This window comes from Streptomyces sp. NP-1717 (assembly GCF_022695985.1).
In the GTDB taxonomy this organism is placed as follows: domain Bacteria; phylum Actinomycetota; class Actinomycetes; order Streptomycetales; family Streptomycetaceae; genus Streptomyces.
On record NZ_JAAPBF010000003.1, the window covers coordinates 56,719 to 99,036 of the forward strand.

At 71.0% G+C, this 42,318-nt stretch carries 31 protein-coding genes (1 of these 31 only partly in view); 6 read left to right on the top strand and 25 right to left on the bottom strand.

Annotation, left to right across the window (positions count from 1 at the left end; genetic code table 11):
- From GXP76_RS01150 to GXP76_RS01180, 7 genes are all read right to left on the bottom strand, one after another.
- Positions 1-1,088 carry the 5' portion of a GTP-binding protein gene (locus GXP76_RS01150; RefSeq protein ID WP_242569481.1) on the bottom strand. 25 nt of this gene lie to the left of the window's left edge, so only the first 1,088 of its 1,113 coding nucleotides appear in the window; the start codon lies at positions 1,086-1,088; its stop codon lies beyond the left edge, outside the window.
- Positions 1,089-1,233: 145 nt separating this feature from the next.
- Positions 1,234-2,865, bottom strand: coding sequence for a glycoside hydrolase family 13 protein (locus GXP76_RS01155; RefSeq protein ID WP_242569482.1), 1,632 nt, complete (start codon positions 2,863-2,865; stop codon positions 1,234-1,236).
- 120 nt (positions 2,866-2,985) lie between these two features.
- Positions 2,986-3,915, bottom strand: coding sequence for a carbohydrate ABC transporter permease (locus GXP76_RS01160; protein ID WP_242569483.1), 930 nt, complete (start codon positions 3,913-3,915; stop codon positions 2,986-2,988).
- A gap of 13 nt (positions 3,916-3,928) precedes the next feature.
- A complete protein-coding gene (locus GXP76_RS01165) occupies positions 3,929-4,888 on the bottom strand; it encodes a carbohydrate ABC transporter permease (protein ID WP_242569484.1) in 960 nt (319 codons plus the stop codon).
- 138 nt (positions 4,889-5,026) lie between these two features.
- The gene (locus GXP76_RS01170; RefSeq protein ID WP_242569485.1) at positions 5,027-6,448 is read right to left on the bottom strand and encodes an ABC transporter substrate-binding protein; all 1,422 of its coding nucleotides are present in this window, start codon (positions 6,446-6,448) and stop codon (positions 5,027-5,029) included.
- 258 nt (positions 6,449-6,706) lie between these two features.
- Positions 6,707-7,714, bottom strand: a complete 1,008-nt coding sequence (locus GXP76_RS01175; RefSeq protein WP_147878146.1) for a LacI family DNA-binding transcriptional regulator — start codon at positions 7,712-7,714, stop codon at positions 6,707-6,709.
- Positions 7,715-7,829: 115 nt separating this feature from the next.
- Positions 7,830-12,113 carry a discoidin domain-containing protein gene (locus GXP76_RS01180; protein ID WP_242569486.1) on the bottom strand — a complete coding sequence of 1,428 codons (4,284 nt, stop codon included), beginning with the start codon at positions 12,111-12,113 and terminating at the stop codon, positions 7,830-7,832.
- Between the two features lie 347 nt (positions 12,114-12,460).
- Between GXP76_RS01180 and GXP76_RS01185 the strand changes: the two genes are divergently transcribed.
- Both GXP76_RS01185 and GXP76_RS01190 read left to right on the top strand, forming a co-directional pair.
- On the top strand, positions 12,461-14,158 hold the full coding sequence (locus GXP76_RS01185; RefSeq protein ID WP_242569487.1) for a sensor histidine kinase: 1,698 nt from the start codon (positions 12,461-12,463) through the stop codon (positions 14,156-14,158).
- Positions 14,155-14,832: a response regulator gene (locus GXP76_RS01190; RefSeq protein WP_242569488.1), complete on the top strand. Its 678-nt coding sequence runs from the start codon at positions 14,155-14,157 to the stop codon at positions 14,830-14,832. The genes GXP76_RS01185 and GXP76_RS01190 overlap by 4 nt, the downstream gene beginning before the upstream one ends.
- A 27-nt stretch (positions 14,833-14,859) precedes the next feature.
- Here the strand turns inward: GXP76_RS01190 and GXP76_RS01195 are convergent, their stop codons facing one another.
- The 5 genes from GXP76_RS01195 to GXP76_RS01215 all read right to left on the bottom strand — a co-directional run bounded on the left by GXP76_RS01195 (position 14,860) and on the right by GXP76_RS01215 (position 21,264).
- A complete protein-coding gene (locus tag GXP76_RS01195; RefSeq protein ID WP_242569489.1) occupies positions 14,860-16,500 on the bottom strand; it encodes a cation acetate symporter in 1,641 nt (546 codons plus the stop codon).
- Positions 16,497-17,015, bottom strand: coding sequence for a DUF485 domain-containing protein (locus GXP76_RS01200; protein ID WP_242569490.1), 519 nt, complete (start codon positions 17,013-17,015; stop codon positions 16,497-16,499). The genes GXP76_RS01195 and GXP76_RS01200 overlap by 4 nt, the downstream gene beginning before the upstream one ends.
- Positions 17,016-17,111: 96 nt before the next feature.
- Entirely contained in the window at positions 17,112-17,780 is a 669-nt protein-coding gene (locus GXP76_RS01205) for a response regulator transcription factor (protein ID WP_242569491.1), read from the bottom strand.
- Complete coding sequence (locus tag GXP76_RS01210; RefSeq protein WP_242569492.1) at positions 17,777-19,006, bottom strand: sensor histidine kinase; 1,230 nt, start codon at positions 19,004-19,006, stop codon at positions 17,777-17,779. The genes GXP76_RS01205 and GXP76_RS01210 overlap by 4 nt, the downstream gene beginning before the upstream one ends.
- 131 nt (positions 19,007-19,137) lie before the next feature.
- Positions 19,138-21,264 carry a type IIA DNA topoisomerase subunit B gene (locus tag GXP76_RS01215; RefSeq protein ID WP_242569493.1) on the bottom strand — a complete coding sequence of 709 codons (2,127 nt, stop codon included), beginning with the start codon at positions 21,262-21,264 and terminating at the stop codon, positions 19,138-19,140.
- A gap of 431 nt (positions 21,265-21,695) precedes the next feature.
- On the opposite strand from GXP76_RS01215, the gene GXP76_RS01220 reads away from it, so the two are divergent.
- Positions 21,696-21,926 (top strand): hypothetical protein, encoded by a 231-nt coding sequence (locus GXP76_RS01220; RefSeq protein WP_242569494.1) that lies wholly within the window; start codon positions 21,696-21,698, stop codon positions 21,924-21,926.
- 118 nt (positions 21,927-22,044) lie between these two features.
- Here the strand turns inward: GXP76_RS01220 and GXP76_RS01225 are convergent, their stop codons facing one another.
- The 6 genes from GXP76_RS01225 to GXP76_RS01250 form a co-directional block, all read right to left on the bottom strand.
- Positions 22,045-22,893 carry a trypsin-like serine protease gene (locus GXP76_RS01225; protein WP_242569495.1) on the bottom strand — a complete coding sequence of 283 codons (849 nt, stop codon included), beginning with the start codon at positions 22,891-22,893 and terminating at the stop codon, positions 22,045-22,047.
- Between the two features lie 145 nt (positions 22,894-23,038).
- The gene (locus tag GXP76_RS01230; protein WP_242569496.1) at positions 23,039-24,586 is read right to left on the bottom strand and encodes an RNA polymerase sigma factor; all 1,548 of its coding nucleotides are present in this window, start codon (positions 24,584-24,586) and stop codon (positions 23,039-23,041) included.
- Positions 24,587-24,963: 377 nt separating this feature from the next.
- Positions 24,964-25,851 carry a FadR/GntR family transcriptional regulator gene (locus GXP76_RS01235; RefSeq protein WP_242569497.1) on the bottom strand — a complete coding sequence of 296 codons (888 nt, stop codon included), beginning with the start codon at positions 25,849-25,851 and terminating at the stop codon, positions 24,964-24,966.
- 158 nt (positions 25,852-26,009) lie between these two features.
- On the bottom strand, positions 26,010-27,755 hold the full coding sequence (locus GXP76_RS01240) for an ABC transporter ATP-binding protein (RefSeq protein WP_242569498.1): 1,746 nt from the start codon (positions 27,753-27,755) through the stop codon (positions 26,010-26,012).
- A gap of 140 nt (positions 27,756-27,895) precedes the next feature.
- Positions 27,896-28,660 (bottom strand): NUDIX domain-containing protein, encoded by a 765-nt coding sequence (locus tag GXP76_RS01245; protein ID WP_242569499.1) that lies wholly within the window; start codon positions 28,658-28,660, stop codon positions 27,896-27,898.
- A gap of 418 nt (positions 28,661-29,078) precedes the next feature.
- On the bottom strand, positions 29,079-30,449 hold the full coding sequence (locus tag GXP76_RS01250) for a DUF4192 domain-containing protein (RefSeq protein WP_242569500.1): 1,371 nt from the start codon (positions 30,447-30,449) through the stop codon (positions 29,079-29,081).
- A 110-nt stretch (positions 30,450-30,559) separates the two neighbouring features.
- Here GXP76_RS01250 and GXP76_RS01255 point away from each other — a divergent pair, with 110 nt between their 5' ends.
- Positions 30,560-32,731 (top strand): RecQ family ATP-dependent DNA helicase, encoded by a 2,172-nt coding sequence (locus tag GXP76_RS01255; protein WP_242569501.1) that lies wholly within the window; start codon positions 30,560-30,562, stop codon positions 32,729-32,731.
- A gap of 229 nt (positions 32,732-32,960) precedes the next feature.
- A complete protein-coding gene (locus GXP76_RS01260) occupies positions 32,961-33,587 on the top strand; it encodes a hypothetical protein (RefSeq protein WP_242569502.1) in 627 nt (208 codons plus the stop codon).
- A gap of 130 nt (positions 33,588-33,717) precedes the next feature.
- On the opposite strand, the gene GXP76_RS01265 is transcribed toward GXP76_RS01260, so the two are convergent.
- The 3 genes from GXP76_RS01265 to GXP76_RS01275 all read right to left on the bottom strand — a co-directional run bounded on the left by GXP76_RS01265 (position 33,718) and on the right by GXP76_RS01275 (position 36,027).
- Positions 33,718-34,371: a hypothetical protein gene (locus GXP76_RS01265; protein WP_242569503.1), complete on the bottom strand. Its 654-nt coding sequence runs from the start codon at positions 34,369-34,371 to the stop codon at positions 33,718-33,720.
- A gap of 149 nt (positions 34,372-34,520) precedes the next feature.
- Entirely contained in the window at positions 34,521-35,231 is a 711-nt protein-coding gene (locus GXP76_RS01270) for a ribonuclease HII (RefSeq protein ID WP_242569504.1), read from the bottom strand.
- A gap of 169 nt (positions 35,232-35,400) precedes the next feature.
- Complete coding sequence (locus GXP76_RS01275) at positions 35,401-36,027, bottom strand: TetR/AcrR family transcriptional regulator (RefSeq protein ID WP_242569505.1); 627 nt, start codon at positions 36,025-36,027, stop codon at positions 35,401-35,403.
- Between the two features lie 130 nt (positions 36,028-36,157).
- On the opposite strand from GXP76_RS01275, the gene GXP76_RS01280 reads away from it, so the two are divergent.
- Entirely contained in the window at positions 36,158-37,711 is a 1,554-nt protein-coding gene (locus GXP76_RS01280) for an MFS transporter (RefSeq protein WP_242569506.1), read from the top strand.
- A 276-nt stretch (positions 37,712-37,987) separates the two neighbouring features.
- Here GXP76_RS01280 and GXP76_RS01285 read toward each other — a convergent pair whose 3' ends face one another.
- From GXP76_RS01285 to GXP76_RS01300, 4 genes are all read right to left on the bottom strand, one after another.
- Entirely contained in the window at positions 37,988-39,886 is a 1,899-nt protein-coding gene (locus GXP76_RS01285; RefSeq protein WP_242569507.1) for a DUF4153 domain-containing protein, read from the bottom strand.
- A gap of 277 nt (positions 39,887-40,163) precedes the next feature.
- Positions 40,164-41,141, bottom strand: a complete 978-nt coding sequence (locus GXP76_RS01290) for an ADP-ribosylglycohydrolase family protein (RefSeq protein ID WP_242569508.1) — start codon at positions 41,139-41,141, stop codon at positions 40,164-40,166.
- 12 nt (positions 41,142-41,153) lie between these two features.
- Entirely contained in the window at positions 41,154-41,813 is a 660-nt protein-coding gene (locus GXP76_RS01295) for a histidine phosphatase family protein (protein WP_242569509.1), read from the bottom strand.
- A 73-nt stretch (positions 41,814-41,886) separates the two neighbouring features.
- Positions 41,887-42,318: YdbC family protein (locus GXP76_RS01300; protein ID WP_242569510.1), on the bottom strand; the 432-nt coding region annotated here is incomplete at its 5' end.

Below are 42,318 nucleotides of genomic sequence, written 5' to 3' on the forward strand. Positions count from 1 at the left end.
GCCGCCGACCCGGACCGTACGTAGCGCAGGACGCCCCACATGGCGGCCTCGTCGGTGACGCCCTGGTCGGCACCGCTGACGGCGCAGATCCGCAACTCCTTCTCCAGGGCGTCGCGGTCGATCCCGGAACCGATGAGGACGAGCCGCGTACGGCGTTCGGTGCCCCGTGGCCAGGGCTCCGGGTAGAAGCGCAGGAAGCGCCCGACGGCGTGTACGTCGTACCGGTTGTCCGGGTCGGCCGCGCCGAAGTCCACGAAGCCCTTGGCGCGGTAGAGCCCTTCCGGCCGCGAGTCGAGGAAGGCCATGAGCCGGCGCGGGTCCATGGCCGCGGGTTCGTCGAAGGACAGGCTCTCGTAGCCGGTGTGCGGATGGTGCGGGTGCCCGGGGCCCTCGTCCTGTCCCCCGTCCGCCGCTGTGTCCTCCTCGGCGCGCAGGTCCTCGAAGGAGAGCTGGCGGACCTTCTCGTCCTCGTCCGGGCGGGTGGCGGGGTCGAAGAGCAGGCCGGGGTCGATCCTCCCGTACGTGGCGGAGACCACCGCCGCGTCCGGCCCCAGCCCGGCGATCACGCCGAGGACGCGCTCGTGTTCGGCCGGTGTCACGCGGTCGGTCTTGTTCAGGACGACCAGGTCGGCGATGGCGAGATGGCGGTCGGTCTCGGGGTGCCGCGCGCGGGTGGCGTCGAACTCGGCCGCGTCCACGACCTCGACGAGCCCTCCGTACACGGTGCGCGGATTGTCGCCCGCGAGGATCATCCGGACGAGTTCCTGCGGCTCGGCGAGACCGCTCGCCTCGATGACGATGAGGTCGATCCGCGAGGCGGGGCGCGTCAGCCGGTCCAGATAGCCGTCCAGTTCGCTCGCGTCGACGGCGCAGCAGAGGCAGCCGTTGCCGAGCGAGACCGTGGAGCCGACCTGGCCCGCGACGGTCATGGCGTCGATCTCGACGGCACCGAAGTCGTTGACGATCACGGCGACGCGGTTGCCGGCGCGGCGGCGCAGGAGGTGGTTGAGCAGGGTCGTCTTGCCCGAGCCGAGGAAGCCCGCGAGGACGACCACCGGAATCTGCCTGCCGGCGGTGCTCGGATTCAAGACCGCGCCCTGCCCTTCCGTAGGAGGTGGGGCAGAGCCGTACGCCTGCCCGCTCCAGGATAGGAGAACGGCTCACCGGAGCCGGCGTCCTCAATCGCCGGACGGGCTTTTTGAGCCCGTCCGGCGATTGAGGACAAGCGCGGGGTCAGCTCCGGAGCCAGACCGCGGTGTCCTGCGGCAGCCTTCCCTCCTCGTCCAGGGGGCCGCTGGTGAGCAGAACGGCTCTGTGGGCGGGCAACCGCGTGGGGGGCCCGTCGAGATTGACGACGCAGACCAGGCCGTCGGTACGGGTGAAGGACAGCACACCGGGGCCGGAGGGCAGCCAGGTCAGCGCCGCCCCGGCGCGGTCGCCCGGCGCCCCGGCGGCGAATCCCGGCTCCGTGCGGCGCAGCCGCAGCGCCTGCCGGTAGAGGCTGAGCATCGAGTGCGGGTCGTCCGACTGGAGGTCCGCGGCGTACTTCGCCCAGGACTCCGGCTGCGGGAGCCACGGTTCGGCGTCTCCCCCGAAGCCCGCGTACGGCGCGTCCGCCCGCCAGGGCAGCGGTACGCGGCAGCCGTCGCGGCCGGGATCCGTACCGCCGGACCGGAAGTGCATCGGGTCCTCGATGCGGTCGCGCGGGATGTCCGCCTCGGGCAGGCCCAGCTCCTCGCCCTGGTAGACGTAGACGGCGCCGGGCAGTGCCAGCGAGAGCAGTGCGGCGGCGCGCGCCCGTCTCGTACCCAGTTCCGGATCGGTCGGGGTGCCGAACGCCTTGGCCGCGAAGTCGAAGCCGGTGTCCTCGCGCCCGTAGCGGGTCACGGTGCGGGTGACGTCGTGGTTGGAGAGCACCCAGGTGGCGGGGGCGCCGACCGGCGCGTGCTCGGCGAGCGTGTCGTCGATGGAGGTCCGCAGCCGGCCGGCGTCCCACGGGCACGACATGAAGCCGAGGTTGAAGGCGGTGTGCAGTTCGTCGGGGCGCAGGTAGCGGGCGAAGCGCTCGGCGTCGGGGAGCCAGACCTCGCCGACGAAGATGCCGTCGTACTCGTCGGCGATGGCGCGCCACGAGCGGTAGATGTCGTGGAGTTCGTCGCGGTCCACGAAGGGGTGGGGGTCGGTGCCCGGTGTGAAGTCGGGCAGGGCGGGGTCCTTGGCGGGCAGGACGGCCGAGTCGATCCGTACGCCGGCCACGCCCCGGTCGAACCAGAAGCGCAGCACGTCCTCGTGCTCGCGGCGGACCGCCGGGTGGGCCCAGTTGAGGTCGGGCTGTCCGGTGGCGAACAGGTGCAGATACCAGTCGCCGTCGTCCAGCCGGGTCCAGGGGACGCCCCCGAACTCGGACACCCAGTTGTTCGGGGGGAGTTCACCGCTCTCCCCGCGCCCCCGGCGGAAGTGGAAGAGCTCGCGCTCGGGGCTGCCGGGTCCGGCCGCCAGGGCGGATCTGAACCAGACGTGCTGGTCGGAGACATGGTTGGGCACGATGTCGACGATCGTGCGGATGCCCAGCTCGCGGGCCTCGGCGATCAGCTTCTCCGCCTCGGCGAGGGTGCCGAAGGCCGGGTCGATGGTCCGGTAGTCGGCCACGTCGTAGCCGCCGTCGGCGAGCGGTGAGAGGTACCAGGGGGTGAACCAGAGTGCGTCCACGCCCAGTTCCACGAGGTACGGCAGCCTGGACCGCACGCCGGCGAGATCTCCGGTGCCGTCACCGTCGCCGTCGGCGAAGCTGCGTACATAGACCTGGTAGATGGCGGCGTCGCGCCACCATTCGACGGTGGCCTCGGCCGGCTGGATGGCTGCCACGTGACGGTCCTTTCGGGCAGGTGGGACTCCGCCGCCGGCCCCCGGACAACGGGGCGCTGGATGGGAGGGCGGGCGGCGGAGCGCTGGTGGGGAGTGGGTCGGACGGAGCGGAGAGGACGATCAGCCCTTGAGGCCGCCCGCGGTCAGACCGCTCATGATGTTGCGCTGGAAGAGCAGGAAGATGAGCAGCGTCGGGACGGACGCGATGGTGAGCGCGGCGATCAGGACGTTCTCCGGTACTCCGCTCGCGAGCGAGTAGATGCCCACGTTGAGGGTCTGCTTGCCCGGATCGGGCAGGGTGAGCATCGGCCAGAGGAAGTCCTTCCAGACCCCCACGACCGCGAAGATCGAGACGACTCCGAGGATGGGCCGGGAGATCGGCAGCACCACGGATCTCAGGGTGCGCATCGCCGAGGCCCCGTCGATGGCCGCGGCGTCCAGCAGTTCCCTCGGTATCGAGTCGAAGAATCTCTTGAGCAGGAAGATGTTGAAGGCGTTGGTGACGGACGGCAGCCAGATCGCCCAGGGCGAGTTGAGCAGGTTGCGTTCGACGATCGGTACGTCGAGCACCGTCAGGTACTGGGGTACGACGAGGACGGTCGCCGGGATCATGAGCGTCATCAGCATCAGGCCGAGGATGGCCTTGCCGAAGATCGGCCGCAGCTTGGAGAGGGAGTAGGCGGCGGCCACGTCGAAGACGAGCTGGAAGGCGAGCGCCCCGAACGCGTAGTACAGGGTGTTGAAGAGGAGCTTGGCCAGGTCCATCACCTTCCACGCCTGCTCGTAGTTCTCCGGGTGCACGGAGGTGGGGAAGGCCGTCGGCGGGCTCTGCACGACTTCCTGGGTGGTCTTGAGGCCGCCGGTGACCATCCAGTAGAGCGGTCCGAGGAAGACCAGGGTGAAGACGAGGACCACCAGGGCGAAGACGATCCAGTAGACCGCCCTGCCACGGGATCTGCCCAGTTGGGCGGGGGAGATCAGGGTCCGCGGGCGGGCCGCCTCGACGGTGCCGGCCCGCTTGCGCCGGGGTACGAGCGTGTTCGCTGTCATGCCTTCCGGCCCCCTAGTCCTCGTTGCCGCGGCTGAGCCGCACGTACACCGCGGAGAAGCCCGCGAGGAGTACGAGCAGGACGAGTCCGAGCGCCGCGGCACTGCCGTAGTTGTTGAAGTTGAACGCGTACTGGTAGATGAGGTAGACGACCGTGGTCGTCGACCCCTCCGGTCCCGCCCCGTTGGTGAGCAGGAACGGTTCGGTGAACACCTGCATCGTCGCGATGATCTGCATGAGCAGCATCAGCGAGAGGATGAGCTTGGTCTGCGGGATGGTGACGTGCCAGATCTTGCGGAGGATTCCCGCGCCGTCCAGTTCGGCCGCCTCGTACAGCTCGCCGGGGATCGACTGGAGCGCGGCGAGATAGATGAGGGTGGCGCCGCCCATGCTCATCCAGGTCGCCGCGATGACGACGGAGAGCATGGCCGTGTCGGTGTCCTGGAGCCACTGCTGGGCGGGGAGGCCGAAGGTCTCCAGGATGCGGTTGAACAGGCCGTATCCGGGGTCGTAGAAGTACTTGAAGAGCAGTACGGAGGCGACCGGCGGGAGCATCACCGGGAGATAGACGAGCAGTCGCAGATATCCCTGGCCGTGCCGGAACTCGTTGAGGACGACGGCGACGAGGAACGGGACGACGAATCCCAGCAGCAGCGCGAGGCCCGTGAAGAGCAGGGTGTTGCGCCACGCCTGCCAGAAGGCCGGGTCGTTGAAGATGTACGTGAGGTTGGACCAGCCGGCCCAGGTGGTCTTCCCGTTCTCGTTCTTCTGGAAGGCCAGGATGAATTCCCTGACCATCGGATACCAGGAGAAGAACGAGAAGCAGAGTACGGCTCCGATCAGGAACCCGTGCGCCGAGAGGTTGCGGCGCACGGACCGTACGAACTCCTCGCGGGCGAAGTCCGTCCGGTGGGAGCCGGGGCGTCCGTGGCTCGGCGGGCTCGCCTTGCTCTTGGACAGGGTGGGGGCCGACATGGTCTCTCCTCGGTGCCGGTGCGCAGACTCGTTGGCTCACGGACGGACGGGACTCCGGTCACGGGGCGATCCGGTCCCCGGCCGGGGGCCGGCCCGTGGCGGGGACCGGGTCCGCGTGACCCGGTCCCGCCCGTCCGTCTACTGAGTCGCCAGGACTTGGTTGACCTGCTTCTCGGCGGTCGACAGGAGCTTGTCGACGTCCGCGTCCTTGTTGGTCAGCACGCCGGACATCGCGACGTCGAGGATCTTGTAGATCTCCTGCGCCTTCGGCGGCTCGGCCTTGCCCTTGACCGGGTTGTCCATGAAGGGCTTGAAGTTCTCGACGGGCATGGTGGCGTGCTCGCTGCGCAGCGCGTCGTCCTTGGCCTTGGAGTCACCGAGCCAGAAGTTCGGCTGCGGCAGTCCGACGGGGAGCTTGTCGGCCTTGGTGCGGTCCCACTCGAACTGGCCCTTGCCGGGAGTCAGGAACTTGAAGTTCTGCCAGGCGATGGCGGCCTTGATCTTGTCGGGCGAACTGCCCTTCTTGATCATGTAGTTGTTGCCGCCGAAGAGGGTCGCCTCGGCGCCGGGGATCGGGCCCATGCCGAAGTTCTCGTAGGTGGCGCCGAGTTGCTGGACCATGTACGTGATGTCGTCAGGCGCGGCGAGGAACATGCCCAGCTTGTCGGTGGCTATCTGCTTCTGCAGGTCGCCCCACTTGAGCAGCTGGGTCTTGCCCATGCTGTCGTCCTCCCACCGCATGGTGCGAAGGTTCTCCAGGACCTGCTTGCCCAGGTCGGTGTTGAACGCGGCCTTCTTGCCCGTGGAGTCGACGACCTCGCCGCCGAGGCCGTAGATCGACGCGGTGAAGTGCCAGCCGCCGTTGTTGCCCGCGCTGTACTCGCCGAAGCCGGAGACGCCGCCGCCGAGGCCGGCGATCTTGTCCGAGGCGGTACGGACCTCTTCCCAGGTGGTGGGAGGCGAGTTGGGGTCCAGCCCCGCCTCCTCGAAGAGCTTCCGGTTGATCAGCAGACCCATGGTGTAGTTGCTGGTCGGCAGGCCGTAGAGCTTGCCGTCCTGCTTCAGCACGTCCAGGACGCCCGGGTCGATGTCCTTCAGCGCCGGCACGGACTTGTCGTTGACGTACGCCGAGATGTCCTCGGCCCCGTCGTTGTCCAGCACCTGCTGGAGGTCGGTGAAGTAGGTGTAGTACACGTCGGGCTGGGACTTCGCCTTGAGCATCGCGGTGAAGCGCGGCGGCTCCAGACACTGGCCCGGCGTGGACTTCCCGTTGATCTTGACGTTCGGGTACGTCTTGTTGAATTCCTTGACGTCCTCGTTCCACTCCTTCAGCTCCGCGGCCTTCGCGGCCGGCGGCATGCAGTCGATCGAGAGTGTCACCTTGGCCTTCGGGTCCAACGGCGCTGACGGGTCTGACGACCCGCCGCCGGAGTCGCCGTCGTCGTCGCTACTGCTGCTGCTCGTGCCGCAGGCGGCGAGAGTCAGGGCGAGCACGGTGACAATGGCGGCCGCGGCGGTGCGGTCGGTACGGCGAATACGGCGGAACCCAGCACTTCTCATCGATGGTCCCCTTCGGGCATGAGCGTGGAAGGCCCACGGCTGAAACTCTGCCGGGGCGCGGCACACTCAACCACCGTCGACAGGAGACCGCAATATCTCGCGCCGTTTTCGTAAAAGTTTGACAGCCTTCCGCATCGGCCATGACCCGCACCGGGGGCCGGAGTTGGACAGGGCGGGATTTGTCAGACAGGACCCCCGGGAGCGCCACAGGGCCCCCGAAGGGGCCCTGAAAGAGACTTGCGGGAGCGGGGGGCTCCCCTACCGGGGCGACTGCGCCGTGGAGCCTCGTACGACCAGCTCCGGCTCGAACAGCAGCTCGCCCGGCGGCACGGCGCCACCCTGGATCTGCGCGCACAGCAGCTCCACCGCGGCCCGGCCCATGGCCTCGATCGGCTGGCGGACGGTGGTCAGCGGCGGCTCGGTGCAGTTCATGAAGGCGGAGTCGTCGTACCCGACGACGGAGACCTCGCCGGGGACGTCCAGCCCGCGCCGGCGGGCCGCCCGTACGGCGCCGAGCGCCAGCGGGTCACTCGCGCAGATGATGCCGGTGACCCCGCGGTCCAGCAGCCGCGCGGCGGCGGCCTGGCCGCCTTCCAGGGAGAACATCGACCGCTCGATGTACTCGTCGGGCAGCGACTCCCCCGCGGCCTTCACGATCGCCAGGGCGGCGGCGAGCTTGCGCCGCGACGGTACGTGGTCGGCCGGGCCGAGGACGAGGCCGATGCGCTCGTGGCCGAGGGACGCCAGATGCCGCCACGCCTGCTCGACGGCGACGGCGTCGTCGCAGGAGATGGTGGGGAAGTCCAGGTTCTCTATGGGCGCGTTGATGAGCACGACCGGGATCCGGCGCTCGTGGAGCTGCCGGTAGTGCTCGTGGGGCGCGTCGGCCTGGGCGAAGAGGCCGCCGGCGAACACGACTCCGGACACCTGCTGCTGGAGCAGCAGTTCGACGTAGTCCGCCTCCGAGACGCCGCCCTTGGTCTGGGTGCACAGGACGGGGGTCAGCCCCTGCTGCGCCAGCGCGCCGCCGATCACCTCGGCGAAGGCGGGGAAGATCGGGTTCTGGAGTTCGGGCAGGACGAGGCCGACGAGCCTGGCGCGCTCGCCGCGCAGCTGTGTCGGCCGCTCGTACCCGAGCACGTCCAGTGCGGTCAGCACGGACTGCCGCGTGGCCTGGGAGACTCCCGGCTTGCCGTTGAGCACCCGGCTGACCGTGGCCTCGCTGACCCCAACCTTCTTCGCCACCTGAGCAAGTCGTCGCGTCATACACGCAAGACTAGCGCAAGCAATGCAAGCTACTTGCTTCCGAGCGTAAAGAGCCTGCACAGCCGTGGTGCCGCCCGAGAGGCCCCGGGCGGCACCACGGCGGCGTGCCCTGCCGCTACGGGTTGATATGGATCTTGAAGTTGGGCGTGGTGTTCTTCACGTCCAGAGCGTTGCCGCTCATCCTCAGACCGTTGAAGGTGACCTCACCGACCGCGGGGCCCTGCCCCGCCTCCGGCAGCTCGTTCGCCCACAGCCCGAAGCCCGACTTGGCATCGTAGGCGTCACCGCTCTTCTTCGCACCGGTGATCGAGATGTCGCTGAGGACGGTGTCCTTGATCGGGAACTGTGGCTGTCCTCCTACGTAGTTGGTCTGGAACATGACCCCGCTGTACGTCGGGTCGACGATGTCCACGTTGTTGATCCGGATGCCCTGGAACACCTTGGACGCGGAGAACAGCCAGATGCCGGGGAACGTCTGCGCGCCCCAGAAGTGGCCGCCGGCTCTCACGATCGACACGTTCTCGATCGTCGTGGGCTGGGTCCCGAAGCCGTTCATCGGGTAACCGAAGTCCAGCGAGCTGACCGTGATGCCCGAGTACACGAGCGTGTCCGCGATGTGGATGTTGCGGAAGGTGTTGTTGAAGCCGCCGTAGACGGCCACACCCGCCGCGCGCCAGGTCAGGATCGACGTCAGGTTCTCGTAGACGTTGTCCTTCATGTCCGCGCCGCCGGCGTCGATCGCCGAGAACAGCGCGAAGCTGTCGTCTCCCGTGGCCCGCGCCTCGTTGTTGGTCACGAGGTTGCCGGTGCTGCCGTTGGTCATGTTGATGCCGTCGGCGAACATGTTGCGGATACGGGAGTTCTTGATGGTCATGTCATCGGTGTTCGCGCCCCAGTAGAGGCACACCATGTGCTCGTTCCAGATGTTGTCGATCTCGATGTCGCGCACGTTCGAGAAGTCGAACACCTTGCCCGGACCGTCGATGCGCGAGGTGTAGTTGCCGAAGTACGCGAAGTTCCTGAACGAGGAACCCGCGGCCGCCGCCTCGGCCCGGAAGCCGATGTCGGTGTTGTCCTGCGTCGACGGGGCGTGGAACTTGGTGTACCAGGGACCGGCGCCGATCACCTGCACGGGCTTGCCGTACACCTGGAACTTGCTGGCCGTCTGGTAGTCACCGGCGGGCAGGTAGACGCCCTTCAGGGTGCCGGTGCTGTCCATCCGGACCCGGTCCAGGGCGTTCTGCACGTCCTGGTGGGTGAACCCGGCCGGGACCGTGTAGGTGGCGGGGTCCGGGTTGGCGGTCGGTGCGACCTGCTCCAGGTTGATGAAGTCGATCGCGTAGGTGGTGTTGTTGGAAGCGTCCTTCTGGAGCCTGATCTTGCTGCCTGCCGGGACGGTCTTGCCCAGCATCATGTTCGCCTCGTCGTAGATGTGACGGGGCGCGCCCTGGCCCGGGGAGTTGCCCGGTCCCGCCTCGGCGCCGTACAGCCAGGCGTACTTCGACGTGAGATCGATGGCCTTGAGGAAGACGCCGTCCACATAGACGTTGAGCGTGGAGTTGATGCCTCCGCCGCCGGCCGAGTCGGGGATGGAGAAGCGGGTCACCAGGGTGTTGGTGCTGGCCCGGGTGGTGAACTCGACGTACTCGCCGGTGGCGTCGAGGTTGACGGCCCTGCGGCCCGACGCCTCGCCCGCGATGTCGCCGACGGTCCTGTTGGGACCGACCTTCGTGGCGCCGCCGCCGGTGGTGCCGTCCTCGGCCTCGTACATGTCGAACGGCATGTTGGCGCCGCGGCCGACGAACAGCGACTGGGTGCTGGTGTTGTTCTCGCGTTTGACCGGCACCTCGTTGGCGTCGTCGGCGAGCACCACCTTGACGGTGTACGAGCCGTTGGCGGCGGTCCAGGTACCGAGCGCGACCGGCGCCGTGGTGGCGCCCGCCGCGATGACTCCGCTGTGCGCGCCGGTGAGGGTCCTCACCGTGGCGCCCTCGGAGTTGAGCACGGTCAGGGTGATGCCGTGGCTGCCGCCCGCGGAGGCGACGGTGCCCTGGTTCTTCACCGAGACGGAGAAGTTGACCGTGTCACCGGCCGCCGGGGCGGACGGAGAGGTGCCGACCGTCGCGACCAGGTCGGAGCTGGCGACCGGCTTCACCACCAGCGGGGACGGGGCGGTGTAGGTGTTGTTGGTCTCGTTCTGCTCGATCACCGCGTTCGCCACGTCGGCGACCGCGCTGAGTTCGTAGGACCCCGCGTCGCGCGGTCCGATCGCGGCGCTGACATTGGCCGACGCGCCGGGGGCGAGGGTGCCCACCGCCGCCGTGCCCACCTTGGAGTCCCCGAGTCGGAATTCCAGGGAGCTGGCCGCCGCGGCGACCGTGCCGTTGTTGCGTACCGTCGCCGTCAGGGTGATCGGGTTGGACTCGACCGGCTCGGCGGGGCCGGCGGTCAGGGCCGTGACCTGGAGGTCGGGGTTGGGCGCCGGCTCGCCGAGCACCTGGAACTCGGCCACCTGGCCCGCACCGGCGCCGGTGTTCGAGGTGAACCTGAGCTGCACGTCCGCGACGTTCCCGGAGACCGGGATGGTCACCTGGTTCCCGGAGGCCGGGCTGAACGCGTAGTCCTTCGCGGCGGCCAGGCTGGTGAAGCCCGTGGCGTTCTGCTCGCGGCCCAGCACCTGGATGTTCTGGGTACGCGGCCCCCAGCCGCTGTCCGGGTTGAGCTTGACGACGACGCTCTCGGTGGAGGCGTTGGCGCCCAGCTTCACGGTCAGCGTGTTGGGGTAACTGCCCCCGGCGCCTTCCCAGTAGGTCGACGTCGAGTTGTCGTTGGCGTTGGCCGCGACGAACGTGTGGACCACGGAGGAGGCGCTGATCGGCTTGCCGACGGCCAGGTTGGAGACCGAGCCGCTGCTGCCGGTGCGTGTCACCGTGTTGCTGTTGCCCGACCGGTTGCCCGCCGCGTCCCTGGCCCGTACGAAATACGAGACCGTCGTGCCGGCCGGCTGGGTGTCGGTGAAGATCAGGACGTTGCCCGCGACGGTGTCGCGCAGCACGTTGTTGGCGTAGATCTCGTAGCCGGTGACCGCCGTGTTGTCGCTGGAGGCCTGCCAGGTGAGCCTGACCTGGGTCGGCGAGGGCGAGGTGTGGGCGAGGCCGGTGGGCGCGGTCGGCGCCTGGGTGTCGCCGCCGGCCGGCTTACGGGTGACGGTGTTGCTGTTGCCCGACACATTGCCCGCGGCGTCCTTGGCCCGTACGTAGTACGAGACCTCGGCGTTGCCGGCCTGGGTGTCGGTGAAGGTGGTGACGTTGCCGGCGACGCTGGTGCGCAGCACGTTGTTGGCGTAGACGTCGTAGCCGGTGACCGCCGTGTTGTCGGTCGACGCCTTCCAGGTCAGCTTGATCTGACCGGAGGCGGGCTCGGTGAACGCCAGCTCGGTGGGGGCGGTCGGGGCCTGGGTGTCACCCGTCTCGGGGCCGTAGATCTCCAGCTCGGACACCTGGGCGCCGGGCTGCGCGGAGTTGGCCGTGACCAGCACCCGTACGTGGCGCGTGGTGGTGGCGTCGAAGGGGATCGTCACCGTGTTACCGGACCCGGGCGCGAACTGGTACGCCTTGGACGCGGTCAGGTCGGTGAAGGCCGTGCCGTTGGTACTGCCCTGGATCTTGAGCGTCTGGCTCCTGGCCTCCCAGCCGTCGGGGAGTTTCAGGACGACGCTGTTGACGCCCACGGACGAGCCGAGGTCGGCCTGGAGCCACTGCGGGAAGGCACCGTTGCGGCTCTCCCAGTAGGTGGCCTTGTTGCCGTCGTTGGCGTTGGCCGCCGCGTACACCTCGGTGTGGCTGCTCTCGGTGAGCGTCCGGCCCGCGGCGAGGTTCACGGACGCCGCTGCCGCCTTGTGGACCTGGAGCTCGGCGAGCTGGCCCGCGGAGGCGACGGAGTTCTTGGTGATGTTCACGCGGACGTACCGCGTCCGGGTGGCGGGGAACGAGACGGTGACCTCGTTGGCCCTGCCCGGACTGAAGGTGTACGAGGCGGACGTCTTCAGGGTCGAGAAGCTGGTGCCGTCGGCGCTGCCCTGGACGGCGAGGGTCTGCCGTCTGGTCTCCCAGTCGGCGGGGAGCTTCAGCGTCACCTGGTCGATCCGGGCGGCGGAGCCCAGATCGGTCTGGACCCACTGGGGGAGGCTCTTGCCGGAGCCCTGCCAGTACGTCGACTGATTGCCGTCGGCGACCATCCTGGCGGAGTGGTCGACCGCTGCGCTGCTCGCCGCCGCGGTGGCGCCCGCGGCGATGTTGGGGCCGTCGGCCGCCGAAGCGGTGAGCGACGGCACGCCGACCATCAGGAGACTGGTGGTGAGGGCGGCGGAGATCGCCCATCTCCATCGGTGAGATCTCATGTATCCCCGATCTTCGGCCTCGGCGCGGGGGGCGCGGCGAGGCGCGGCTCTGTCTGCATGGCTGGTGCCACCTGGCTGGTGCGACTAGCGTTTCTGCATTGCTGAGCAGGATCTTTTGCGTTGTGCCGTCAGAGAGTTGCAGAGAAATGCGAGAGCGTCCACTGGTGCAACAGAACCAAGTCGGCCGTTCTCTGGCTCGAAAACACCCAAGACGGACCCACCAGCCCCTATCAGTCAGCTTTCCAGCGAACCCCAAGCACACCGCAAGCGGCCTGCAAATCACGTAATTCATTTGCGTGAATCTGAAAATTTCAGAAAGGCACCTGCGCCGTCTACCGTTCCTAGACATGAACGCCGGACCGACGACCCCACCGCGACGACGGCGATTCGGCTGGCCACGGCGCGTCTTCTCCCAGGTGCTGCTGATGCAGCTGGCCATCGCCGCGGGCACCGCCGTGCTCGCCACGGGGCTGTTCCTCCGGCCGCTGAGCGACCAGCTCGACGACCAGGCGATGCGCAGGGCGCTCGCGATCGCCGAGACGACGGCGTCCGAGCCGGTGGCGGACGCGCTGCTGGCGTCGCGGCCCTCGGTGGACGGACCGGTGCAGGAGGAGGCCGAACGCATCAGAGAGGCCACCGGCGCCGAGTACGTCGTGATCATGGACAGACGCGGGGTCCGCTGGTCACACACCGACACCGGCCAGATCGGCAGGGTCGTCTCCACCGATCCCAGCGAGGCGATAGCCGGCCACGACATCATGGAGATCGACAGCGGCACCCTCGGCCGCTCGGCGCGCGGCAAGGTCCCGCTGCGCGACGAGACGGGGCGGATCGTCGGCGCCGTGTCGGTGGGCATCGCGTACGACAGCGTCCGCGAACGTCTGCTCGCGACGATCCCCGGACTGCTCGCGTACGCGGGCGGCGCCCTCGCCGTCGGCGCGCTGGCCGCCTTCCTGATCTCCAGACGCCTTCAGCGCCAGACCCACGACCTGGCCTTCTCCGACATCTCGGCGCTGCTCGCGGAGCGCGAGGCCATGCTGCACAGCCTGCGCGAGGGAGTGATCGCACTCGACGGGGCGGGGCGGATCCGGCTGATGAACGACGAGGCGCAGCGGCTGCTCGGCCTCGGGCCCGAGGCCACGGGACAGCCCCTGGACGTGGTCCTCGGACCGGGCCGGACCACCGACGTGCTGGCCGGCCGGGTGGCCGGCGACGACCTGCTGACCGTGAGCGGCACCCGGGTGCTCATCGCCAACCGGATGCCGACCGACGACGGGGGCGCGGTCGCCACACTCCGTGACCGTACGGAGCTGGAACAGCTCGGCCGGGAGCTGGACGCCACGCGCGGACTGATCGACGCCCTGCGCGCCCAGGACCACGAGCACGCCAACCGGATGCACACCCTGATGGGCCTGCTGGAGCTGGAGATGCACGACGAGGCCGTGGAGTTCGTGACCGAGGTCGTCGGTGTGCACCGGGCCACCGCCGAGCAGGTCACCGAGCGGATCCACGACCCGCTGCCGGCCGCCCTGCTGGTCGGCAAGGCCACCGTCGCCGCCGAGCGGGGCGTCTCGCTGCGCATCTCGCCGGCCACCCTGCTGCCCGACCGGCTCGTCGACCCGCAGGGGCTCGTCACGGTCCTCGGCAATCTCGTGGACAACGCGCTGGACGCGGCGGCCGGCTCCGAGGACCCGCGCATCGAGGTGGAGGTACGGGCCGAGGGCCGTACGGTCGTCCTGCGGATCTCCGACAGCGGCCCCGGCGTCCCGCCGCAGCAGCGCGAACTGGTCTTCACCGAGGGCTGGACGACGAAGGACCCGCCCAGCCACGGCCGGCGCGGGCTGGGCCTGGCCATGGTGCGCAGGCTCGCCGAGCGCCAAGGCGGCAGCGCCCGCGTCACCGAATCCGCCGACGGCGGCGCGGAGTTCACCGTCGTCCTGCCCGAGGCGCTCGCCGAGACCGAGCGCGTCGCGCGGGACACCGCGCCGGCGGACGGTCTCGTACGCGACCCGGCCGAGCCCGTCACCACAGGGGAGACACGATGATCGACGTACTGGTCGTGGACGACGACATCCGGGTCGCCGACATCAACACCGCCTATGTGGCGAAGGTGGCGGGATTCCGGGTCGTCGCCAAGGCGCACTCGGGGACGGAGGCACTCACGCTCCTCGCCGAGCGCCCCGTCGACCTGATCCTTCTCGACCACTACCTGCCCGACCGCGACGGGCTCTCGGTGGTACGGGAGATGCGCGGGCTCGGCCACCGGACCGACGTGATCATGGTGACCGCGGCGCGCGATGTCGCCACCGTCCAGTCGGCGATGCGCCACGGCGCGCTCCAGTACCTGGTCAAGCCGTTCAACTTCGCCGGGCTGCGCAGCAAGCTGGAGGCGTACGCGACGCTGCGACGCACGCTGGAGAGCGGCGGCGAGGCCGAACAGGCAGACGTGGACCGGATGTTCGGCGCGCTGTCGGCGTCCGCCACGCCCGAGCTGCCCAAGGGGCACTCGCCGAGCACCGCCGAGGTGGTACGCCAGGTGCTGCTCGGCGCCGAAGGGCCGCTCTCCGCGCACGAGATCGCCGAGAGCGCCGGGATGAGCCGGCAGACGGCGCAGCGGTATCTCAAACTGCTGGAGCGGGCGGGGCGGGTCAGGCTCAGCCTCCGGTACGGCGAGACGGGCCGCCCGGAGCACCGGTACGCGTGGGCGACGAGCGGCTGAGCCGGGTCACCGCCGGACCGTAGCCGCTCAGACCGCGCCCGCTCCGGTGAGTGAACGCACCTCGGACTCCGCGTGCTTGGCCTCGTCGGCGCGTTCGCGGGAGAGGACCGTGCCGATCCAGCCCGCCAGGAAGCCGAGCGGGATCGAGACGAGGCCGGGATTCTGGAGCGGGAAGACATGGAAGTCGGCGCCCGGGAAGATCGCCTCCGGGCTTCCCGACACGACGGGTGAGAAGACCACCAGCAGCACGGCGGGCACGAGCCCGCCGTAGACCGACCAGACCGCTCCCCGCGTGGTGAAGTTCCGCCAGAACAGCGAGTAGAGCAGCACCGGCAGATTGGCGGAGGCGGCGACGGCGAACGCGAGACCTACCAGGAAGGCGACGTTGAGGTCGCGGGCGAGCAGCCCGAGCGCGATGGCCACGGCGCCGATACCGGCCGCCGCGTACCGGGCGACGGCGACCTCGCCGCGCGGCTCGGCGCTGTCGGCGGCTCGGTCGTCGACTCGCCCGCCGTCGCGGGACCGGGCTCGCGGCTTCCTGAGGGAGGCGTAGAGATCGTGCGCGACGGACGCCGACGAGGCGAGGGTGATGCCGGCGACGACGGCGAGGATCGTCGCGAAGGCGATGGCCGCGACCACGGCGAAGAGGACCGTTCCGCCGGTGGAACCCGCGCCGCCGCCCAGATCCAGGGCGAGCAGGGGTACCGCCGTGTTCCCCGCCGCGCTCGACGCCCGCACCTCGGCGGTGCCGACCACGGCGGCGGCGCCGAGCCCCAGCACGATCGTCATCAGATAGAAGCTCCCGATGAGCCCGATGGACCAGACGACCGACCGGCGGGCCGCGCGGGCGGTCGGCACGGTGTAGAAGCGGGAGAGGATGTGCGGCAGCCCGGCCGTGCCGAGCACCAGGGCGAGCCCGAGGCTCATGAAGTCGAACCGCGCGGTCCAGCCCCCGCCGTAGGCGAGACCCGGGATGAGGAACTCCTTGCCGTGGCCGCTGCGTTCGGACGCGGTGGTGAGCAGCGCGTTGAAGTCGCCGTGGAAACGGACCAGTACGAGCACGGTCAGCGTGAGCGTGCCGGCCATCAGCAGCACGGCCTTGACGATCTGGATCCAGGTGGTGGCCCGCATCCCGCCGAGCGTCACGTAGACGACCATCAGCGCGCCCACGCCGATCACCGTCCAGGCGCGCGCGGCCTCGCTCGTGCCCCCCAGCAGCAGCGCGACCAGACTGCCCGCCCCGACCATCTGCGCCACCAGGTAGAGGACGGACACGGCGACGGACGACGTGCCCGCCGCGATCCTGACGGGGCGCTCACGCATCCGGGCGGCGACGACATCGGCCAGGGTGAACCGGCCGCAGTTGCGGACGAGTTCGGCCACCAGCAGCAGGACGACCAGCCAGGCGACGAGGAAGCCGACGGAGTAGAGCATGCCGTCGTAGCCGAAGAGGGCGATGAGTCCGGAGATACCGAGGAAGGAGGCGGCCGACATGTAGTCGCCCGCGATGGCGAACCCGTTCTCCATGGGGGAGAAGAGCCGTCCGCCGGTGTAGAACTCCTCCGCCGAGCCGTGCCGGTCGCGGCCCACCCAGGTGGTGATGCCGAGGGTGACCGCGACGAACGCGCCGAACAGCAGGAGCGCCAGGGTCTGGTGGTCGCCGCTCATCCCCGCCGCTCCCCCGCCCGCGCCGTGCCGGACTCACGCGTTCTCGTCAGGTCGAAGACGCTCCAGCGCAGATCGAGCGCGTCCCGGTCCCGGTGCAGCCGGGCATGGCGCGCGTACGCCCAGGTCAGCAGGAAGGTGCTGAGGAACTGTCCGAGACCCGCGACCATGGCCACGTTCACGGCCCCCGCCACCGGGCGCGCCATCAGATCCGGCGCCGTGGTCGCGGCGACGACGTACGCCAGGTACCAGGTCAGGAAGGCGAGGGTGGCCGGGAAGACGAACCGGCGGTAGCGGCGGCGTACGTCCTGGAAGGCGGCGCTGCGCTGGACCTCCAGATAGATGTCCGCCGCGCCGGGGCATCGCTCCGCCGACGCGGGTGCGGCTCCGGGGCCGGGTGCGACGGGCGTCGTCGGCGTACCCGTACCGTCCAGTTCGCCCCAGCCGGAGGCCAGCGCGTCGTACCAGGGGTCGTCGGTCCGCACTGTCGCGGCGCCGCGCCCTTCCTGCTTCTCCACCGGTCAACTCTCCTTGTCAGCGGGCCGTTTCGGCCGCGCCCCAAGGATGGGCGGAATGGGAAGATCCCGGACTCTTCTCCCTTCGACTTCACCCCATCAGGTGACGTTTGTCCCGGGTGGCCGAATAAGTCCGTGCTGATAGGCGTAGCGGACCGCCTGCGCCCGGTCGCGCACCCCGGCCTTGGCGAAGATGTTGTTGATGTGGGTCTTCACCGTGGCCGCGCCGATGTGCAGCCGCCCGGCGATCTCCCGGTTGGAGAACCCCTCGGCGACCAGCGACAGCACCTCGGCCTCCCGGGGGGTGAGCCCGTCGGGTGGCGATTCGCGCGCCGGTACGGGGGCGATCGCGCTGACCCGCTCCAGCAACCGCCGCTGAACGGTGGGGGCGAGCCCGGCGTCCCCGGCCATGACGTCCCGCACGGCGCGGACGATCTCGTCGCCGCCCGCGTCCTTGGTCAGATAGCCGCGGGCACCGGCCCGGAGGGCGGGGAACAGCGAGTCGTCGTCGGCGTACGTGGTGAGCACCACGACCTGGGTCACCGGATACCGCTCGCGGATCCGGCGGGTCGCCTCGACCCCGTCGCAGCGCGGCATACGGAGGTCCATCAGCACGACGTCGGGAGCGAGTTCACCGACGAGGGCCACCGCCTCCTCGCCGTCCTTCGCGGCGCCGACGACCTCGATGCCGGGCAGCAGCCCGAGCAGCATGACAATGCCCTCGCGTACGACGGCCTGGTCGTCGGCCACGATCACCCGGGCCGTCATACGGGCACTCGCAGGCGCACGGTGAAACCCTTCCCCTCGGCCCGGTCCGGCGGTCCGGAGCCGTACGGGGCTCCGCCGGCACCGTCTTCCGTACGGAGCGCCGGTCCGGCCTCCAGAGTGCCGCCCAGCAGTTCGGCGCGCTCCCGCATCCCCAGGAGACCGTACCCGGAGCCGGAGGCCGCGAGTTCGGTGCCCGAGGCGTCCATGCCCGGAGCGTCCGTGCCCTCGTCCCGTACCTCCAGGGTCACCTCGTCCCGCGCGTACTCCAGTCGCATCGACACGCCCGCCCCCGGAGCGTGCTTGCGCGCGTTCGTCAGCGCTTCCTGGGCGACGCGCCGTACCGCCTGCGAGGCCTCGGTGGGCAGCAGCCGCGGCTCCCCCACCACCTCGGTGCGTACCCCGTCGACCGCCAGCTCCCGCAGATAGTCCTCGACCGGCACCAGCTGGCCGCGGAGGGCGGACAGTGCCTGGCGCGTCTCCGCCAGGCCCTGCCGGGCCATGCTCCGCGCCTCCACCACGCGCCGCAGCACCTGCTCGCGGTCGTATCCGCCCTCGATCTGGAGGCGCGCCGCCTCCAGGTGCACGAGCTGCGCGGAGAGGCTGTGGGCCAGCACGTCGTGGATCTCGCGGGCGATCCTGGCCCGCTCGGCCAGCGCGGCGGACTCGGCCTCGGCCGCCCGCGCGGCGCGCTCCTGCGCCAGCAGCCGGAACCCGGCCCCGCGTGCCTGGGCGTCGAGCCGCAGCGTGAAGCCGCCGAGCAGGACGGCGCCCATCGTGATCCCCACCTCCGTGAACGCCTCGGTGTTCGCCAGCGCGAGGGCCGCGGACAGCCCCGCCCAGACGCCGAGCGCCGGTGCGATCGGCAGCCTTTCGACCGCGAGGGCGCCGGCCAGGATCCAGATCAGCGCGGCCGTGGCCTCGGCCCCCGCCACGCTCGCGCCGGCGCCCAGGAGCGCGATCGCGAGAAACAGCCCCAGCGAGGGGAACAGCCGCCGCTGGACGGTCCACCGGTGCAGGAACACCAGGGACGTCCCGAAGCAGAGCATGCCCAGCACGGGCAGCACCGCCCGCCCGCCGTGGAAGACCCCCGCGGTGTACGCGGTCGCGACGAGCCAGGTGGCCAGCCCGCCGGCCAGCAGACAGTCCAGCGCCGTCCTGACGCGCGGCACCCCCACCCGGGTCAGCGCCTCTTTGCTCGGCCACACGGTCACCGCGCCGATCGGCATGGGCGAAACCCTCTCTCTCGGCTTCGAATGCTACGGAGCCGGGCGGCCCGCCGGATCCCCTCCTGGGGGGAGCCGGAAACGGCGCCGGGCTCCACCCGTGGGTGGAGCCCGGCGCCGTGTGACTGTACGGATCAGACGTCGATCCTGGCGCGGTCCAGCGTCGCGGCGGAGCTGGTGATGAACTCCTTGCGCGGCGCGACCTCGTTGCCCATGAGCAGGTCGAAGACCTGCTCGGACGATTCGAGGTCCCCGATGTTGATCCGCCGCAGCGTGCGGTGGCGCGGGTCCATCGTCGTCTCGGCGAGCTGGTCGGCGTCCATCTCGCCGAGGCCCTTGTAGCGCTGGATGGAGTCCTTGTAGCGCACGTTCTTGCGCTGGAACTCAAGAAGCGTCTGCCGCAGCTCGTTGTCCGAGTACGTGTACACGTACTTGTCCTGGCCCTTCTTGGGCTGCACCAGCTCCACCCGGTGCAGCGGGGGAACGGCCGCGAAGACCCGGCCCGCCTCCACCATCGGACGCATGTAGCGCTGGAACAGCGTCAGCAGCAGACAGCGGATGTGGGCACCGTCGACATCGGCGTCGACGAGCAGCACGATCTTGCCGTAGCGGGCGGCGTCGATGTCGAACGTCCGGCCCGAGCCCGCTCCTATGACCTGGATGATCGCGCCGCACTCGGCGTTCTTCAGCATGTCGGAGACGGACGACTTCTGAACGTTGAGGATCTTGCCCCGGATCGGCAGCAGCGCCTGGAACTCACTGTTCCGGGCGAGCTTGGCCGTACCGAGCGCCGAGTCGCCCTCGACGATGAACAGCTCGCTGCGCTCCACGTCGTCGCTGCGGCAGTCGGCGAGCTTGGCCGGCAGCGAGGAGGTCTCCAGCGCCGTCTTCCTGCGCTGCGCCTCCTTGTGCTGACGGGCGGCGATACGCGTACGGGCGGCGGCGACGGCCTTCTCCAGCACGGCGCGCGCCTGCGCCTTGGCGTCGCGCTTGGTCGAGGTCAGGAACTCCTTGAGCTCCTTGGAGACGACGCCCGCCACGATCCGGTTGGCCGCCGAGGTCCCCAGGATCTCCTTGGTCTGTCCCTCGAACTGGGGCTCGGCGAGACGCACCGTCACCACGGCCGTGAGACCTTCCAGGGCGTCGTCCTTGACGACGTCGTCCTCGGCGACGCGCAGGAGCTTCGCCGAGCGCAGCGCCTCGTTGACCGTCTTGGTCACCGCGCGCTCGAAGCCCGTCATGTGCGTGCCGCCCTTGGGGGTGGCGATGATGTTGACGTAGGAGCGCATCGTGGTGTCGTAGCCGGTGCCCCAGCGCAGGGCGATGTCGACGCCCAGCTCGCGGGTGACCTCGGTGGGTGTCATGTGACCGCGGTCGTCCAGGACGGGCACGGTCTCCTTGAAGACGCCCTGTCCGGTCAGCCGCAGCACGTCGCAGACGGCCTTGTCCTGCGCCAGGTACTCGCAGTACTCGCTGATCCCGCCGTCGTAGCGGAACGTCTCCTCGATCGTCTCGCCGCCCTCGCTCTCACCGGCCGCCCGCTCGTCGCGTACGACGATGGTCAGGCCGGGCACGAGGAAGGCGGTCTGGCGGGCCCGCTGGTGCAGCGTCTCCAGCGACAGCCTGGCGTCCTTGAGGAAGATCTGCCGGTCGGCCCAGTACCGGGTCCGGGTGCCGGTGCGCGTCTTGGGCACCCGCTTGCCCTTGAGCAGCCCGTTCGCGGGGTCGAAGGGGGCGTCGGGGCCCGATTCGGTGAAGATGCCGGGGACGCCCCGGCGGAAGCTGATCGCGTGTGTGGCGCTGTTGCGGTCGACCTCGATGTCCAGCCGGGAGGAGAGCGCGTTGACGACGGAGGCGCCCACGCCGTGCAGACCGCCGGAGGCCGCGTACGAGCCGCCGCCGAACTTTCCGCCGGCGTGCAGCTTGGTCATGACGACCTCGATGCCGGAGAGGCCGGTCTTGGGCTCGACGTCCACGGGGATACCGCGGCCGTTGTCCCTGACCTCGACCGAGCCGTCCTCGTGGAGCGTGACGTCGATACGGTCGCAGTAGCCGCCCAGGGCCTCGTCGACCGAGTTGTCGATGATTTCCCAGAGGCAGTGCATCAGACCGCGGCTGTCGGTCGACCCGATGTACATGCCGGGCCGTTTCCGGACCGCTTCGAGCCCCTCAAGGACGAGCAGGTGCCGCGCGGTGTAGTTGGAACCGTCACGATCTGCTGTCAGCAGCGCACTGGACGGCACGGACGTCTCGGCGGTCACGCGGTTCGCTCCTCGCTGAATTTGAAATCTGGCCCGGTGGGTAAGGGCCCGGCATCGGTCGCCGCTCAGAGGGTACAGAGGCCTGGTAGAGCCGTTGTAACGCCACCCTATTGAATTCTCATGCTAACCGAGGCTCGCATGAGTGTTCGATGCCTCGATGGAGTGAAGCACACATCACGTTCCCTTCCAGGCATGAACCATTTAGGCTCCGGGCACGTCCTCATCAACAACCGGCAAGCCGGCCGGGAGGATCGACCCTGACAAGCAACGCGAAACCGTAAAGCGAAGCAATACGGCTCATTCGCCGCCAACCGGCAACAGACAGCCGCCTCGGAAAGAAGTTTCGAGGAAAGGCCGCGAGCGGGAACGTTTTCGGCCTGGTTGGATGTTGACCCTGGTACGACAGCTCGTCGAGCTAGAGAAGAGGCGACGTGACTACTGTTCTGACCCCCGCGAGCCCGCTGACGGCCGCTGACCGCTGCGACCGCTGCGGCGCCCAGGCATATCTGCGCGTCGTCCTGACCAGCGGTGGTGAACTGCTCTTCTGCGCCCACCACGGACGTAAGTTCGAGCCGGAACTCAAGAAGATCGCCGCGGAAATACAGGATGAGACAGACCGACTGACGGCCGTGCAGGCCGCCGGCGGTGAAGAGGAACGCTGACACCTCGCATCCACGACGAGCCAAGGGCCGATCCAGGACCGGCCGACGGGCCGCCACCCCAGCCGTACCGGGATGGCGGCCCGTTCTCGTGTCCGCCCGCACGCGGACCGTGGCCGTCTCAGCCCGCGCGGCGCTCCCCGGTCGCCCCGGCGACCTGGTCGACCGCCGAGGTGATCCGCGTATAGACCCCCGGGCTCCCGGCCCGCCCGCAGCCGCTCCCCCACGAGACCAGCCCGATGAGCCGCCCACGGGCCACCAGAGGCCCTCCGCTGTCGCCCTGGCAGGCGTCGTGCCCGCCCTTGGGATCGCCGGCGCAGAGCATCGTGGCGGCGTCGTAGCGGCCCCCTGAGCCCCCGGGGTACGCCCGAAGGCACTCCGAGTCCGCCAGGACCGTCACAGGGGCGGAGCGGAGCGAGGAGGCGTACTTGCCCTCGCCGGTGGTGTCGCCCCAGCCGTACACCTTCGCCGCGGTGCCCGGGGCCGAGGCCTCCCCTCCGGGATCGGCGGGCCGGATGGCGTACCTCGCGGGCAGTGCCTGCGCCAGCGTCAGTACCGCGAGGTCCGAGGCATGGGTCCGCGGGTCGTACGCCGGATCGATCCGTACGGAGCCCACCCGGACCTCCCTGCCGCCCTTCCCGGTCAGCCGCTCCCGGCCCGCGACGACCCGCAGGTCCGTCACGTCCTCGGGCTTCACGCCGAGCACGTCCCTGCCCATGCAGTGAGCGGCCGTGAGCACCTTGGTCGGCGCCACGACCACGCCACCGCAGAACTGACCCGCGCGGGTGTCCCCGAACCGTTCACGGCTGGACAGGGCCACGACCCAGGGACTCCCCGCGGCCGGCGCCGGCTCCCCGCCCACCACCACCCGATCGGCGGCGGCCGGCACGGGGGACACGAGCGGCAGCACCGCCCCCGCGGCGATCGTGGCCAGTCCTCCCGTGAGCACTCGGGCAATAGGGCGACGCATACAGGCTCCTGACTCTCCGGTGACTCCTACTCACACAGAGTCACCCATTGAGCCGACAAACGCATCCCCGCAACGCCTGAGGGCCCGCATCCCGCGCGGGGATGTCGGGCCCTCAGGAGGGGCTGCGTCAGTCGGAGCGACCGGCCTAGTCCAGGTAGTCGCGCAGAACCTGCGAACGTGACGGGTGGCGGAGCTTCGACATCGTCTTGGACTCGATCTGACGAATGCGCTCACGCGTCACGCCGTAGACCTTGCCGATCTCGTCGAGCGTCTTGGGCTGGCCGTCGGTGAGACCGAAGCGCATGGAGACCACACCGGCCTCACGCTCGGAGAGCGTGTCGAGCACCGAGTGCAGCTGCTCCTGGAGAAGCGTGAAGCTGACCGCGTCCGCCGGGACGACGGCCTCGGAGTCCTCGATGAGGTCACCGAACTCGCTGTCTCCGTCCTCGCCCAGCGGAGTGTGCAGCGAAATCGGCTCACGACCGTACTTCTGGACCTCGATGACCTTCTCGGGGGTCATGTCGAGCTCCTTGGCCAGCTCCTCCGGGGTGGGCTCACGGCCCAGGTCCTGGAGCATCTGGCGCTGGACGCGCGCGAGCTTGTTGATGACCTCGACCATGTGCACCGGGATACGGATGGTGCGGGCCTGGTCGGCCATGGCGCGGGTGATCGCCTGCCGGATCCACCAGGTGGCGTACGTGGAGAACTTGTAGCCCTTGGTGTAGTCGAACTTCTCGACCGCGCGGATCAGGCCCAGGTTGCCCTCCTGGATCAGGTCCAGGAAGAGCATGCCGCGGCCGGTGTAGCGCTTGGCCAGCGAGACCACCAGACGGAGGTTGGCCTCCAGCAGGTGGTTCTTGGCGCGGCGCCCGTCCTCGGCGATGATCTCCAGCTCGCGCTTGAGCTTGGGGGCGAGCTTGTCGGCGTTCGCCAGCTTGTCCTCGGCGAACAGACCCGCCTCGATGCGCTTGGCGAGCTCGACCTCCTGCTCGGCGTTGAGGAGCGGGACCTTGCCGATCTGCTTGAGGTAGTCCTTCACCGGGTCGGCGGTGGCGCCCGCGACGGCGACCTGCTGGGCCGGCGCGTCGTCCTCGTCGTCGTCGGAGAGGACGAAGCCCTTGTTCTCGCCCTCGGTCTCCTCCTCCTCGCCCTTGCCGGCCTGGACCTCCTCGGGAGTCTCCTCGCCGTCGGCGGCCTCGTCGGCGTCCTTCTTGCCGGCGGTCTTCTTCGCCGCGACCTTCTTGGCCACGGTCTTCTTCGCCGCCGCCTTCTTGGCCACGGTCTTCTTCGCCGCGGCCTTCTTGGCGGGCGCGGCCGTCTCGTCGCCAGGAGTCTCGACGGACTCGGCCGCCGGGGCGGCGGTGGCCGCGACTGTCTTCGTATGAACGGTCTTGGCGGCGACTGTCTTGGTGGCGGTGCGCTTCGCCGGGCTCTTCGCAGCGACGCTCTTGCGGGCGCGCTTCGGCGACTCCGCGGCACTGACCATCAGCGTCACACCCTCTTCCTCGAGGATCTGGTTGAGGCTGCGCAGAACATTCTTCCACTGGGTTGGCGGAATCTGGTCAGCCTCGAAGGCCCGACGCACGTCGTCGCCGGCGATCTGCCCATCAGCCTTTCCCCGCTCGATGAGCGCCATCACAGACTCGGACTCGGCGATCTCCGGCGGGAGCGTACGGGATGTGCTGGCCGACACGAACAACCTCTCGGAACGATGGAAACGGCTTCCGGCTCCCCCCGGGGTCGGGGCGGAGCCGACGACCGTCGACTGGGGATGTGCCGACGGCGCGGGCTGGACCTCGGAGCTGGATACAGCGCCACCCTTCGTGGCGCTATTCCCTCCGTGGCTGTCACCTCTTAGGTCATCGCCCTGCCTCGTGGAGTGTTACGCCCAATCCACGTGGCCCGAGTCACACCCCATTTACGGCAGAACAACCAGAAGGGTCATATCCCACGTTAGTGCCGCCGGGCCCGTGGGTCCGGCGGCACGTGACGCGTACGCCTCCGTCCGTCCTGACCTTCGTCTTCCTGCTCGGCACCGCGGGACTCGCCCTCAGTACCCCGGTGACACGCTCAGTGCTCGCGAGGTGCCGGAACGACGCGCTCCACTTCCGGGTGGACCATCAGGAGCTGCCGCATGGCGGATTCGGCCGCCTGACCGTCGCCGGCCGCCAGGGCCTCGACGATCCGCGCGTGGTGCGCCAGCGACGCGTCGCTCGGGCGGTCACAGCCGGTGACGGGGCCGCCGGAGACCTGGAGGGCCGCGGAGACGATCCCCGAGAGGTGCTCCAGCATCCGGTTGCCCGCGAGCTGGATCAGCAGGGAGTGGAACTCGGCGTCGGCGCGCGAGAACGTGATCGCGTCCCCCTGGGCGATGGCGTGGCCCATGATCTCGACCATGTCGGCCAGCCGCTGCTGGACGTCCTCACGTCCGTGGCCGGCGGCGAGCCGCGCGGCGAGGGGTTCGATGGTCCAGCGCAGCTCGCTCAGCTCGCGGCGCTGGTCGTCGCGCTGCGGGCCGAACGCCCGCCATTCGATGATGTCGGCGTCCAGCAGATTCCAGTCACTGACCGGCCGGACGCGGGTACCGACATTGGGACGGGCGCTGACGAGGCCCTTGGCCTCGAGGACGCGCAGCGACTCGCGGACCACCGTGCGGGAGACCTCGAAACGCTGTCCGATCTCCTCCGGCACGAGCGGCCGGTCGGCGCCCAGGTCGCCGGAGACGATCATCTGGCCTAGCTGCTGGACGAGTTGGCCGTGCAGTCCACGGCCCCGGCTGCCCGCCGAGCGGCGGCCGACCCGGCCCAGCTCGTTCTCCGCGCCGTCCCAGGCGGGGGCGGGAATGCGGTCGGCGCCGGGCGTCTCCGCGTAGGGGTAGCGGTCGATTCCGCCCGGGGCCGGGAGCCCGGAGTCGACGGCGCGGGCGGCGGTCATCATGGTGTGCGCAAGGGTACTCACGCATCCTTTGTCGGCTCTGTTCCCGGGCCCCTTGAGGTCTTTGGTGAAAAGCACACGAAAGGGTGATCGGCGCCCGCCCTTCGATTGACGACTTATCGTAAAGAAGTGGGCGCAATCAGGGAGTTATGGGCAGTGCGACAGCTCCGGTCGCTCAGCGATCACCAACGGGCCCTGCGGCGAAGGCTGGTGAACACATACGCGCAGAGCAGGGCGGACAACGACAGTGCCAGCGCCGCCCCCACGGGTTGGGCGAGGACCCGGCCGGTCGCCGCCAGCCAGCGGTCGACCGCCTCCGGCCAGTGCGGCCAGGCCAGTTCACGCAGCCTGCCCGGGAGTCCGACGATCGAACGCGCCGACGGAACGGCAAGCCCCTTCTGTACGAGGGGGACGACGACGACCGGTACCGCCAGCACGGCGGCGACACCGGCGCCTGTCACACGGAAGATGCCGGCCCCGAGCAGACCCGCCCAGGCGCAGCCGACGGTCAGCCCGGCCCAACTGACCACGAGCGCGGGCCAGTCCGGCGGCACCACGTCCGTTCCGCCGCCGTACACCAGTCTCATCGCCTGTGCGTCGGCGGCGACGGTGAGAGCCGCGAGCAGCAGGGCCGCGATGGCGGTGACGGTGAGCTTGGCCAGCAGCAGGCCCAGGCGGCGCGGAACGGTGCCGCGTCCCGCGGCGAGCGCGGGATAGCGGTACTCGTCACCGAAGGCGAACGCCCCGAGCAGCCCGGCGCCCAGGGCGGCGGGCGGCAGCGGCAGGAATCCGGGCCAGGCCGCGAGGAGGCCGGGCAGGGGGGTGTTGCCGGTACGGGCGAGCGGCAGGCTCAGCGCCAGGGAGGCCACCAGGACGGCGGCGGCGACCAGCCAGGGGGTCCGTACGCCGAGGAAGCGGCGCAGCTCGTACCGGAACGGGCGCAGGGGGCTGCGCACGGGCCGCGCGGACAGCGGGGGCGACAGGAGGTCGGCGTCGGACCGCGAGGGAGTCTGCCGTGCGGCTGAGGGCGCTGGCGGGGCTGCGGGTGGCGGCGGGCCGGCGTCTCCGGTCTCGTCCGCGAGTTGGTGGACGAGGATGCCGTGCCGGAAGGCGGTCTCGCCCAACTCGGCGCAGTCGCTGCCGAAGACGGTGAGCCGGCCGCCGCTCTCGGCGAGGACCTCGACGGAGCGGCGGCCGGCCCGCGCCTCGCGGTTCACCGCGTCGGCGAGGCGGGCCGCGTGCGGCGTCCGGACGACGACGCGCGGGCGCAGCCGGGTGCGGGCGAAGTCCGCGACGTCCTGGTCGGCGACGAGTCGGCCTTCATGGAGGGTGACGACGCGATCGGCGGTGCGGGCCGCCTCTTTGGGATCGCCGGTGGTGTAGAGAACGGTGCCGCCGTGGGCCGCGTGCGTCCGGAGCAGTCCGTGCAGCCAGTTGCTCTCGCGGGGCGGGAGACCGGCGGCGGGTTCGTCGAGGACGAGAGTGTGCGGGTCTCCCAACAGGGCGGCGGCGAGGCCGAGTCGGCGGTCCATGCCGAGGGAGAGGGCGCCGAGCGGTTCGTCGCGCAGGGCGCCGATACCGACCAGGTCGAGCAGGTCGTCGGCGCGCGCGGCGGGGACGCCCGCCGCGGCGCAAAGCATCCGCAGCTGCCCCTTGGTGCTGCGGGCGGGGTGTCCGGGCACGTCGCCGAGCAGGACACCGACCTCGCGCGCCGGGTGGGCGATCCGGTGGAGAGGGCGGCCCCGGAAGTAGGTGATCCCCCGGCCGGATTCGAGTTCGAGCATCAGCCGCAGGGCGGTGGTCTTGCCGGCGCCCTCGGCGCCGAGCAGCGCCGTGACGGCTCCGGCGGGGGCCTCGAAGGTCAGATCGTCCACGGCGGGCGGGAGGTCGCGGCGGGGGCTGCTGGTGAGTCCGATGGCCTGGAGCATCGTTATCTCTCGCGGGGAGGGTGAGACCGCTCGGCGGCACTATGGGTACCGCAGCAAGATAACGCGACATGTCCGACTTATGGCGCAGGGGTGCGGCGCCGGGTGTCTGGTGGTGCGGGCTCCCCCGCCGACGGGTGGGGTCAGACCTCGGGGCGCAGCATCGGCGGGTTGAGCACGGTGGCCCCGCCGGCCCGGAACAGCTGCGCGGGCCGGCCGCCCTGCCGTGTGGTGGTGCCGCCGGACGGCACCAGGAAGCCGGGGGTGCCCGTCACCTTGCGGTGGAAGTTACGGGGGTCGAGCGCGACGCCCCACACCGCCTCGTACACCCGGCGCAGCTCGCCGACCGTGAACTCCGGCGGGCAGAAGGCGGTGGCCAGGGAGGAGTACTCGATCTTGGAACGGGCCCGTTCCACCCCGTCGCCGAGAATGCGCGCGTGGTCGAAGGCGAGCGGCACGGGCTGTTCGCCGTCCCGGCCCGGCCCGCTCTCGTGGTCGAGCAGCGTGTCCACGGGCGACCAGCGGGCGCTGTTGGCGTCACCGCCCGCGCGGGGCGCGGGAAGGTCGGGCGCGAGCGCGAGATGGGCCACGCTGACGACCCTCATCCGGGGGTCGCGCGCCGGGTCGCCGTAGGTGGCGAGCTGTTCGAGATGGGCGCCGTTCGCGGGAGCGGGTGACGCGGGATCGTGCGCGCACAGCCCCGTCTCCTCGGCCAGCTCGCGCGCCGCCGCCGCGCCGAGATCCTCATCGCCCTTGACGAAGCCACCGGGCAGCGCCCAGCGCCCCTGGAAGGGCGCCTCACCCCGCCGCACGACCAGCGCGCACAGGGCGTGGCGGCGCACGGTGAGCACGACCAGGTCGACGGTGACTGCGAACGAGGGGTAAGCCGACGGGTCGTAGGGCGACATGGCGGTGATCTTAGTCGTCTGCCTGACGATAAACACCCGTTCTCGTCAGGTCCGCCGACTTCTTCCCCGCGCTGCGGCCGCCTACCTGTCCGCCTGTCTGTTCGCTTCCCGGAAGCGAGCACGAGGACCGTGCGCCGGGACCGGGCGACGGCGGGGCGCACGGCCCGGCCGGGCGGAAGCACTTCTCGGGCGCCCGTCCTGCCGGGTCCGGCGTGCGCACCCGCCGAACCGCCGTTCGCGGTACACGCGGACGCCGGGCGACCTGCTCGGCGTCACCGGACGACGGCCCCACCCCTCCGCCCTCACGCCGAGTGCGACGGACGGGCCTCTCACGCCCCGGAAGCACCACCCGTACGGCCCGCGGCAGGTGCGGTCACCTCCCCCGCACGGTGTGCCGAGGTCTGCGCCGCTCCCCCGCTCACTTGCCGCTCTTCGTGCCGCGCTGCCCGCTGCGGCCGGCGGTCCGGGCGCGTGCCGCCGGGGTGCCCGGACGGGTCCTCGGTGACGGCACCGCCGGGGTCGACGCCTTCTTGATCACCGCTTTCCTCACCGCCCTCTTCACCGACTTCTTGGCCTGCTTCACCGTGGTCCTGCGCGTCGCGCGCGGCCCGGGGCCCGCCGCGGCGGCGTGCTGGGTACGCATACAGCGCCGGAGCGTCTCCGGATCCAGCCCCTCGTTGAATGCCTGGTGGAGGAGTTGGGCGAAGGTGTACGTGGGGTCGAGACGCAGTGCGAGCCCCAGCGCGACCCGGGCCGCCGGCTCGTCCCCGCAGGACCAGGCGACCCAGCCCGCCAGGGTGAGCGGGGCGACCGCGTGTTCCGCGTAGGAACCGACGCAGCGACGGGCCAGGGCCCGCCAGAGCCGTAGCGCGGGCTCCGCGTCGGGGCCCTCCATCCACTGCGCCGCACGGTCGCGGATCTCCCGGTCCTGAAGACCGATGATGACCGCCGCCGCCTCGTCGTCGCCGATGAGCCGGTCGTCCCCGCGGTCCGTGCCGTCACCGACGCCCGCGCCGGCCCGCCCCGGCTCCTGGCGGCGTGGCGGCGCGGGCGGTGTCTGGGCCAGGCGGTCCATCAGACCGCGCGCCGCCCGGAGCGTGGACTCACCGACCTGTTCGCGGCTCCCACCGCCGAGAATCCTCGGCACCAGAGCGCCCGCCGCCTCGTCCAGCGCCCGCTCCTGCTTGGCCGCCTTGTCCGCCGGGCCGCGCCAGGGCTCCAGCCGGGCCTCCATCTCCCGCAGGGAACCGCGCACTTGGATCCCCGCGTAGGCGGACGCCGCCGCCATCACGGATGTGCCCGGCAGTGCCAGCGGACTGCCCTCGGGCGGGCAGCAGCGTGTGTCCGGGCAGCAGTAGGACCAGAAACGGCCGTCGGAGATGCAGAGCACCTCGTGCACGGGGATGTCGAGGCGGCCGAAGCTCGTGCGGATCAGCTGCGCGAGCGGATGCAGCCGGTCGCGCACGCCACGGCCCGTGTCACCGTCCTCCGGGTCCTGGCAGAGGAAGGCGACGATCCCGTCCGGACGGCCCCCGCGCCGCCGGCTCCCCTCCACCAGGCACTCGGCGAGCTGCTCGGAGACGGGCGCCCACTCATGGGCCGAGCGCGGGATCCCGAGCCTCAACCGCCCGCCGAAGCGGCCCTCGTCGCCGTGCAGCGCGACGAGGACGATCGAGTCGGACGGGTGGAAGCCCATCAGGAATGGCAGGGCGTCGGCGAGTTCCGCAGGGCTGCGCAGGGTGACCTGCTGCTCGTCGGCGGGACGGGTCGGTTCGCTGTGCTTGTTCATGGCTCGACCGTCCCGCGGAAGCCGGAATCCCGCGACCCCTGTGGATAACGTTATCCACAGGCCGGCTCCGGCATTCGCGCTTTGTCCGGGCCATCAGGTTGCATGGGCACATGACCAACGCAGAACGTGCGGACCTCCGGGCCTCGGCCGACTCCGTCCTCGCCCGCCTCGTCGGCGACCCCACCGGCGCCGCCCGCCTGCGCGAGGACCAGTGGCGGGCCATCGAAGCACTCGTCGCAGACAAACGCAGAGCACTCGTCGTGCAGCGGACGGGCTGGGGCAAGTCCGCCGTGTACTTCGTCGCGACGTCCCTGCTCCGCGCCCGGGGCAGCGGCCCGACGGTGATCGTCTCCCCGCTGCTCGCGCTCATGCGCAACCAGGTGGAGGCCGCGGCCCGCGCGGGAATCAGCGCGCGCACGATCAATTCGTCCAACTCCGAGGAGTGGGAGACGATTCAGGCCGAGGTGGCGGCCGGCGAGGTCGACGTGCTGCTGGTCAGCCCGGAGCGGCTCAACAATCCCGACTTCCGCGATCAGGTCCTGCCCGCCCTGTCGGCGGCCACCGGCCTGCTGGTGGTGGACGAGGCCCACTGCATCTCCGACTGGGGCCACGACTTCCGCCCCGACTACCGTCGGCTGCGCACGATGCTCGCGGAGCTGCCGTCCGGCGTCCCGGTGCTGGCCACCACGGCTACGGCGAACGCGCGGGTGACGGCCGACGTCGCCGAACAGCTGGGCACGGGGGCGGGGACGGACGCACTCGTACTGCGCGGAGCGCTGGACCGGGAGAGCCTGAGTCTCAACGTGCTCAGGCTGCCGGACGCCGCGCACCGGCTGGCCTGGCTGGCCGATCATCTGGTCGAGCTCCCGGGCTCCGGGATCATCTACACCCTCACGGTCGCCGCGGCCGAGGAGGTCACCGCCTATCTGCGCCAGTGCGGCCACACGGTCACGTCGTACACGGGCCGTACGGAGAACGCGGACCGGCAGCAGGCCGAGGAGGATCTCCTCGCCAACCGCGTCAAGGCGCTGGTCGCCACGTCCGCGCTGGGAATGGGGTTCGACAAGCCCGATCTCGGATTCGTCGTCCACCTCGGCTCCCCCTCCTCCCCCATCGCCTACTACCAGCAGGTGGGCCGTGCGGGACGCGGGGTGGAGCACGCCGAGGTGCTGCTGCTCCCCGGCAAGGAGGACGAGGCCATCTGGCAGTACTTCGCCTCCGTCGCCTTCCCGCCCGAGGAGCTCGTCCGGCGCACGCTCGACGTCCTGGCGCAGGCGGACCGGCCCCTGTCGCTGCCCGCTCTCGAACCGCTGGTCGAGCTGCGGCGCACACGGCTGGAGACGATGCTCAAGGTGCTCGACGTGGACGGCGCGGTGCACCGGGTCAAGGGCGGCTGGACGAGCACCGGGCAGCCCTGGGTGTACGACGCGGAGCGGTACGCGTGGGTGGCGCGCCAGCGGCAGTCCGAGCAGCAGGCCATGCGGGACTACGCGACGACGACGGCGTGCCGGATGGAGTTCCTGCGGCTCCAGCTGGACGACGAGGAGGCCGCGCCGTGCGGCCGGTGCGACAACTGCGCGGGGGCGCGGTTCACGGACAAGGTCTCCGGTGGCGCGCTGGACGCCGCCCGGGGCGAGTTGGGCAGGCCCGGGGTGGACGTCGAGCCGCGCAAGATGTGGCCGACGGGGCTGACCGCCGTGGGTGTCGACCTCAGGGGCCGTGTTCCCGCCGGTGAGCGGAGTTTCCCCGGCCGGGCGCTCGGCCGGCTCTCGGACATCGGGTGGGGCAACAGGCTGCGCCCGATGCTCGCGCCCCAGTCGCCGGACGGCCCCGTCCCCGGCGACGTGGTGGACGCCGTGGTGAGCGTCCTCGCCGACTGGGCCAAGGGGCCCGGCGGTTGGGCGTCCGGGCTCGACGACGCGCCGCCGCGCCCGGTGGGCGTCGTGACCGTCGCGTCGCGGAGCAGGCCCCAGCTCGTGGGGTCGCTGGGCAGCCGGATCTCCGAGGTGGGCCGGATGCCGCTGCTCGGCACGGTCGAGTACGCGCCGGGCGCGGAGGGAGCCCGTATCTCCCGCACCAACAGCGCCCAGCGGGTCCGGGCGCTGCACGAGGCGTTCACCGTGTCACGGGAGCTGGCCGGGGCCCTGACCTCGGCCGCGGGCCCCGTCCTGCTCGTCGACGATCTCTCCGACACCGGCTGGACGCTGGCCGTGGCCACCCGGCTGCTGCGCCGGGCCGGAGCCGAAGGGGTGTTCCCGTTGGTGCTCGCCGTTCAGACGTGACCACGTATCAGAGGGCCCCTGGAGGGGAAGAGTTAAGGCAGGGATATGAGCGCCATTACCGCTCATTCCGGTCAGCAGGGCCAATTGCTCGTTGCCGCCTGCCCAAGTGCCCGCAAGAATTGGAGACGCCCCCCGCACGGTCGGATCGTCCGCGGTCCGGATGGACCGTGCCGCGGCGTGCCTCACCCGACCCTGCCCGCACTGTGGGCGCGTATGCGAAGGGAGGAACGTGACCTTCGGATTCGCTCCGTCCGCAGCCTCATCGATCACGACAGCCGATTCCGTCACCCGCCTCGCCAGGATGCTGGAGCCCGCCGAATGGGCGGAGGCCGGGATACCCCTGCTCCGCAGTCCCCGCGAGGTCGTCAGCGGTCTGCACTCCCGGCACCGGCCGACTCCGGCGACGGCGGTCGTCGCCGTCCTCGATCATGAGGAACGGCTCGCCGCCAGCGCCTCGTTCGCCCCACGGGCGGTGCCGGTCGACGGGTGGGAGTTCCGAAACGCCCTGCTGGCACACCTGCGCCGGGTCATCCCGCACGATCTGCGCCGCCGTACGCCGGTGCGCACCGCCGTCCTCCTCTACTGCCGCGACGGCGACGAGCGCTGGACGGAGGAGGACGGGGCCTGGATGTGGGGCCTGCGGGACGCCTGCACGCTGCACGGCCTGCGCTGCGGCGCGTACATCACGCTGACGCGTGGGGGCTGGCAGGTACTCGGCGAGGGGCGGGGCGGCCGCCGGCCCAACACCGATTCGGCGCCGGAGGATCTCGCCGAGACGGTGTCCGACTCCACTGCCTCACCGTTGCGTTCCGGAGGCGGCGCGGTGGAGGCGTCGCGCCGCGTGGCGGCCCGCTGACCCACCGTGTCCACGGGTTTCGGCCCGGCCGCCCGAAAGAGGCAGCCGGGCGCACCGGGCGCGGGGGCCGGCACGGATCACGCGGTCGCGCGGCCCGGAGGCCGTGCCGCGCGACCCGGTGGGATCCCTGTCAGACGCCCGCGCCGAGCACGGAGTTGACCCGCTGCGGGTCACCGCACACGACGAGCAGCGCGACGGCACGCTCACGCGCCGTCGGCAGGACACGCGCGACGGCGCTGTCGTCACCGCCGTTGAGCGCGACGACGACCACGGGCCGCGCCTTCGCGCGGTCCACGGCCGAGGCGTCCGCGAAGAACACGTCCTCGCCCGTGTCGTGCTGGTCCCAGTAGGACGCGGCGCCGAAGGACAGTTCGTGCGTGGCCCACGGGTGCTGTTCGCCGGTGGTGAGCACGAGGATGTCGCCCGGCGTGCGACCGGAGTCGAGCAGCAGGTCGACGGCTTCCTCGGCCGCGTCCAGCGCACCGTCCACCGAGGCGGGGATCAGCTGGACCTGGGGGACGGAAGAGGTCTCCCGCGGGACGGCGGCGGGCCGTTCGGCGGGGACCTGCGAGCGCTCCGGCGGTGCGGGCCTCGCGGGACCGCGGCCCGGATTTCCGGGACGGGGTGTGGCCGCGGACCGCGGCCCGGGAACGGGACGCGGGCCGGGTACGGGACGGGGGCCGGGTACGGGACGGGGGGTCGACGCGGTGCGGCCGGTGGCCGGAGTGGCGCGGGGACCCTGGGCGCTCTCGTGAATCTGAGGCTCCTCGGGAGTGAGAGGCATGGGTGGATGTCTATCAAACGCCGGAGCGCAAGTCACCGGCGGGTGGGCACATCTGTGCCCATACGTTGTACTTGCCGAGTACGGCCGGGGCGATGCACGGGCCGTATCCGTCGGAAACCGGACAGGCCGGTCACCTCAGGTCGTTCGGGTCAGAAGTCGAAGCCGAGCTGGCCCTCGCTCTCCAGTAGCTCCGCCTGGGCGGAGATACGGATCTTCTTGAGATGGCGCCACCGGGGCAGCGCGTCGAGATAGGACCACGAGAGCCGGTGGTGCGACGTCGGCCCCCGTTCCGCCAGCGCCGCCTTGTGCACCGGCGAGGGATATCCGGCGTTGTCGTGGAAGGCGAAGCCGTCGCACTCCTCGGACGTGGCGTCCAGTTCGGCCATCATGGCGTCCCTGCGCACCTTGGCGAGCACCGAGGCGGCGGCCACCGAGACGCAGGAGATGTCGCCCTTGATGACCGTCCGGACCTGCCAGGGCTTGCCGAGGTAGTCGTGCTTGCCGTCGAGGATCACGGCGTCGGGCCTCACCGGGAGCGCGTCCAGGGCGCGTTCGGCGGCGAGACGGAGCGCCGCGGTCATCCCGTGGTCGTCGATCTCCTCCGGCGAGGCGTGCCCTATGGCGTGCGAGGTCACCCACGACTGGAGCTCCAGCGCCATGTCGGCACGGCGTTTGGGAGTGATCAGCTTGGAGTCGGTGAGCCCGGCGGGGGCCCGGCGCAGACCCGTGACGGCCGCGCAGACCGTCACCGGCCCCGCCCACGCTCCGCGTCCGACCTCGTCGACACCAGCGATGATCTTGGCACCGGTGGTGGCGCGGAGCGATCGCTCCACTGCGTGGGTGGGTGGTTCGTACGGCATGGCGACATCAAGGTTACGCCGCCACTTTCCCGCGCGACACCCCGGGTTCCCCGGCCGTACGTCACCACCGGCGCCGCTGTCCGGCACCGCGCGCCGCACCCCCTCAACGCGCCCTCGGCGCACGGCCGTACACCACGCGGCACTCTCTCACCGCCCGGGACTCGCGGCGTCAGTCCGACGACGGCCGGAGCAGCGGCAGCATGACGTCGTCGATGAGCCGCGCGATCTCCTCGTCGGGCCATTCGCTGCCACACACCTTCGACCGGTACATCAGCACCGCCGGGATGACGTCGAAGACCATCGAGCCGGTGGCGTCGGGCCGTACGTCGCCCCGCCGGATGCCCCGGCGCACGACCTCACCGAACAGATTGGCCGACGGCTCGATCACACCGTTCACGATCAGCGCGTGGAACCGCTCGGAGGCCGACTGGTCGCATTCGTGCAGGACGGCGCGGAGCGCGAACCCGGGCCGGGAGTACATCGCGCCCCGGACGAGCCGGGTCAACTCGTAGAGATCGTCGCGGATTCCGCCCAGATCGGGGGCGTCCTCCAGCGGGGGGAGCCCCGCCGCCAGCGCGTCGGCGACGAGATCCTCCTTGGAAGGCCAGCGCCGGTAGACGGCGGCCTTGCCCGTCTGCGCCTGCGCGGCGACGCCCTCCATCGTCAGGCCGGCCCAGCCGACCGTACTCAACTGCTCCAACGCGGCGTCGAGGATGGCGCGTTCCAGCACCGGCCCTCTACGTCGCGACACCACCGTCCGCGACCGAGCGGTGGCCGCCGAGCGTGAAGTAACCATCAGGCATGTCTCCATGAGGCAAAGAATCAGACGGCAGCCTCAGTGAACGGTTGCGTTCACTGACGGGGACTCACTACCGTGAACGGGACAGTGAACGCTTCCGTTCACTAATTCACTTGGGGGATCCGTAGTGACAACCTCTCAACTCGAAGCGGAACGCGAACCGGGTGCGGCCCGCCGGGAGGGACGGCCCGGCATCGCGCTGGCCGTCATCGCGGCCTGTCAGCTCATGGTCGTGCTCGACGCGACCATTGTGAACATCGCGCTCCCGCACATCCAGAATGCGCTCGGTTTCTCCACCACGGACCTCTCCTGGGTCCTGAGCGCCTACACGCTCACCTTCGGCGGCCTGCTGCTGCTCGGTGGCCGCGCCGGCGACATCCTCGGCCGGCGACGCGTCTTCCTGACCGGCATCCTCGTCTTCACCCTCGCCTCGCTCCTCGGCGGTTTCGCCCAGGAGCCCTGGCAGCTCCTCGCCGCCCGGGCCCTCCAGGGGATCGGCGGCGCCATCGCCTCGCCCACCGCGCTCGCCCTCATCACCACGACGTTCCCCGAGGGACCCGCACGCAACAGGGCCTTCGGAGTCTTCGCCGCCGTCTCGGCGGGCGGTGGCGCGCTCGGTCTGCTGGCCGGCGGGATGCTCACCGAATGGCTCGACTGGCGCTGGGTGTTCTTCGTCAACGTACCGATCGGCGTGCTGATCGCCGTCCTGACGCCGATGTACATCACCGAGTCGAAGCGCCACCCCGGCCGCTTCGACATCTCCGGCGCGGCGACGTCCACGCTGGGCATGGCCTCGCTCGTCTACGGGTTCATCCGGGCCTCGGAGGAGGGCTGGCGCGACTCGCTCACGATCGGCTCGTTCACGGCGGCCGTCGTCCTGCTCGCCGCCTTCGGCGTCGTCGAGTCACGGGCGAAGGAACCGATCACTCCGCTCAGGATGTTCGCCGACCGGAACAGAGCGGGCACCTACGTCATCATGCTGAGCCTGGCCGCGGCCATGTTCGGGATGTTCTTCTTCATCGTCCTGTTCGTGCAGAACGTGCTCGGCTACAGCCCGATCCGCTCCGGCCTCGCGTTCCTGCCGGTGACCCTGGCGATCGGCCTGGGCGCGGCCCTGTCGCAGCGGCTGCTGCCGGTGCTCGGCCCGAAGCCCTTCATGGTCACCGGCGCGACCATCACCGGACTGGGCCTCTTCTGGCAGACGCTGATCACCCCGGACAGCTCGTATCTGAGCGGCGTGCTCGGACCGATGGTGCTCTTCGGCTTCGGCATGGGGCTCAACTTCGTGACCCTGACGCTGACGGCGGTCTCCGGCGTCGCGCAGCACGAGGCGGGCGCCGCGTCGGGTCTGCTCAACGCGAGCCAGCAGGTGGGCGGTTCGCTGGGACTCTCCATCCTGGTCACGGTCTTCGGTACGGCGAGCCGCGACGAGGCGGAGAAGCAGGTGCCGGCGTTCATGACGGAGGCGTCACCGGCCGAGAAGGCACAGTTCGCCGCGACCCGCGAACTGCCCGGACGCTGGGGCCACGAGGTGCTGACACAGGGCATCTCGACCGCGTTCACCGCCGCGGTGGGCATGGTGGTCCTCGCGCTGCTGACGGCGACGCTGGTGGTACGCGTACGCAAGAGCGACCTGGAGGCGCTCAGCGGCAAGGCGGGTGCCGCGGGGCCGGTGGCCTAGGGGGTGTCTTGCCGATCAGGCCGGATCAGGGAGCGGAGTCTGGTGCGTGCGATCGCAAGGCGGAGGATCGGACTCGTACCGGGCGTACTCGGCCGGATCCGACAACGCGGCGAGGTGCCGTGCCGGGCGTCGCGGGCCAGGCGGGACTTCGCGGACACCCCCTAGACACGTACGGGACATCCCCCGGGGAGGACGTCCCGTACGTGGGAGGCCCAGGCGGCGGGCCCGGGCGTGGGCCACCGGGGGCCGCCCGCGGGTCCGGCGGGCGAGGCGCCGTCAGAGGCCGTCGCCGGTTGTTCCACCGTCGTACGGGTCGCGCTCGCCGAGCGAACCGTCCGGCCGGGTCATCGTCGAGCACTCCTCCCACCGAGGATCGGCCGGCCGCTCGGCGAGGATGTCGCGCGCCCGCGACTCACCCCAACTGGTCGCGTACCACGGCTCGTCCGCGCCGCCCAGGTCCCGCTCGATGCCCTCCAGCGCGCAGGAGCGCAACGGCTCGGGGAGCGTGTCGAGCGCCGGTACGGCGTCGGCGGAGAGCTGCTGGAAGTAGTTGATGTCGATCTTGTCGGAGGTCCGGTAACGCTCGACGTTCCGCTCGGCGACGAGCGCGTCCGGCGAGATCAGACCGAAGATCAGGACGCCCGCCGCACCGCTGACCGCGACGGCGCGCGGCAGCCAGCGCCCGCCGACGGCGCCGGCGGCCATGATCAGCACGATCACGAGGCCCAGCCACAGCTCCATCGCCGCCACCGAGACGCGCAGCCGCGTCAGCCCGTACGCGTCGACGTACAGGTCCATGCGGCGCAGCGCGGACGCGACGACGACCAGCGTGAGGGCGCACAGGACGCCGAGCACCGCGTTGACGAGCGTGCGGTCACGGGCGCCCTCGCGCGGCGCCCAGCGGCGCGCGAGACCGATCACGAGCAGGGTGAGGAGGGTGGCGCCGAGCAGTTGCCAGAAGCCCTGCGTGGCGTACTCGGAGTAGGTGAGGCCGGTCTCGCTCAGCACCTTGTCGTAGCCGCCGAACAGCACGGTCAGCTGCACACCGATGAAGACGGCGAACAGCAGGTTGAGGACGACCAGCGGCAGCGCCCACTCGACCCGGCCGCGCGCGGCCCCGGGCTTGACGGTGATCCGGTCCCACCGCAGCGGCGCCGCCGCCGTGTGCGCGGCGGCGAGCGCCCCGACGACGCCGACCACGAACAGCACCGTGCGCCACGGTCCGTCGGCGACCGAGACGTCGGGCGTCAGACCACCGAGCAGATCGGCGAAGGCGGCGTCGGCGCTCGCGAAGAGCGCGCCGAACACGATCAGCAGTACGAGGGCGACGGCCGCCGTACGGAGGACGGGTGCCCACCGGCCGCGCGAGCCCTCGGCGCGCTCGCGTACGCCCCGTACTCCCCAGAAGAGGCCCGTACCGAGCGAGCCGAACAGCCCCAGCGGGCCGAGGATGACGCCGAGCCAGGTGCGGCAGCCGTGCAGGGCGAGCGAACCGAGCCCGAGCGCCGCCGTCACGGCGAGGAACGTCGGCCACCCGGCGTCGCGCAGGGCGGGCACGGAGAGCAGCGCGACGCCGCCGACGGCCCAGACCAGGGTCCAGGGGCGCGGTCGCCGTCCGGCCTCGCGCGCGGCGAAGTACGCGGCGAGCGCGGCGGGCACGGTGACGATCAGCAGGTTGAGCCCGAGACCGTCGCCGAGCAGCAGGGCGCTGAGCAGACCCGTGACGGCGACGCACCACAGGGTGGCGACGCGGATGGCGGCGGGCTCGTCGGAGCTGATCTCGCCGATCCAGACGGGGGGTTCGTGCGGGGCCGGCTGCCACTGCTGCCAGTTGGGCGGCGGCGTCGGATGAGCGGGACGCCGCTGCTTCGGGGGGCGTCCGGTGTGCGTCGGTGCGGGCCCTCGGGGCGCGCCCCCCGTCGCCGCCCCGGCACGCGCCGGGGCGCGGGTGTGCGCCGGTACGCCGCCGCGCGGGTGCGGCACCGCGTCCTCTACGTCCTCGGCCGGAGCGGCTTCGCGCGGCTGGGACGTCTCCGGTGATTGCCGCGACTGCGGTTCCTTGCCCTGCGTGCCCTGCTTCCGCCGCGTCTCCTGCTCGCGCGCCGGACCCGGCTCCGGCTCCCCGGCCGATGCCGGTTCCGGCGTCCCACTCGAATTCGACGGTGTGTCTGACACTGGCCCCCCTCACCGCCCGGTGCCGTGCGCACGGCGACTGGGCGGCGCGCGGATCCCGGGCTCACGTAAGCGCACGCCCGTCGGTGATCAACGCGGCGGCATGGGCCGAGGCTAGCGCCAGGCGGCGGAGTCACCACTTCCGGAGCCAGTCTGTGGCGGGACCGTGACAGTGGAGGCGGAGCGCCCTCTACAGAGAGCTCACCTTCGGAAGGCTCTGCCTGCCCTCCCGCCGCGGTTCCCCTCTTCAGGAAGCCGACTCTTCAGGAGGCCGGCGTCTTCAGCGCGGTCCCGCGGGCAGCCAGCCGGGCAGCGCTTCCGTCTGCTCCACCCACCGCGCCGGTGGCGCGCCGGCGTCCACGGCGGCGACCACTCCCCCGACGATGGCGCAGTTCGTGTCGACGTCCCCGCCCACCTGCGCCGTGGTCCAGAAGGCCCGTTCGAAGTCGCCGAGCGAACGCGCCGCCGACCAGAGGGCGAACGGAACGGTGTCGTGCGCCGTCGTACGCCGACCGCTGCCGAGCACCGCGGCGACGGTCGCCGCGTCGTCGTAGTCGAGCATGTCCCGCGCCCGGCGCAGCCCGGCTCCCACGGCGCTGCGGGGCACGAGCGCGATGACGCCGTCGAGCAGGTCCTCCGGGGCGGGCGGTCCGGCGGGCCCGGCGGTGAGCGCCGCGGCGGCGGCCACCGCCATGGCGCCGGCCACGGCCTCGCGGTGCTGGTGCGTCGTGTAGGCGGAGATCTCCGCCTGGTGCGTGGCCTGCTCGGGGTCGTCGGCGTACCAGGCGCCGAGCGGGGCGATGCGCATGGCGGCGCCGTTGCCCCAGGAGCCCTGTCCGTTGAAGAGTCCGGAGGCCAGTTCCCGCCAGTCGCCCCCCTCCCTGACCAGCCGCAGCATGCGGTTCACGGCGGGGCCGTAACCGCGGTCGAAGTCGTGGTGCGTGGCGAAGGAGTGCGCGAGCGCGTCCTGGTCGATACGGCCGTGCGCGGCGAGGACGGCCACGACGGAGGTGGCCATCTCGGCGTCGTCCGTCCACTGCCACGGTCCGGGCGGCAGTTCGCGCCGCTTCAGCAGCGGATAGTTCACGGGGACGAAGAACTGTGAGCCGAGGGCGTCCCCGACGGAGAGCCCGCGCAGGCTGGCCAGGGCGCGCCGGAAGCGCGGGTCGAGCGGAGTCGGATCGGACGGACTCGGGTCGGACGGACTCGGGTCGGACGGGTTCGGGTCGGCGGGAGAGGGTGTGGTGTCAGCGGTCATCGCCCGTTCACTCTAACTGGTGATGCCGTACGGCTCCGGGGTCCGCCAGCGCTCGAACGGCCGGTCCAGCGTGTACCGCCCGTCCTCACCGAGCAGCAGCGTCCGCGACTCCCCGTTGCGGGGATTGGACAGTGACTCGAACTCGGCGACGGACCAGTGGAACCAGCGCATACAGAAGAGGCGCATGGTCAGCCCATGGGTGATCAGCAGCACGTTCGCGGGATGGTCGGACGCCTCGAAGCTGCGGTGCAGACTCTCCAGGAAGGCGCCGACCCGGTCGTACACGTCGGCACCGGACTCGCCCTGCGCGAAGCGGTAGAAGAAGTGCCCGTAGGCGTCGCGGTACGCCTTCTGGAGCCGTACGTCCTCGCGGTCCTGCCAGTTGCCCCAGTCCTGTTCGCGCAGCCGGGGCTCCTCGCGCACCCGGACCAGCCCGGGGTCGAGGCCGAAGGCGCGGAAGGTCTCGTGGGTGCGGCGGTACGGCGACACGTACACGCTGACCCGCTCCCGGCCGAACACCTCGCGCAGCCGCGCACCGGTCTCCTCGGCCTGGCGCCATCCGCTCTCGGTGAGCCCCAGGGCGTGGTCGGGCTCACGTTCGTACACGGTGTCGTCGGCGTTGCCCTCCGACTCGCCGTGCCTGACTAGGACGATGCGTCGCGGTCTCACCATGGGTCGACCCTAGATCGGCCGGCCGGGGACGGGGCGGCGACCCCCGCCGCTCGCGTCACACCCGTCCCCGTCGTCACACCGTCCAGGTGGGTTCGAGCTGGACGACGTCGCCCGCCAGGGCCGCCACGTCCGCAGCGGTCTGCGCGCGCAGCGTGAGCCGCTCCACGCGCTCGATCCGGTACTTGCCGTGCTCGGCCGCCGACTGCCACATCGACAGCACCAGGAACTCGTTGCCCGGCGCGTCCCCGAACAGTCCGCGCACCATCCCCGGCGAGCCGGCCATCGCCGGATTCCACACCTTCTCCTGCATCAGCGCGAAGTGCTCGACCCGCTCCTCGCGCACCTTGCAGTGAGCGATCCGGACCACGTCCGCGTCCGTGAACTTCGGCTCGAAACCCGTCTTCACATCGAAGCGGTAGTCGAAGAGCTTGGCCTGGGGGTCCCTGAACGTACCCGACTGCGCGGCGGCCAGCCGGTCGTGGGAGCGCGCCATAAAGGAGTCGTA

What these genes read in the sequence shown, in the direction of transcription:
- GXP76_RS01175 (WP_147878146.1), bottom strand. Translation starts at nt 7,714, where the DNA reads ATGACGCGACGACTTGCTCAGGTGGCGAAGAAGGTTGGGGTCAGCGAG.
- GXP76_RS01185 (WP_242569487.1), top strand. Translation starts at nt 12,461, where the DNA reads ATGAACGCCGGACCGACGACCCCACCGCGACGACGGCGATTCGGCTGG.
- GXP76_RS01255 (WP_242569501.1), top strand. Translation starts at nt 30,560, where the DNA reads ATGACCAACGCAGAACGTGCGGACCTCCGGGCCTCGGCCGACTCCGTC.
- GXP76_RS01295 (WP_242569509.1), bottom strand. Translation starts at nt 41,813, where the DNA reads ATGGTGAGACCGCGACGCATCGTCCTAGTCAGGCACGGCGAGTCGGAG.
- GXP76_RS01160 (WP_242569483.1), bottom strand. Translation starts at nt 3,915, where the DNA reads ATGACAGCGAACACGCTCGTACCCCGGCGCAAGCGGGCCGGCACCGTC.
- GXP76_RS01205 (WP_242569491.1), bottom strand. Translation starts at nt 17,780, where the DNA reads ATGACGGCCCGGGTGATCGTGGCCGACGACCAGGCCGTCGTACGCGAG.
- GXP76_RS01225 (WP_242569495.1), bottom strand. Translation starts at nt 22,893, where the DNA reads ATGCGTCGCCCTATTGCCCGAGTGCTCACGGGAGGACTGGCCACGATC.
- GXP76_RS01190 (WP_242569488.1), top strand. Translation starts at nt 14,155, where the DNA reads ATGATCGACGTACTGGTCGTGGACGACGACATCCGGGTCGCCGACATC.
- GXP76_RS01180 (WP_242569486.1), bottom strand. Translation starts at nt 12,113, where the DNA reads ATGAGATCTCACCGATGGAGATGGGCGATCTCCGCCGCCCTCACCACC.
- GXP76_RS01270 (WP_242569504.1), bottom strand. Translation starts at nt 35,231, where the DNA reads ATGCCGTACGAACCACCCACCCACGCAGTGGAGCGATCGCTCCGCGCC.
- GXP76_RS01165 (WP_242569484.1), bottom strand. Translation starts at nt 4,888, where the DNA reads ATGTCGGCCCCCACCCTGTCCAAGAGCAAGGCGAGCCCGCCGAGCCAC.
- GXP76_RS01250 (WP_242569500.1), bottom strand. Translation starts at nt 30,449, where the DNA reads ATGAACAAGCACAGCGAACCGACCCGTCCCGCCGACGAGCAGCAGGTC.
- GXP76_RS01275 (WP_242569505.1), bottom strand. Translation starts at nt 36,027, where the DNA reads ATGGTTACTTCACGCTCGGCGGCCACCGCTCGGTCGCGGACGGTGGTG.
- GXP76_RS01240 (WP_242569498.1), bottom strand. Translation starts at nt 27,755, where the DNA reads ATGCTCCAGGCCATCGGACTCACCAGCAGCCCCCGCCGCGACCTCCCG.
- GXP76_RS01245 (WP_242569499.1), bottom strand. Translation starts at nt 28,660, where the DNA reads ATGTCGCCCTACGACCCGTCGGCTTACCCCTCGTTCGCAGTCACCGTC.
- GXP76_RS01265 (WP_242569503.1), bottom strand. Translation starts at nt 34,371, where the DNA reads ATGCCTCTCACTCCCGAGGAGCCTCAGATTCACGAGAGCGCCCAGGGT.
- GXP76_RS01170 (WP_242569485.1), bottom strand. Translation starts at nt 6,448, where the DNA reads ATGAGAAGTGCTGGGTTCCGCCGTATTCGCCGTACCGACCGCACCGCC.
- GXP76_RS01290 (WP_242569508.1), bottom strand. Translation starts at nt 41,141, where the DNA reads ATGACCGCTGACACCACACCCTCTCCCGCCGACCCGAACCCGTCCGAC.
- GXP76_RS01210 (WP_242569492.1), bottom strand. Translation starts at nt 19,006, where the DNA reads ATGCCGATCGGCGCGGTGACCGTGTGGCCGAGCAAAGAGGCGCTGACC.
- GXP76_RS01195 (WP_242569489.1), bottom strand. Translation starts at nt 16,500, where the DNA reads ATGAGCGGCGACCACCAGACCCTGGCGCTCCTGCTGTTCGGCGCGTTC.